At 62.9% G+C, this 56,488-nt stretch carries 52 protein-coding genes, 1 tRNA gene and 1 pseudogene (2 of these 54 cut by a window edge); 17 read left to right on the top strand and 37 right to left on the bottom strand.

Annotated features, from left to right (window positions below):
• The 3 genes from AC6LJ2_RS05225 to AC6LJ2_RS05215 form a co-directional block, all read right to left on the bottom strand.
• Positions 1-103, bottom strand: partial view of a peptidylprolyl isomerase gene (locus AC6LJ2_RS05225; protein ID WP_263909261.1) — the 5' end (the start) only. Its footprint begins 179 nt before the window's first position; the window shows 103 of its 282 coding nt (coding positions 1-103); it begins with the start codon at positions 101-103; its stop codon lies beyond the left edge, outside the window.
• A gap of 111 nt (positions 104-214) precedes the next feature.
• Positions 215-2,356, bottom strand: a complete 2,142-nt coding sequence (locus AC6LJ2_RS05220) for an ATP-dependent helicase (protein WP_498150958.1) — start codon at positions 2,354-2,356, stop codon at positions 215-217.
• 149 nt (positions 2,357-2,505) lie between these two features.
• Positions 2,506-3,522 (bottom strand): amino acid ABC transporter substrate-binding protein, encoded by a 1,017-nt coding sequence (locus tag AC6LJ2_RS05215; RefSeq protein WP_498150957.1) that lies wholly within the window; start codon positions 3,520-3,522, stop codon positions 2,506-2,508.
• A gap of 290 nt (positions 3,523-3,812) precedes the next feature.
• On the opposite strand from AC6LJ2_RS05215, the gene AC6LJ2_RS05210 reads away from it, so the two are divergent.
• The gene (locus tag AC6LJ2_RS05210; protein ID WP_498150956.1) at positions 3,813-4,136 is read left to right on the top strand and encodes a YXWGXW repeat-containing protein; all 324 of its coding nucleotides are present in this window, start codon (positions 3,813-3,815) and stop codon (positions 4,134-4,136) included.
• Positions 4,137-4,183: 47 nt separating this feature from the next.
• Here AC6LJ2_RS05210 and AC6LJ2_RS05205 read toward each other — a convergent pair whose 3' ends face one another.
• Positions 4,184-4,633: a helix-turn-helix domain-containing protein gene (locus AC6LJ2_RS05205; protein WP_175217503.1), complete on the bottom strand. Its 450-nt coding sequence runs from the start codon at positions 4,631-4,633 to the stop codon at positions 4,184-4,186.
• Positions 4,621-4,902, bottom strand: a complete 282-nt coding sequence (locus tag AC6LJ2_RS05200; protein ID WP_175217504.1) for a type II toxin-antitoxin system HigB family toxin — start codon at positions 4,900-4,902, stop codon at positions 4,621-4,623. The genes AC6LJ2_RS05205 and AC6LJ2_RS05200 overlap by 13 nt, the downstream gene beginning before the upstream one ends.
• A 680-nt stretch (positions 4,903-5,582) precedes the next feature.
• On the opposite strand from AC6LJ2_RS05200, the gene AC6LJ2_RS05195 reads away from it, so the two are divergent.
• Entirely contained in the window at positions 5,583-6,695 is a 1,113-nt protein-coding gene (locus AC6LJ2_RS05195; protein WP_498150955.1) for a DNA-methyltransferase, read from the top strand.
• 11 nt (positions 6,696-6,706) lie between these two features.
• On the opposite strand, the gene AC6LJ2_RS05190 is transcribed toward AC6LJ2_RS05195, so the two are convergent.
• The 10 genes from AC6LJ2_RS05190 to AC6LJ2_RS05145 all read right to left on the bottom strand — a co-directional run bounded on the left by AC6LJ2_RS05190 (position 6,707) and on the right by AC6LJ2_RS05145 (position 16,265).
• Positions 6,707-7,336 carry a hypothetical protein gene (locus tag AC6LJ2_RS05190; RefSeq protein WP_125470267.1) on the bottom strand — a complete coding sequence of 210 codons (630 nt, stop codon included), beginning with the start codon at positions 7,334-7,336 and terminating at the stop codon, positions 6,707-6,709.
• A 140-nt stretch (positions 7,337-7,476) separates the two neighbouring features.
• A complete protein-coding gene (locus tag AC6LJ2_RS05185) occupies positions 7,477-9,564 on the bottom strand; it encodes an AAA family ATPase (RefSeq protein ID WP_498150954.1) in 2,088 nt (695 codons plus the stop codon).
• 1,020 nt (positions 9,565-10,584) lie between these two features.
• Positions 10,585-11,637, bottom strand: coding sequence for a TrbL/VirB6 family protein (locus tag AC6LJ2_RS05180; protein WP_498150953.1), 1,053 nt, complete (start codon positions 11,635-11,637; stop codon positions 10,585-10,587).
• 1 nt (position 11,638) lies between these two features.
• Positions 11,639-11,899: an EexN family lipoprotein gene (locus AC6LJ2_RS05175; protein ID WP_183004342.1), complete on the bottom strand. Its 261-nt coding sequence runs from the start codon at positions 11,897-11,899 to the stop codon at positions 11,639-11,641.
• Positions 11,896-12,342, bottom strand: a complete 447-nt coding sequence (locus tag AC6LJ2_RS05170) for a hypothetical protein (RefSeq protein WP_498150952.1) — start codon at positions 12,340-12,342, stop codon at positions 11,896-11,898. The genes AC6LJ2_RS05175 and AC6LJ2_RS05170 overlap by 4 nt, the downstream gene beginning before the upstream one ends.
• 10 nt (positions 12,343-12,352) lie before the next feature.
• A complete protein-coding gene (virB5, locus tag AC6LJ2_RS05165; protein WP_498150951.1) occupies positions 12,353-13,078 on the bottom strand; it encodes a P-type DNA transfer protein VirB5 in 726 nt (241 codons plus the stop codon).
• Positions 13,079-13,441: 363 nt separating this feature from the next.
• Positions 13,442-13,699 carry a hypothetical protein gene (locus AC6LJ2_RS05160; RefSeq protein WP_498150950.1) on the bottom strand — a complete coding sequence of 86 codons (258 nt, stop codon included), beginning with the start codon at positions 13,697-13,699 and terminating at the stop codon, positions 13,442-13,444.
• Positions 13,700-13,726: 27 nt separating this feature from the next.
• Positions 13,727-14,722 carry a relaxase/mobilization nuclease domain-containing protein gene (locus tag AC6LJ2_RS05155; protein WP_498150949.1) on the bottom strand — a complete coding sequence of 332 codons (996 nt, stop codon included), beginning with the start codon at positions 14,720-14,722 and terminating at the stop codon, positions 13,727-13,729.
• Entirely contained in the window at positions 14,719-15,261 is a 543-nt protein-coding gene (locus AC6LJ2_RS05150; RefSeq protein WP_498150948.1) for a hypothetical protein, read from the bottom strand. The genes AC6LJ2_RS05155 and AC6LJ2_RS05150 overlap by 4 nt, the downstream gene beginning before the upstream one ends.
• Complete coding sequence (locus AC6LJ2_RS05145) at positions 15,258-16,265, bottom strand: hypothetical protein (protein ID WP_498150947.1); 1,008 nt, start codon at positions 16,263-16,265, stop codon at positions 15,258-15,260. Before AC6LJ2_RS05145 ends, AC6LJ2_RS05150 begins: the two co-directional genes overlap by 4 nt.
• A gap of 686 nt (positions 16,266-16,951) precedes the next feature.
• On the opposite strand from AC6LJ2_RS05145, the gene AC6LJ2_RS05140 reads away from it, so the two are divergent.
• A complete protein-coding gene (locus tag AC6LJ2_RS05140) occupies positions 16,952-17,653 on the top strand; it encodes a metallophosphoesterase (protein ID WP_498150946.1) in 702 nt (233 codons plus the stop codon).
• A gap of 679 nt (positions 17,654-18,332) precedes the next feature.
• Here AC6LJ2_RS05140 and AC6LJ2_RS05135 read toward each other — a convergent pair.
• The 4 genes from AC6LJ2_RS05135 to AC6LJ2_RS05120 form a co-directional block, all read right to left on the bottom strand.
• A complete protein-coding gene (locus tag AC6LJ2_RS05135) occupies positions 18,333-18,959 on the bottom strand; it encodes an SEN1982 family lipoprotein (RefSeq protein ID WP_498150945.1) in 627 nt (208 codons plus the stop codon).
• Positions 18,960-19,020: 61 nt separating this feature from the next.
• A complete protein-coding gene (locus AC6LJ2_RS05130) occupies positions 19,021-20,151 on the bottom strand; it encodes a site-specific integrase (RefSeq protein ID WP_498150944.1) in 1,131 nt (376 codons plus the stop codon).
• 135 nt (positions 20,152-20,286) lie between these two features.
• Positions 20,287-20,371, bottom strand: a tRNA-Leu gene (locus tag AC6LJ2_RS05125).
• A gap of 194 nt (positions 20,372-20,565) precedes the next feature.
• Positions 20,566-21,957, bottom strand: a complete 1,392-nt coding sequence (locus AC6LJ2_RS05120; RefSeq protein WP_445657632.1) for a nucleobase:cation symporter-2 family protein — start codon at positions 21,955-21,957, stop codon at positions 20,566-20,568.
• 169 nt (positions 21,958-22,126) lie between these two features.
• Between AC6LJ2_RS05120 and AC6LJ2_RS05115 the strand changes: the two genes are divergently transcribed.
• From AC6LJ2_RS05115 to AC6LJ2_RS05095, 5 genes are all read left to right on the top strand, one after another.
• A complete protein-coding gene (locus AC6LJ2_RS05115) occupies positions 22,127-23,527 on the top strand; it encodes a DKNYY domain-containing protein (protein WP_498150943.1) in 1,401 nt (466 codons plus the stop codon).
• Between the two features lie 122 nt (positions 23,528-23,649).
• Positions 23,650-25,548, top strand: a complete 1,899-nt coding sequence (gene htpG, locus AC6LJ2_RS05110) for a molecular chaperone HtpG (RefSeq protein ID WP_445657630.1) — start codon at positions 23,650-23,652, stop codon at positions 25,546-25,548.
• An 18-nt stretch (positions 25,549-25,566) separates the two neighbouring features.
• Positions 25,567-25,836, top strand: coding sequence for a hypothetical protein (locus AC6LJ2_RS05105; RefSeq protein WP_498150942.1), 270 nt, complete (start codon positions 25,567-25,569; stop codon positions 25,834-25,836).
• Positions 25,837-25,954: 118 nt separating this feature from the next.
• Complete coding sequence (locus tag AC6LJ2_RS05100; protein WP_498150941.1) at positions 25,955-26,212, top strand: type II toxin-antitoxin system Y4mF family antitoxin; 258 nt, start codon at positions 25,955-25,957, stop codon at positions 26,210-26,212.
• Positions 26,213-26,405: 193 nt separating this feature from the next.
• Positions 26,406-27,602 (top strand): MFS transporter, encoded by a 1,197-nt coding sequence (locus AC6LJ2_RS05095; protein ID WP_263909311.1) that lies wholly within the window; start codon positions 26,406-26,408, stop codon positions 27,600-27,602.
• Between the two features lie 4 nt (positions 27,603-27,606).
• On the opposite strand, the gene AC6LJ2_RS05090 is transcribed toward AC6LJ2_RS05095, so the two are convergent.
• The 8 genes from AC6LJ2_RS05090 to AC6LJ2_RS05055 all read right to left on the bottom strand — a co-directional run bounded on the left by AC6LJ2_RS05090 (position 27,607) and on the right by AC6LJ2_RS05055 (position 37,830).
• Positions 27,607-29,775, bottom strand: a complete 2,169-nt coding sequence (locus AC6LJ2_RS05090; RefSeq protein ID WP_498150940.1) for a TonB-dependent receptor — start codon at positions 29,773-29,775, stop codon at positions 27,607-27,609.
• 57 nt (positions 29,776-29,832) lie between these two features.
• Positions 29,833-31,293, bottom strand: coding sequence for an ABC transporter permease subunit (locus tag AC6LJ2_RS05085; RefSeq protein ID WP_498150939.1), 1,461 nt, complete (start codon positions 31,291-31,293; stop codon positions 29,833-29,835).
• An 11-nt stretch (positions 31,294-31,304) separates the two neighbouring features.
• Entirely contained in the window at positions 31,305-32,693 is a 1,389-nt protein-coding gene (locus AC6LJ2_RS05080; RefSeq protein ID WP_498150938.1) for an ABC transporter permease subunit, read from the bottom strand.
• Positions 32,690-33,400: an ABC transporter ATP-binding protein gene (locus tag AC6LJ2_RS05075; RefSeq protein ID WP_263909316.1), complete on the bottom strand. Its 711-nt coding sequence runs from the start codon at positions 33,398-33,400 to the stop codon at positions 32,690-32,692. Before AC6LJ2_RS05075 ends, AC6LJ2_RS05080 begins: the two co-directional genes overlap by 4 nt.
• 242 nt (positions 33,401-33,642) lie before the next feature.
• Entirely contained in the window at positions 33,643-34,953 is a 1,311-nt protein-coding gene (locus AC6LJ2_RS05070; protein ID WP_445657624.1) for an MFS transporter, read from the bottom strand.
• Positions 34,954-34,988: 35 nt separating this feature from the next.
• Complete coding sequence (dgoD, locus tag AC6LJ2_RS05065; protein WP_175191762.1) at positions 34,989-36,137, bottom strand: galactonate dehydratase; 1,149 nt, start codon at positions 36,135-36,137, stop codon at positions 34,989-34,991.
• On the bottom strand, positions 36,134-36,787 hold the full coding sequence (locus tag AC6LJ2_RS05060; protein ID WP_498150937.1) for a 2-dehydro-3-deoxy-6-phosphogalactonate aldolase: 654 nt from the start codon (positions 36,785-36,787) through the stop codon (positions 36,134-36,136). The genes dgoD and AC6LJ2_RS05060 overlap by 4 nt, the downstream gene beginning before the upstream one ends.
• The gene (locus AC6LJ2_RS05055) at positions 36,784-37,830 is read right to left on the bottom strand and encodes a 2-dehydro-3-deoxygalactonokinase (RefSeq protein WP_445657622.1); all 1,047 of its coding nucleotides are present in this window, start codon (positions 37,828-37,830) and stop codon (positions 36,784-36,786) included. Before AC6LJ2_RS05055 ends, AC6LJ2_RS05060 begins: the two co-directional genes overlap by 4 nt.
• A gap of 260 nt (positions 37,831-38,090) precedes the next feature.
• Between AC6LJ2_RS05055 and AC6LJ2_RS05050 the strand changes: the two genes are divergently transcribed.
• Positions 38,091-38,909 carry an IclR family transcriptional regulator gene (locus tag AC6LJ2_RS05050; RefSeq protein ID WP_263909324.1) on the top strand — a complete coding sequence of 273 codons (819 nt, stop codon included), beginning with the start codon at positions 38,091-38,093 and terminating at the stop codon, positions 38,907-38,909.
• Between the two features lie 14 nt (positions 38,910-38,923).
• On the opposite strand, the gene AC6LJ2_RS05045 is transcribed toward AC6LJ2_RS05050, so the two are convergent.
• Positions 38,924-39,862 carry a LysR family transcriptional regulator gene (locus AC6LJ2_RS05045; RefSeq protein ID WP_263909326.1) on the bottom strand — a complete coding sequence of 313 codons (939 nt, stop codon included), beginning with the start codon at positions 39,860-39,862 and terminating at the stop codon, positions 38,924-38,926.
• A gap of 98 nt (positions 39,863-39,960) precedes the next feature.
• On the opposite strand from AC6LJ2_RS05045, the gene AC6LJ2_RS05040 reads away from it, so the two are divergent.
• The 7 genes from AC6LJ2_RS05040 (at position 39,961) to AC6LJ2_RS05010 (ending at position 47,652) form a co-directional block, all read left to right on the top strand.
• Complete coding sequence (locus tag AC6LJ2_RS05040) at positions 39,961-41,436, top strand: aldehyde dehydrogenase (RefSeq protein ID WP_498150936.1); 1,476 nt, start codon at positions 39,961-39,963, stop codon at positions 41,434-41,436.
• A gap of 5 nt (positions 41,437-41,441) precedes the next feature.
• Complete coding sequence (locus AC6LJ2_RS05035; protein ID WP_263909330.1) at positions 41,442-42,464, top strand: NAD-dependent epimerase/dehydratase family protein; 1,023 nt, start codon at positions 41,442-41,444, stop codon at positions 42,462-42,464.
• 100 nt (positions 42,465-42,564) lie between these two features.
• On the top strand, positions 42,565-43,539 hold the full coding sequence (locus tag AC6LJ2_RS05030) for a Bug family tripartite tricarboxylate transporter substrate binding protein (RefSeq protein ID WP_263909331.1): 975 nt from the start codon (positions 42,565-42,567) through the stop codon (positions 43,537-43,539).
• A 52-nt stretch (positions 43,540-43,591) separates the two neighbouring features.
• Positions 43,592-44,269, top strand: a complete 678-nt coding sequence (locus tag AC6LJ2_RS05025) for an RraA family protein (RefSeq protein ID WP_498150935.1) — start codon at positions 43,592-43,594, stop codon at positions 44,267-44,269.
• Positions 44,266-45,231: a 2-hydroxyacid dehydrogenase gene (locus AC6LJ2_RS05020; RefSeq protein ID WP_498150934.1), complete on the top strand. Its 966-nt coding sequence runs from the start codon at positions 44,266-44,268 to the stop codon at positions 45,229-45,231. The genes AC6LJ2_RS05025 and AC6LJ2_RS05020 overlap by 4 nt, the downstream gene beginning before the upstream one ends.
• Positions 45,228-46,661, top strand: a complete 1,434-nt coding sequence (locus AC6LJ2_RS05015) for an FAD-binding oxidoreductase (protein WP_498150933.1) — start codon at positions 45,228-45,230, stop codon at positions 46,659-46,661. Before AC6LJ2_RS05020 ends, AC6LJ2_RS05015 begins: the two co-directional genes overlap by 4 nt.
• A gap of 31 nt (positions 46,662-46,692) precedes the next feature.
• On the top strand, positions 46,693-47,652 hold the full coding sequence (locus AC6LJ2_RS05010) for a tripartite tricarboxylate transporter substrate binding protein (protein WP_498150932.1): 960 nt from the start codon (positions 46,693-46,695) through the stop codon (positions 47,650-47,652).
• 6 nt (positions 47,653-47,658) lie between these two features.
• Here the strand turns inward: AC6LJ2_RS05010 and AC6LJ2_RS05005 are convergent, their stop codons facing one another.
• The 6 genes and pseudogenes from AC6LJ2_RS05005 to AC6LJ2_RS04980 all read right to left on the bottom strand — a co-directional run bounded on the left by AC6LJ2_RS05005 (position 47,659) and on the right by AC6LJ2_RS04980 (position 50,680).
• A complete protein-coding gene (locus AC6LJ2_RS05005; RefSeq protein ID WP_263909341.1) occupies positions 47,659-48,279 on the bottom strand; it encodes a glutathione S-transferase family protein in 621 nt (206 codons plus the stop codon).
• 18 nt (positions 48,280-48,297) lie between these two features.
• Entirely contained in the window at positions 48,298-48,876 is a 579-nt protein-coding gene (gene ampD, locus AC6LJ2_RS05000; RefSeq protein WP_498150931.1) for a 1,6-anhydro-N-acetylmuramyl-L-alanine amidase AmpD, read from the bottom strand.
• Positions 48,877-48,959: 83 nt separating this feature from the next.
• Positions 48,960-49,235, bottom strand: coding sequence for a type II toxin-antitoxin system RelE/ParE family toxin (locus AC6LJ2_RS04995; protein ID WP_498150930.1), 276 nt, complete (start codon positions 49,233-49,235; stop codon positions 48,960-48,962).
• A 45-nt stretch (positions 49,236-49,280) separates the two neighbouring features.
• Complete coding sequence (gene relB, locus AC6LJ2_RS04990; RefSeq protein ID WP_498150929.1) at positions 49,281-49,496, bottom strand: type II toxin-antitoxin system RelB family antitoxin; 216 nt, start codon at positions 49,494-49,496, stop codon at positions 49,281-49,283.
• Between the two features lie 148 nt (positions 49,497-49,644).
• Positions 49,645-49,836, bottom strand: a pseudogene (locus AC6LJ2_RS04985) (PP0621 family protein); the annotation flags it as partial.
• A gap of 1 nt (position 49,837) precedes the next feature.
• Positions 49,838-50,680, bottom strand: a complete 843-nt coding sequence (locus AC6LJ2_RS04980) for a cytochrome C assembly family protein (RefSeq protein WP_025138167.1) — start codon at positions 50,678-50,680, stop codon at positions 49,838-49,840.
• A 106-nt stretch (positions 50,681-50,786) separates the two neighbouring features.
• Here AC6LJ2_RS04980 and ffh point away from each other — a divergent pair, with 106 nt between their 5' ends.
• Complete coding sequence (ffh, locus tag AC6LJ2_RS04975; protein WP_025138166.1) at positions 50,787-52,193, top strand: signal recognition particle protein; 1,407 nt, start codon at positions 50,787-50,789, stop codon at positions 52,191-52,193.
• 122 nt (positions 52,194-52,315) lie between these two features.
• On the opposite strand, the gene lysM is transcribed toward ffh, so the two are convergent.
• The 3 genes from lysM to AC6LJ2_RS04960 all read right to left on the bottom strand — a co-directional run.
• Entirely contained in the window at positions 52,316-52,762 is a 447-nt protein-coding gene (lysM, locus tag AC6LJ2_RS04970; RefSeq protein ID WP_199168576.1) for a peptidoglycan-binding protein LysM, read from the bottom strand.
• 46 nt (positions 52,763-52,808) lie between these two features.
• Positions 52,809-53,126, bottom strand: coding sequence for a hypothetical protein (locus AC6LJ2_RS04965; RefSeq protein WP_498150928.1), 318 nt, complete (start codon positions 53,124-53,126; stop codon positions 52,809-52,811).
• 243 nt (positions 53,127-53,369) lie between these two features.
• A protein-coding gene (locus AC6LJ2_RS04960) for an autotransporter domain-containing protein (protein ID WP_498150927.1) crosses the window boundary here: on the bottom strand, positions 53,370-56,488 show its 3' portion. 2,281 nt of this gene lie beyond the right edge of the window; the window shows 3,119 of its 5,400 coding nt (coding positions 2,282-5,400); the start codon falls outside the window, past its right edge — the gene reads right to left on this strand; the stop codon is at positions 53,370-53,372.

Here is a 56,488-nt window from a genome sequence, read left to right as displayed (position 1 = left end):
TGGCGACTTGAGCGAAGTCGGCGCCGTTGGCGATGGCCGTCTTCAGTTCGTTGGCGCGGGCTTCGGTCGAGACGAGGATGTGGCGGGCGGAGGCTTGTGCCATGTTGGGCTCCTTGCGGGGGGAATGATTGGGGAGGGGAGAGTACCGCATTTGCGCGGACTCGCTACCCCGACATCATAAACGGGCCTACGGAAAAGCCATGGCGGGGACGGATCACGGCTCGGCCAGCCAGGTCCTGAACGGCTCCAGGTCCAGGTGGTCGGGGACGTACCAGACCTTCCGGGTGCGATCCCATTGCGCGCCCAGCGACTTCACGGCGTCCTTGTTGGCGTAGGCCACCTTCAGGTCGCGGCGGCCCGCGGTTGCGGTGGGCGCGCCGACATTGCGGCGAACGGCATGGTTGGCGCGGCTGAGCGTGCCCGCCAGTTGCATCCGGGCGATGAACGGGCTGCGCCGTGCGGGGTCTTCGGCCATCACCAGCGTCAGCCGGGATTTTGCCCGCGTGGCGGCGACATAAAAGAGGTTTTCCTCTTCAGCCAGGGCACGCAGCGGATTCGGAAACTCGCCCTGATCCAGAAAGGGCAGGATCACGTGGTCGAATTCCTTGCCCTTGACGTTGGCCACGCAGTCCAGCAACACCGTGGCCTTGCCCGGCCGCGCGCCGGCGACTTTCTCCGCGGTTCCGATCCATGCGGAAAAGTCGGTCAGGTTCTGGTTCAAGTTGCGCGCCGTGCCGATGAAGCCGCTCACGCATTTGGTCACGACAGAGGCCTCGTACGGGTGGACATACAGGCGCTGCGCCAGTTTTTCCATTTCCACGAAGTTGCAGACCGCTTCCAGCGCGGCATGGGCGGGGGCAGCCGGCTCCAGGCTGCGCAGATATTCCACCGCCTGTTCGATGCGTGCCCGGGCGGCCGGGTTGCCGACGCGCTTGATCTGGCCCTCGAAGAAATACTCCAGCGTGGCGGGGTCCCGCGCGATCGTCGCCTTGGCTTCGCTGAGTTCTTGCGGCGTCAGCGGCACCTCGGCAAACGTCGCCAGCGCTTCCACGACGGCGGCCCGGGTTTCGGGCGACGCCACGTTATGAAAATCGCCCAGCGCAATCGCCAGCATGCCGCGCAGGAACAGGATCTCGTCGCGTTGCAGATAGCTGTGCATCGTCAGCGTGCGATATTGCACCTGCGCCTGCATCAGCGCGTTTTCGACGTCGATGGATTGATGCTGGTCGCGAAACAGAATGCAGCAGGCATCCAGCGGCTTGCCGTCCTGCTTCCATTGAAGAACGGCCTGGACGACCTGTTGCCCGCAGGCGCCGGGCAGGTCGGCATAGGCAGTCTCGATAATCTCCGTGCGCAGCGGCAGATTCGACTCCACCGCCTTGTTCTTGAACGCTTCCATGGCGTACGCCAGGTGCGGACCATGGCGGTAGGTCATCGACAGCGGAAACGTCGCGCAGTCCGGAAAGCTGGCCGCAATTCGATACTGCAAAAAGGCATCGTCCGCGCCCAGGTGTGAATAAATCACCTGGTCCTTATCCCCCACGCCTACAAAGTAAGGCTGGTGGACATTCAACAGCGTCTCGATGATGCAGAAAGACGCTTCGTTGATGTCGTGCAACTCGTCGCACACCACCAGTTTGCAGGCGGGCAGGGCCTCGTGCATTTCAGGCGTCGTGCGCAATGTGCAGGCCAGGTCGTAGGTAGCGTCAAAAAAACCGCGCGCCTCGACATACCCGAACAGGTCGATGCGCAGTTTTTCATATTCGATGGCCCACAGATAATCGGTCACCGGAATGGCAAGGCCTTCCGCGGCAAATTCCGCGTCGTTGCCTTCGCCGCCACGCATGAGGGTCATCGTGGCCTTCAGTTTGAGCAGATTCTCCAGAAACTGGCTGACCGCCGTGTTGTGGGTGCGGATATCCAGCACATCGCCCCGGTCCGGATTATTGGGGGCGACGTTCTCCAACGCATCCAGCGCGAACGCTTTCTGTTCCCGCACCGACGCCAACGCGCTCGGCACGGCATCTTCCATCCCGGCCAGCACCTGCCGCGCAAATTCCTCGACCGTCTGCACGCGAACCCGCCGGGCCGTGTTGTACGCGATGCCCACGGCCGTCAGGCGTGCCTGCAGCACCTGCCTGGCTTCATCGGTGAACGTCAGCGCCAGGATCTCTTCCGGCGCGGTTCCCTTGCTGATGGCTTCGCCGATGCGCAGCGCCAGCGTCGTGGTCTTGGCCGCACCCGCATTGGCCAGCACCAGATTGATGCGATGCCGTGACGCCTGGATCTTTCTCTGTTCGTCGGTCGGAACAAAACCTGTGGGGATGAATTGAACGGAGATCGATGAAGAAGACATGTACCTGAGGGAAGCGGAAAGGCCGGGGCCGTCAACGATACTACGTAAGTGACATCCGGGTGCGGCGCCCCGCAATGCCATGCGTCACCGACGCGCCAGGCAAAAAAAAACGAGCGCACACGGCGCTCGTTTTTCCGGGCGGGACGTTCCTAGCGGACCGGCCACCCATACATCAGCCCGCCCTGGCGGTACGACGCATTCAAGCCCCGCGCCAGCTTCAGCGGGCTGGTCTCGCCCAGGTTCTTCTCGAAGCTCTCGCCGTAATTGCCGATCGTCTTGATGACGTTGTAGGCCCACTTGTCATCCACGCCCAGGTTCTTGCCCATGCCCGGCGTCACGCCCAGAAGGCGCTGCACGTTCGGATTGGTGCTTTTGAGCATTTCGTCGACGTTCTTGGACGTCACGCCATACTCTTCCGCTTCCAGCATCGCGAACATCGTCCAGCGAACCACGTTGAACCATTGCTCGTCGCCCTGGCGCACCATCGGGCCCAGCGGTTCCTTCGAGAAGTTCTCGGGCAGGATGTCGTATTGCTCGGAGTTGGCCAGGTTGCTGCGCGCGGCCGCCAACTGGGATTTGTCGCCCGTGAAGGCGTCGCAGCGGCCCACCGCGAAGGCGCGGATGATTTCGTCCAGGCGTTCGACGACGACGGGCTTGAACACGATGTTCTGCGAACGGAACCAGTCGGCCAGGTTCAGTTCGGTGGTGGTGCCCGGCTGCACGCAGACCGTGGCGCCGTCCAGCTCCTTGGCGCTTTTCACGTTCAGCGACTTGTTCACCATGATGCCCTGGCTGTCGTAATAGTTCACGCCCACGCCGATCAGGCCCAGCGTGGTGTCGCGCGTCAGGGACAAGGTGGTGTTGCGCGGCAGGACGTCCACTTCGCCCGATTGCAAGGCGGTAAAGCGCTGCACGGCGCTCACCGCCATGATCTTGGCCTTGGACGCGTCGCCGAACATGGTCACGGCCAGCGCGCGGCACAGGTCCACGTCCAGCCCCATCCAGCCGCCCTTGCTGTCATTGACCGAAAACCCCGCCACGCCCGTGGACACGCCGCATTGGACGAAGCCCTTGTTCTTGACGCTTTCGAACGTCACGCCGGCGCTGGCGCCCCACGACGAAAGAAGCAACGCGGCGCCTGCCGCGACAGTGGTCAAAGTTTTCATGGTGTCTCCGCGCGAGGGGCGCAACGTATGGATTTCATCCCGCCAGCCGGCGGAAGTGCGCCGAATGGTATCGGCCGGGCTGGGGGCGGAGAATCGGGGAATTCCCCTTAAATCCACTGGGCGGAATTTATGGGGGACGGGCGGCAGAACCGCACCGGGCCAGGCCCGCCGCCGAAACCGCCTGAAACCACCCGCCCCCGCCGCGTAACCGTTTCGATAATTCCCGCCGCGCACACTAGCCTCACCGCGCTCGCCTCGTCGAACGCGGCGATTGCAAGGGAGAAACCGTTATGAAAAGCCTCATCAAAGCCGCGATGACCGCGGGTGCCGCGGTGGTGTTGTCCTTGGGGGCGCTGAGCGTGCCGGGTGTGGCGCAGGCCGGCGTGGCCATCAGCATCGACGTGGCGCCGCCGCCACCCCGGGTCGAGGTCGTGCCGCCACCCCGCGTGGGCTACGTCTGGGCGCCCGGCCATTGGGAATGGGTCGGCGCACGCCACGCCTGGATCGAAGGCGTGTGGCTACCGGCGCGGCGCGGGTACGTGTACCACGGGCCGGAATGGCGCCAGCGGCATGGGCACTGGGTGTATTACGAGGGTAGGTGGGGGCGGCATTGAGGAAGGGGAGAAGGTCCTGCCCGTTGCTGTGGGGCGGGACCGCTCTCTCAATGCGTGTCTGCGCGTTCTATGAAGGCATCCGCCCGAACGTGAAAGCGCTCGACCAATGCGGCAATCTGGCGGGTGTTGAGCATCCGGCGGCCCGCCAGTATCTCGGACATGACGCTCTGGCTGCCCACCTCGGGCAGGTCGGATTGGTTCAGCCCGTGCTGATCCATCAAAAAGCGCAGCACCTCACGGGGCGATGACGCCGGGATGGCGTGGTGATCGGCCTCGTACTCATGCACCGCCGCCGTCAGCAGATCGAGCAGATCCGCCAGCGGATGCGAGGGGTCTTCGCGTGCAGGCAGGCCGCGCGTTTTATCCAGGATCGCCTCGATCAACGCAAGCGCGCGGTCGTAGTCTGCTTCATTGCGGATCGCACCCACGCCCGCGATTGCGCGGAATTCGGCATAGCTGCGGGCCACTTCGGTCAGGTCGGGGATTACGGCTTCCATGAGTCGTACTCCTTATGCGTGAAAACGTACTTGATGAAGACGGTCTGCGATCGGAACACCACATCGGCAACGATGCGGTACTTGTTGCCGCCTATGTCGAAAACCACAAGGCCGCCGACCCAGTCCACCGTGTTGAACACCGTCTTCAGCGCCGAGAAATCAGCGGCCTCTGCGTGTTCCAGCGTCGTGTGCCAATGAAGCAGGGAGTTGGTGGACCCGGGATGGATCAGCCAGAACTCACGCAACGATCGCTTGGAGATGATGTGCATGGGAAATTATCGCAAAAGCAAATAAAAATAGCAATTACCGATATGGCAAGGTGCGAGAGCGGCGCCCGGACAGTCGGCAGGAGCGAGTTGATGGGGGAGCTACATGCAGGAAGGCAAAGTCCACCCGTGAGGCGCCAAGTTTGCCGAATTTCCGGCCGCCTGAATTGGGCCGGGTGACAAATAGCGCGCGCTTTTTACAGCGTGCGGTGATACGCACGCACTGGAACTTCGATTGGTGAGGGCGATGGATCGAATCAGGTGAACCGACCGAATGGTCTCGATGAGTTCGTGACGCGAGTGTGCGCGCAACGAGATCGCCGTATCCAGCTGTCGGGATACAGAACGTGGCAATCACGGGGAATATTCTTGATGGTGCCCGGGGCCGGAATCGAACCGGCACGCCTTGCGGCGGGGGATTTTGAGTCGGTGATTTACAGTGTTTCCACAGGGAAATGCGGCGAATCCTAGCGTAGGTTGAAATAGGTAAAACCAGTTTCAAATCAGTAGGTTAGAGTATTTTATCTGAGTTGGTGAAAACTGGTCACTGTACCTGTACTGTACCGTACTGGAGTAGCAGATATGTACCAATTCTGAAAATCGAGCTACGCTGAGCGGATTGACGTCCAGACGTCAAAATGATACAATTTGGGCATCAACCTCGTCCAGATAGAAGTGCCTCTATGTCGTTCGCTCCCGGAGTAATCAGAGATTCAATAGTTCAGTATCTGTCCGTCGCAGGTGGCGATGCATCCACTGACGAAATCACTGATGCTGTCAGGCGAGCTATTGGGGATGTTCCCCCCTCTTCCGTGCGATCCTATCTTAGTATCAACACACCAAATGTATTTGAGCGAACTGGTCGTGGTAGATATCAACTCAAAGATGCAGAAACTGTCTATCAGCGTAAAGTTGATAAGAAATCAATCCGCATCGGACGCGCTAACCTGATTCAAGATGATTGCTTTGAGTGGCTTGCTAACCAAGAGCCAGCCTCAATTCATGCAATCGTTACCGACCCACCATATGGTCTCGTTGAGTATACAAGCAAAGAAACAGCAAAGTTGCGTGCTGGAAAAGGGGGGGTATGGCGAATTCCCCCATCATTTGATGGTCACCAACGGGCTCCGCTTCCGCGTTTTACTACGCTCACCGATGATGATCGCGAATCACTTTTAACGTTTTTCAAGCGCTTTGGCGTTTTGGTTTCACGAGTGGTAGTTCCTGGGGCAAATATCGTAATCGCCTCAAATCCGCTATTAGCTCACATCGTTGCGGAAGGTATGGGGCACGCGGGTTTAGAGTTGCGTGGCTACATAGCCCGCCAAGTTATGACAATGAGGGGAGGGGACCGCCCTAAAAACGCTCATGTCGAATTTGCTGACGTTTCCGTGATGCCGAGATCGCAATGGGAGCCATGGGTGGTTCTCAGAGCGCCGTTAGATGGAAGAGTTCAAGATAATCTGCGTCGCTGGGGAACCGGGGGTTTTAGGCGACCTTCGGAGGAGCGGCCGTTTGGGGATTTGATCCGATCGCACCCCACACCGGCGTCGGAAAAGAAAATCGCCCCACATCCCTCTTTAAAACCTCAAGCGTTTATGAGGCAAATCGTACGTGCTGTATTGCCGTTAGGTAAAGGAACGATACTCGACCCATTCATGGGAGCCGGCTCAACGCTCGCAGCAGCGAATGCTGTTGGTTACGATAGCTGTGGCGTGGAGCTGGATAACGAGTTTTACGAATTGGCCACACGCGCGGTGCCTGCGTTGTCCAGCTTAACAGTCAGAAATGATTAGTGTGCTGAGATCTAATTGGCGGCGTCCCCGGCAGACATGTTTTTATCTCTATATATCCAGCCGGCTCGTAATTTTGCAATTCCATCTTTATGAAGGGTTGCCGTTCGTGTACCCAGCTCTCCTCGGGCATTCTTACGGAAATCGGCTTCGTCAACGTGAGCTAGATATACCTCTGTAAAGCGCATTGGCGCTCGTGCAGAGGCCGGCTCTGTCTCATTATCCACAACATAGACAAAAACGCACATGTATTGAGCACGTGCTCCATGGGTGTCGACTGCGCCTCCCTGTTTCCGTGTTGACTTTATTTCGACGCCATGGCTCCCGGATGCTGTGCTGTCGTTGGCATACATTCCGCGAACAATCAGATCGGGATGTCCGTTAAAGTGTGTATTCTCAACGAGAGAGCGAGAAAACTTTGCCAGCGATGCTGTAACCATGTCTGAAATTAGGCCAGACATCGCAGCAGGTCTCATCATGTCATCGAGACGATGCAGTCCCTTGTTTGACAGCAGAGTATTTACGTCAAAGAAAAAATCGTAGATATCTTGCATTGCATGCGAAAAATCGCTGATACGTAATTCATAGGGAAGAGATGGATCAGGATTAAACGCAGATTGAACAATTTGAGATTTTTTGGTCATGTTCTGATTGGATTGCATAATAGTTGAGCGAAATCTTCGAGGGTCGCGCGCCCGGCAGATTCGCCCTCACAAGCTACCTAATATAATATAAGGCGAGAAATGCAAGGAAAGAGGTTGCCCTCACTACTCCGATAGGTTTTCTACGCAGGCAAAAGCCGTGTGCACTCGTCAATAACATATTCTGGGATGCTCTCGAATTTATGAGGATTTAGCTGCATTACGTATTCATTCTCGATATGATAGGACTCGTTGATGAATTTTCTAATTACGTCGTCATCATGGTCAGGCCGAAATATTCTGAATAGTTGAATTTTTTCATATCCAACATTTGTTGCGTGAAACTTTGCTTTAATCGTTTCTGGGCTGTTGACTTCTTTAACCAGATCATCGTAGTCGAACCCATCAATGTGAGCTTGGATCTTTGCTTCGGCCTCCGCTTTCTCATCAGGAGTCATTTCGCGATTAACAGTCGCCGATTTGATCGTCGGTTTATCCCTGCCTTTAAAGAGACTAGCAAGCAGGTTGTACTCTATATCCATGCTGTCTAGTAGTTCAAAGTGCCGCCTAAGATAAATTGCTTTGACGAGCCTGTCGTTCAATACATTTATATTGTCTCTGCAAATTCTGGCAAATGTTTGAAGATCCTCCTTGAGGATTGGGACCTCTTTTATTTCACCCTGGCGTGAGGATAGAAAGGTCGCCGAGGGCTTCGTTCCCTGGAAAGCGGTGGTACTTTTAATCACGTCGATGGCGGGTTCGATATCGTGAGTCAGCATTAAAGTTGTTGTGCCTTTCAGATTGGCTTTTCCCGTGAAAAGCTGATGTAGGATCGCAAATTTCTTATTTTTATCGAAAGAAGAGATGGGGTCGTCCAGAACTACTAGATCCGGCTTTTCGCTAAGTACGTGGTGCATAAACAGCACCAAAGAAAAAGCGTTCTTCTCGCCGTAACTCAAATGCTGGGATGCTGTTTCGATGTGATTCGGCAGGTCTCGGTGTATTAGTTTCATTTTGTATGAATCTAACTCCGAGACAATCTCTACGGAATATTTGTATCCAGCGGACTTTAGAAATCCATTTATGCTCGCCTGGTTGTCGTTGATGGTTTTCTGAATCTTTGCTTTTTGGCGATTTATTCTTCCCTTTAAATGACCAACTTGCTCGATAAGAGAATCTAGTTGTTCATTTATTGGGTTGACTACCTTTCTCGTTTCTTCTGAGTCAAGCTTCTCTATTAAATTGAAATCAATTTTCAAAGGTGGGAGGCGATCATCTATTTGGTCAACGTCCCTGAGCGAGAAAAAGGAAATAGTATGCAATGCTTCTAGTTGTTCTATCAAAGCATCTAAATTCGACTTCAATCCGGTCAGGAAGCTCAGTTCTAGCGCCGTTAGTTCTATCTTTGATGTGGTAATGCCCTGAAGACTCTCACGGCACTTTTCACTAAAATATTTCCCGAGTCGATTAATGACAGTATTGAGCGCATTCAGATGACCCACTGCGACGGCGTCGTATTCCTTTTCTACAGCCATTGCTGTATCTTTCTTTCCAGCCTCTATTAGAGAGGATGCGCAATAAGGGCAATTGTCTCCAAGCTGCAAAAATTCATTCCCTTTTACCTGCCAGGTAATCCACTTTGCGGGTTCCTGGCTTTTGATATACGACTCAAAAGGTTGAAGGAAATCTGGAATATTCTCAATTTTATTACCAGAGCCAAATGCCTTGTGAATTTTGCTGCTTTTTGGTATCGCTCCGGTGCGCGATATTTTTCCAAAAGCGTCCCTAAGCTCGGTCAGGTCGCTAATTAGCAACTCTATATCTTTGTTGTCAGAAAAAGCCTTTCTAACGCCGGACAAAAGCGCGTCGATTTCTGCGATATCACTTAGATATTCAGGCGTTCTAATGAATATTTCAAAGCTATTTTTTACGACTTCGTCCTTTTGAAATACGAATTGGCGGACGTAATTGTCATCGAATACCAATGCGCTCTTAAAGGCTTCAATACCTTCAACCGATGGTCGTTCGCCGTCTTCCCTGTCTCGACTTTTGAACGGTATGAGGTCGTTTAAAGACCCGTCGCCCCTAATTTGGCTAACAATTGCCTTGGCCATGGTGCTTTTGCCTAACCCATTGGGGCCGTACTTTATGTTTAAGGCGTTGTGGACGAGATTTATAGTAGCAAGGTCAATGCTATTGCAGTGTGCAATTTTTAAAGTAGTCACGGCCATCGTTTCTCCAATAAGTATCAAAGCAGCATTTGTACGCGCAACTAAGGGAATTATTTTTAATCGTCATACGATTTCCGGCGACAGCCTATCCTGCACTAGTCTCAACCACCTCAAGTTTCTTCGTCATGACTAAGCATTTAGGTGCGCTAAGGCATCACACCGCGTCACAAACTCGTTGAGGTCGATTTCTCCATTGATGAAGCGCTGAGCGAGAATCCCTCCAAGCTGACAGATGCGCATGCGTAATCAACGGCCACTTCACGCCGACCACGCTCGACATCGGATAACGTTTTGCTTAGCCCTGTTTCATGCGTACCGTTCTCAGCCATGGTTGCCTCCCGTGCTTTAGGTAACGCTATATTACAAGATGTGGGATCTTTTTGTGGCTTTGAGGCAAGGCCGACAGAAAAGACCTTGCGCAGAAATTGTCTTGTTTTTCTGCCAATCAATAGATTTCCCCGATTGACGGCTATCTCGGGTATTTGCGAACGAGGCCACTTCCCAAAGAGGCTTTGCCTCTCTGGACTCTCCACCCTCGCCGGCGGGAGCCTCGGGGGCAGGGGTTACGGGCCGACGGCCCTGAACACCTCCCCCGGGCGCAGCGTGTTGTCACTCCTGCCGCGTCAAGGGGCCGTATCCTCGCCCATAGGGCTGCGGGCCGCACCAACCCCTTGACCCGTCATCCGTGCTATCAAAAGCCGGTATGAGGTCGAAGCTGGTGATTCTCTGGCTGGAAGAGGTGTCAAGGGCGGGACCGGAGGCCGCAGCCCGAAGCAAGGCGTAGGGAACGGGTGAGGATGCCGGGCGTAGCCTTCACCCTTGACGCGTCTGAGGCCATGCAGCCTGTCGGCAGGGGGTAGGAACAAGGCAAGGCCGCCGGGCCTGCCCCCGCAGCCAGTCCGGCAAGAACGGACGCGGGATGCAACCGAAGGGGTTGCCCAAGCGAAGCGCGGAGTATGCGCGGCGATAAATGAAAAGGCCTTGCTGATGGCAAGGCCTATGCGGATGCCAACACGCACGTCACCTGCCGTTGACTGAACCACCGGTTGCCGGTCCCCAGTGCTTGCCCATGTTCTGCAAGACGTGTTGACGATAGGCCGGGTTCCACATGGTGTTGCCTGCAATCATGTGGTTACTGCGGCCCGCAGTGACCATCATGCCAGACTGCATATCGCGACGCGTTGTCTTGGGATTTACCACATTACCCATGCCCTGTGCCATGCTTCTGAGCGTAACGGCTTCAAAGGCGAGACCCCCCGCTAGTTGAGCACCCAAGCCGCTCGTCTTCCTATGAGCAAAGAAGATTAGAGCTGCCAGCATGATGATATAGAAGAAAGAATTTATAGGAATATCTGTATTTGTCCCAATCAACTTGTCGTAGAGTGTTTTGAATAGACCCATTCCTACTGACACGACAACCATGGAAATGGCAATCTCCAATATGTATGTCATTACCTGTTGAAACCACTTGTCGAACCATTTTGCGGTGATCGGGAACATCAATGCAGCAATAAAAACTGGGCCAATTCCGAGCATCACACCTAAAAACATTTTCGCCAAAATAATCGTACCTGCGGCCGGCAGGTGAACTAAAAATACTGCGACGGACATTAATAGCGCGTTCACGGTATCCCAGGCCATATGGCCAATTTCGTAAAACTCCCGTTTCGCAACCTTGCCGAGCATGTCATAGGCGACATTTAGCCCTTTGTCGGCTGAGTTGTCGAGCACTTGATAGATATTCATAGCCTGAGCGTTGGACGTAGACATGATGTCGGCCAGACCCGTTTCCAGTCCCTGAATGGCAGACACAATGGTCGCCGTATAGGAGTCTGCCGTCATACAAAATGTCGCGATGATGATGATCTTCACGCATTGCTTGAGGAACGTCCGGAACGGAGCCTCCACTGCCCCCATGCTGATCGCGTAACCGGTCATGGTGATATACAGGGTGACTCCCGTTAGCATCAACATCTGAAATCCGAAAATCACATTAGATGCTGTTCCCGAAATAAAGGAGTTCAGCATGGAATCCAGACTGTCACCTACCCATTGAAAAAGCGCAAATTTCATACTATTGGCCTCCCTTCAATGGATTAATAGGCGAAAGGTCGAAATAGCCACGCTTATCGACGGCTAGGTGGTTCTCTGCTGTCTTGGCATTGATGCAATTGGCGGAGGCGGCGAGCTCGCCTGGATTAGCTTCGCATTTCGCGATCATTGCCTTGCGTTCGGGGTCATGCGCCTTGTACCAATCGACAGTTTGAACCGGGGTGTTATCACTGCAAGCTGCGAGTGTGAGAACGACAAGGAAAGGGAAGATGGTGTTTTTCATTTGTGCGCCTCACGTGTGTTGATGATGTTGAGTGCGTGGGCCACCTCGGCGGCCTCAATAATGCGTAGCGCTGCAAGGGTTCGCACGACGCTTTCGCGCATGCCACCCCATGTTGGGTCCGTGAAGCGATTTGGCGCGTTTGTCCAAATGACGCCGAAGCAGCCAACGCTCGTAACCGCCGATAGCAGGATATTCATCCATGCCGGCAAGGGTTCGTCGTCAAGGGGTGGGAGCGTGAATCCCCACAATCCCATAGCTGCGTAGTAGGCCGTGAACGCAGCCATGAGGAATGCAATGGCATCTAGGGTTCTCATCAGCGGAGCACGCCGTATAAGCTCTCGGTAATACTCGGGACTTAAGCGGCGAGCACAAGCCCAAAAACGATAGATGGGAAAGCAAAGTAATACGACCACGACCAGTGTTATTGCGTAGAACGGTGCCATGATTTCCTCCTTAGCGAGCAAGCGGGTTGAAGACTTGAAGGGTGGGGTAGTCCCGTTGATCAACAATCTTTGCGTTGATCTCCTTCTGCCGTTGTTGCTGTAGGCGGTCTTCGGCTGCCGCGACCATTTGGTACATCTGTAGCTTGGTCTGCTCGTTCTGAATCATGGCTTGCTCGGCGGCGATGCGGCCTTGCAGTTCAGCGATAGCCTTCGGGTCCTGGGTCTGGTTGATTTGCCGCATCAACTGGTCGATTTGGCTGAGGCGGTTCTTCGCCGCGTCGTAGGCGTCTAGCGCGAAGGCTTTGTCTTGCGCACCTTTGACGGCTTGGGCTTCGCAGTTCGTGCGCTGCTCTGTCAGGGCAAAGCCGGTGCATGCGTCATACACCTGGTTGTCGTTGTAGATGGACTCAGCGCGCCCGCTCAGGCCGGCATAGCCACTTGATTTGACGGAATCGTAGACGCCTTGCCAGTCTTGCGGCAGGTAGTCCCGCAGTTGCGGGTTGTTGAACAGTTCGCCCATACCGCGTGCGCCGGTGACCGCAGCGTATTGTTTTTTCATCTGGTCGATCTGGCTGACCATCTGGTCGTACTGCATCTTCCACTTCGCCATCGTTTCGATCTGGTTTTCCACGCTCTTGGCGATGGAAGCGCCATCCGTCACGGGGATTTGCGCGAAGGCAGCCGATGACGCGGCAATGCCGACGGCCAGAATGCAAGATGCTAATAATTTCTTCATGTTCGCCACTCCATTTAGTAGGGTTGATGGCGAACGCTGGGCCGTCTTTCCAGCCGGTCATTGGGAGCTTATTTAAGGCTCTTGCCCGGCACACATGTTCAGTGTTCTTGGGGCTTTCAAAGACACGTCTCTACCGTGTTGTCATCCCCTGCTTTTCCGGGGAAGTCATCCTCAACTTTTCCGAGGCAGTCAGCACACTACTCTTCGGTGCGGTCACGCGGCCTATCTCCCCGCGTCAGGCCCTTCTTTTCGGGCCGGCACCCGGTACGCCGAAGCGTTCTTGGGGCGGTTGCAGCGTTCGTATTAGTTAAAAGTACAACCGAAGTTGATTGTACTTACGGTTAATGCAAAGTAGCTTCCCGACTACGGCCACCACATCCTGCGGTCAATGATGATGCGGTCTGACAGGTACGAGATATTCGCCAATTCCGCCAGTGCCATTTCTACTGTTCGGAATCGGAACGGCCGGCCTTTGTCATCCATGACGGGATACTCTGTAGTGCCGTTCTGTACGGCCAAGGCAAAGCCCTTCCAGTAGTGCGCATACAGGATGACCTGCACGTCACCAGTGCGCGCTGGATCATCGCAGTAGTCTTGCAGGGCGTCGTAGCGTAAAGCCATCTTTATGGTCCTTCTTGCGCAATCAAGTTAACGGCTCAGGTCGTCTTTGCCTGAACGGTGGGTCTTATCCAGTCGTTGGGCGTCCTTGGTCGCTTCGGTGTTGCTCTGGCTATGCTGTGGAGCCTGTAGCTTCCTGTCCTGCGTGGGATCAAGGAACCGGACAATTTTCAGGGCAAGCGATTTGTCCTTGTCGTCACCAGCGGCCAAGGCTTTTGCTATGTGCCCGTAGCCATTCCTGATGGCGCGTGAAACGCCGGAACACCTGCGCTGTTCCCGCTCGGTCGCTTTGGTGCTCTTGCCACGCTTGGCGGCATGTCGCGTCGCCTGCTTGACGGTAACGCGCGTGTGTGACCGTGCCCTGCGCGGTGTGGCGTTGGCCTCGATGCCTTGTTCACGCAGCGCTTCGGCGAAGCGTTCTCTCCATCGTTGCAGGTCGGCTTTTCTCGGATTGAGCCGGCTGCCGTCGAGGCCCAGCGCCTTGACGCAAAGGTGGCCGTGGGGATGCGCTTCATCGTCATGAATGGCGAAGACATACGCATGGTTGTCGCCGAACTCTGCTTTCGCGAATGCACGGATGGCATCATTGACTGCGCGCCGGTGGGTGCCAGGGGGCATAGACAGCACGATATTGAACGTTTCGCGGCGCGAGCCGTTGTCAGGCAAGCCATACTGACCGCTTTTCCATTCGTCGCGCACGTCCTGCACCGCCTCACGGCCAAGGATGATTTCGCCGTCTTCGTTCTCCAGTTCTACCAGGCCGTTGCGCGATATGTAGTCGAGGTGCGCTTTGACCTGCGCGATGCATTTGCCGCCGCCGGAGATCTTCACCATGACTTCGGGCGCTTTGCGGGTGGTCAGCATCAACTTGTCCCGAACGCGAGCGCTACCGGTCAACAGTAGCGGCTTGGACGGCGGCGACGTGCGTGACCGCGTCACTGTGCGCTTTGTCCCTTGGCTGGTGACGGGCTTGGTATAGATGCGTTCGCCCCAGTCTTTCAGAATCCCATCAATGACTCGACTCATTCCAACCTCCAGCGGTCAATGTTGGCGCGCATGATGTCTGCCACCCGCGCGGTATGGGCTTTGATGTGACGGGTCAGTGTGTCGATACGCTTGGCAGTGACTACCGTCTCCAGCGTACGTCCTGCGTTCATGTGCCGGGCGATCTGGTTGAGGTTGCGGCCGATGGCAAGCAGCCTCGAATTCGATTCGCCCAGCGTCCGCAGCTCTGACATGCCGAACTGCGGTTCGCCGCTGAGATTGGCGCGTATCAGGTGAATGACCCAGCGATTGGCTGACATGCCCTGCTGGAAGGCCAATGTCTCGATGCGTGCATATTCCGTTTCGGTCAGGCGGACTTCCATGCGGCGGCGTGAGGTGTCCGGTTGCTCATACGCTGACGGCTTGGCCGAATCGTGAGCGGATATGCCGTTGAGCAGCCGCACGATGACCTGTCGCAGTGCATCGCTGGGGTTAGTGTCTTGGCCGGCGCAGAACGCCTGCCAACGCTGCTTTAGATCGCCATTTAGTCGAACACTGAGGGTGGCCTTGTCGTTTTTCATTTCGGCATCCTCGTGTGCATGCCCAACTGGGCCTTGAGGTTTTGAATCTGGGCTTGAGTTTCAGCCTTACTGAGCTGCACCGAATCTGATGCGCGCGACGCATCATGGGTCGCTGTCAGATGTTCCCTTCTTGTTGCGACCAGGATGCCTGCGGCCGGCACGAAGCCACCCTTGCGGTGATTGTTAAGGAGTCCTTTGAAATACGCGACCTTTGATTTTTGGATGGTCCCGGGTTTCTTGATCGCCCCTTCCAGTTCGTCAAGTAACGCCTGCGCATCCGCTAATGGGACGTCGGTCAGCAGGTTTTGGATCGACATCTTTTCAGCGGTAACGAGCGCTCTAGGGTAATGCAGGCCGTCGTCGCCTCTCGTAGTAGTAGGGTTATAGATAAGGTTAGTGTTAGTAGTAGTGTTACCCGGGCCTCTGTCCATAGCCTCGGGATAGCCTATCCCTAGCGTATGCCCTTCATTAAGTGATTGATTTCTATGGAGGTCCTTTGCACATGCCGAAATGGGCATCCGACCGTCGTCGGGTTCTGCATAGGGTGTCGATAGCCTATATGGACCGTATGCGAGGGCTTTCGCTACCGTTTTGCGCAGGGGATCACCGACAGGCAGGCGATTGATAAAGTCACTCACGTATGCGTCACGCCAGCCATGAGGTAGTGCCTCAATCTGTTCGAGTGTTTTTGTCCTAAGTGTCGTTGCCACTGCCATCTTGGCTGAGTGATGATCCCACCAATCTTTGACCCAGATGTAATTCGCCTGAGGATCAAAATCCAAGATGCCGGCATCGATGAGACGACGCATCACTGGCATCAGTTGTGATTCGGGGTCCCAACCCATTTCCGAAGCTGCAATCCGAATGACGACTTCATACGCGCCGATGACATTGCTGAATGGCGAAGTCAGAAAGTAGAGCAGCGCATATCTGTCTTCTTCTGTAAAGCCTGACATGCGAGTGGAGCGCCATATCTGGTCGCTGACGGTTCTTTGTCGACTCATGCTCGTGGCCCTTTCGTCGATGTCGCTGCAGGCATAGTTTCGTCGTCTGTAGGTTGCTCCAGGCTCAGTGCTTCCGTGACCTGCAAGGTCCGGAAATAGAGGCGGCGGCCGACCCTCAGCATCGCGGGTTTCATCCTGCGCGAAAATTCAGTGTCTGCATAAAGCGCCACGCGGACGCCATCGGGAGATCGGCCTAGCAATGTGGCAACATCAACGATGCTCATTAACGGCCCAAACCGTCCCAACAAGTATTCTCCAGTAGTCATTCATATGCCTCACAAGTTCACAGTAGGTAATACGAGTCTTTACTTTGGGAGCATAAATGTCAACCTAAAAACGTACTTAAGTGTTTGATTCTAAAGGCCAAAATTGGGTATCTGCGAAAGCCAAAATTGGGCATCGTCAAATGCCAAGATAGGCCATATTGGATTTTCAAGAATGCTCGACTCGCATCAAATAAATTTGGAAATCAACGACTTAGAAACAGGCCTCGGAATGGCTACTTTTCAGCGCCGGAATCGTGTTTGCGTGTGAAAAATTTTGTGGAAAATTTCCAACGGCGAAAAATCCGTCGCACGTTGAACAGGACCTTTGGTTGATTGTGGCTAGATCATCGTTTTGGCTTCATGCAGCCCTAAAGTCCAAGTATCATGAGAGATATGCAGGACGAGTCGCTATGGAGTTGCATGGAAATTAGGAATGACGTCGGTAATGTCCGAGTCCAGCGCTTTCGCTTGAATACTGATGGTCGTGATTTCGCCGTGGGTGACATTCACGGTCATTTTGGCCGGCTCGATACCGCGCTCGCCGCCGTCAAGTTCGCACCCGAAAAGGACAGATTGTTTTCCGTGGGTGATTTGGTGGACAGGGGGCCTGAATCCCCAGACGTACTGAAATGGTTGGAACGCCCATGGTTTCATGCGATCTGTGGGAATCATGACCTGATGACGTTGCGACGGGCAATGGGCAATCCGATTCCGGACTTCGATCACCGTGCCCACGGCGGCGAATGGTTAGATGCGTGTGTGAGCGATATTCGCGGGCGCATTGCGGCTCGTTTGAGTGCGTTGCCGCTGGCTATCGAGGTGGAAACGCCGCTTGGCTTGATTGGAATGGTTCACGCCGACTTCCCCTATGACGATTGGAACGCCATTCATGGCGCTGGTTTCAGCCAAGAAGATGAAAATGCCTGCCTGTGGTCAATAGACCGTTATCGAGCGCAGTACGCCCAACCAGTTCGCAACGTACGCGCGGTGGTTCATGGGCATATGACCCTGCGCAAGCCCATGAAACTCGGCAATGTCTATTACATTGATACCGGGGGATGGCAGGATGCTGGTCGCTTTACGTTGCTGGATCTGCATACGTTGAAACTGCCATCACGGTAATTAGATTTTTTCCATTGCCGACGTTTCGTACGTCTAAAAATGACTAGTCCGGTGATAAATGTACAAAAGCCCCGTGACAGAATCACAGGGCTTCGGTACTCTAATTCTTGCAGATACCTGCTAGGAACCAGACGTAGCAATCTCATCCTAGCAAGGCTGGCTAGCATTGTCACTACCAGCTTAAAACCATTCAACGACATTAAACCCATATCTGCACCCTTGATGCTCAGGTCTCGCCCCGGACTCCGGCAGGATAAACAGGCGAATGGTGGAAACCTAACCAGTTCGGGAAAGAAACTGGCTCTACCCCGTCTCGCTGTACGATAACAAGCACCTGATAAAGTGAGTATCAAGGCGGCATTTGCGATGTAGTCGATTGCGCTGTCTGGCGCTACATCCACAAAATATGAATGTTCCGAATGGCCTGATGCGGGTCACTCCGTTCCTCGTTTCTTGGTGTACCCACCACGGGGGCATTAGGTTGGCTATGCCATTATTTTGAGATTTGGGTAGGCCCGGCCCAATGAAAAATCCATGTATCGAGTAGCCGCGTCGCAGGATGCGAGAGTATGACAGGCACCATCCGGGCATGTCGGGCCACTGATGCAATATTCCATAAGCAAAAAGCCCTTCACGCATTAGTGAAAGGCCTTTCGTTTTGGCGCTGATTCAGCGCTGTTTATCCGCGCTTGAACAGGCGTTCGTGCATCCACCCATCGTTGGTCAGGATGACAGCCGCTTTGCCCTGTATATCTCCCTGAGTCTGTTCCGCAAAATTCTTGTAATTGGCACGCATGCCTTCCGATTTAGCCCAGTCATCTGCACCCTCTACCTTGTAGCGGTAGTTCACCCGCGAGAGCTTTACGCCCATCGTGTCGCTGGGCTCAGTGAAGTTGTCCACTTCCACGATGGTGTACTTACCGGTGCAGAAGGCATCTTGTCCAGCCAGCGTGTTGGCACCATTGGCGACGAGGAATTTCTTGCCGGTGTCAGTGACTTGGTATTCGGTGGCCGGCTCCATCTTGTTGCCGAACATGGCCTTGACTTCGGTGTCTCGCTTCGTCAGCAGCCCGGCATCGACCAGCGCATCGGCGCGCTTCTTGTTCTGACCACCCAGCATGTCTTGATTCGCCAGGGTGAACGGCAAGCCCTTTGCAGGTATCGCAGCGCATAGGCCCTTCTGAGTGTCTAGGTACGCCTGTACGGCCTTGCTGAAGTTGCTCTTGTTGGCGTCCTTGGCGCTGCCGCATGCTGCAAGGGTAAGCGCAAGGCTGCTGATGGCGACGATCTTGATAGCGGTATGCAAAACGAGTTTCCTCCGTAGGTTAAGACAATAAGTTATTCATTATGGCAACGCGGTGGAGCGATTATGCGTTGTTCTCTGCATGGCGGTCGGCTTCAGTTCGGATTTTAGAAGCGGACGGCGCGCTTCGCGCAATGCGGTCCAGCTTCTGCACCAGGTCTTCCGCCCGAAGATGCGTATAGCGTTTGAGCATCTGCATCGACTTGTGGCCGCTGATGGCCGACACCTCCTGATCACTCAAGCCGGCTTCCACGAACCGGCTGACAGCCTCGTGCCGCAGGTCATGAAAGCGGAAGTCTTCAAGGCCCGCTGCTCGCTTGGCATCGGTCCACGCTTTGTCGAACAGGTAGGGGCGTCGTATGCCATCCCGGCCGGGTTCGCCGAAGAACACCAGTTCGGTTTCGGCTGGGCGCACGGGGTTGGCAAGTGCCTCAGTGAACACGCGCGTTGCCTCGGCAGTCAGAGGAACGGTGCGGGGCGAAGAGTTCTTGGTGTGCTCCAGCCGCACGACGCGCCGCTCGATGTCCACTTGCCGAATACGCAGCGTCGCAATCTCGGACAGCCGCATACCGGTCTGGACGGCAATGCGCACGATCCAGCCGAACATCGGGTTCGAGTGCTTATCAACGGCTTGCAGCAGGCGGCTCTGTTCTTCTTGGGTCAACCGTCGGTTGCGGCCCGAGCCGGGAGCCGGGCGGCGAATGTTGGACACCGGATTGAAGGGTAGCCCAATGCCCCATTCCTTGATGGCGACAGTGAACAGGTGGCCCAGCAGCGCTAGTTCCAAGCGTACCGTGTTGTTACTGCGCGGGCGTAGCTTCTTGCCATTCTTGTCCGGGTCGCCAGCCAGGCGAGTGTCACGGAACTGCGCCACGATCTCGGCGTTCAGGGCGGCTAGCGAATACTTGCCAAGATGCCGGATGATGACCTGTGCTTTCTTGTGTTCGCCGATTTGGGTCGAGGCGCGCTTGGTGGGCGTGACTTCCTTGAGGTAGCGGGTCAGCGCTGCTTCGACCGTCATGCGCTCGGCAGGAGCCCGCTGGATGTATACGCCGCGTACCATTTCATCTTCGGTACGGCGCGCCCAGTCTTCGGCGTCCCGCTTGGTGCGGAATGTCTTGGCCGTGGCAGGCCAGCCGGTCTTGCGAATGAGGGCTTTCCAAGTGCCCGAGGAAGTCTTAACAATCGTAGCCATGTGTACTCCGGTATGAGGCTAGCGCCGCATTACTGTACCGAAACTGTACCTGACCAAAATTTTGGGGAAATCCCCCGGTGCGGGGCTTGTACTGCAAAACCTTCTAATCTATTGAAATTTCAGAAGATTTTTAGATGGTGCCCGGGGCCGGAATCGAACCGGCACGCCTTGCGGCGGGGGATTTTGAGTCCCCTGCGTCTACCAATTTCACCACCCGGGCAAGGGGGTCGCGAACGCGTCCGGTGCTACTTGAGGACGGCTGCGGGAGAAGCGAAGACCGCGATTATATGCGGTCTGGAAAAAATTGTCAGGCGATGGGCCGGCGCCTGGCAAGGCATGCAGGCGGGCGGGCCGGCGCGCGGCCCGCAGGACCCTGCGCGACGTCGCGCCGCGCAAGGTCCGGCCTGCTACCGCTCACTTCTTCTCAGGCAGGAACCAGTTCATCACCAGCGCGCAGATGCCGCCCGTGGCCACGCCCGATTCCAGCACGCTTTTGACGGCATGCGGCAGGTGCGACAGGATTTCCGGCACTTGCGACACGCCCAGGCCCAGGGCCAGGGACACGGCGATGATCAGCAGGGCGCGGCGGTCCAGGTGGATGCCGGCCAGGATGTTGATGCCCGATGCGGCCACCGCGCCGAACATGACCATGGCGGCGCCGCCCAGGACGGGTTCGGGCACGGCTTGCAGCACGCCAGCCACCGACGGGAACAGGCCCAGCAGGATCAGCATGCCGGCGATCCACACGCCGACGTGGCGGCTGGCGATGCCGGTCAGCTGGATGACGCCGTTGTTCTGCGCGAAGACCGAGCTGGGGAAGGTGTTGAACACCCCGGCCAGCAGCGAGTTGGCGCCGTTGACCAGCACGCCGCCCTTGATGCGCTGCATCCACAGCGGGCCTTCGACCGGCTGCTTGGACACCTTGCTGGTGGCGGTGACGTCGCCGATGGCTTCCAGGGACGTGACCAGGTAGATGATCAGCATGGGCACGAACAGCGCCCACGAGAAGCCCAGGCCGAAGTGCAGCGGCACGGGAATCTGGAATAGCGCGGCTTCGCGGGCGCCGGTGAAGTCCAGGCGGCCCATGTAGGCCGCGGCGATGTAGCCCACGGCCAGGGCCAGGACCAGGGCGGTGCTGCGGATCCAGACGACCGGCACGCGGTTGAGCAGGATGATGGTGCCCAGCACCAGGCCGGACAGCGTCAGGTTCTCGGCGCTGGCGAAGGTGCCGCTGGCCATGGCGCCGAAGCCGCCGCCCATGCTGATGAGGCCGACCTTGATGAGGGTCAGGCCGATCAGCAGCACGACGATGCCGGTGACCAGCGGGGTGATCAGGCGTTTGACGAAGGGCAGGATGCGGCTGATGCCCATTTCCACGAAGGACCCGGCGATGACGACGCCGAAGATCGCGGCCATGACGGCTTCGACCGGGGTGCCTTGCTTGACCATGACCGAGCCGCCGGCGATCAGCGGGCCGACGAAGTTGAAGCTGGTGCCCTGCACGATGAGCAGGCCGGCGCCCAGGGGGCCGAAGCGCTTGCACTGGACGAACGTGGCGATGCCGGAGATGACCAGCGACATGGACACGATCAGGGTGGTGTCGCGGCTGCTGACGCCCAGGGCCTGGCAGATGAGCAGGCCGGGGGTGACGATGGGCACCAGGATGGCCAGAAGGTGCTGCAAGGCGGCGACGAAAGCGACAGGGGCGGCGGGACGGTCGTCGGGGCCGTAGACCAGGTCGTGGCTGGGCTCGGCGTCGTCGGCGGCGCCGTGGGAGGCAGGTTGGGTCAGGGAGGCGGGTTGCATGGCGGAGGGGCCGGCAAGGTGGGGGGAGGGAAGAAAGTGCGGGATTTTAGCGGGGAAGGCGGCCAGGCGCCCTGGGCGATCGACGACCGGATAATCCGGGGCGGATCGGCTTGATAGAATTTGCGGCCACCCACCCGACCTTCGCACCGGGCCTTTCTGGCCGAAAACCATGCAGAAACGCACGAGATGGATCGCCATCGTTTGCGCCTTGCTGATTGCCGGTTTGCCGATGACCCTGCTGTTTCTGGTGATTGACGGCAATGATGACTTTGCGGCTGTCGACCAGGGCGAGTCCTACCGCAGCAGTATCTATAAGCGGTATCAGGGCGCCATCTATGCGGCCGTGCCCAGCAATGGCTATTACCGGATGGATGCGGCGGACCCGGCGAGTTTCGATGCCTTTGAAACCCGCACGTACGATGGCCGACAGGCGGGGCGCGACAGCCGCCACGTGTATTGCGGCAACCAGATCCTGCCGGAGATGCAACCTGCGTCGGCCAGGTTCCTGGGCAACGGCTATTTCACTGACGGTACGGTCACTTATTTCTGCGCTTTCCATTCCGAGTCGAACGCGGCATTGGGCGGCCTGCGGCAAGTGTGGCAGCAGATATTGTTCAGGGCGGGCCGGGGCGAGAAACCCCAGACCTATCTCTATCCGTTCAAGGCGTTGCCGGCCAGTGCGCAGCCCTACCGGCCGCTGCTCGAGCGCGAGCTGGCGACCGACGGCGCGCGGGTGTTCTACAAAGGCACGGAAATGCCGCAGGCCAACCCGGCGACGTTGCGGCGCATCGCGGCGCGGCAAGAGGGCGAGATGCGGCCCGGCGATCAATTCTTCGCCGACGGCCGTCACGTGTATTTTCGCGAGACGCTGCTGCCGCTGTCGGATGATCCGGGCTTGTATTCGTTCGAGGTGGGTGGCCTGGACCGCCAGCGTTATCTGCACGACCCGCGCGACGGCATGGTGTACGTCGGTGCGCAGGCCTTCGATGCGGCGCGTGCGCCGTACCGGCTGATCAGCGAGAAAGGCGGCCACGTCAATCAGGCCTTGTTTGCCGGCCAGGACGGCATTTACTTCTATAACAGCCAGACCCGGCAGGTCGAGCGTGCCGGCGATGATCCGTTTGCGTCGGGGGCGTTTACCGCGCTGTCGCCGTTTGTATTTTCCGATGGCCGGCAGGTGCTGTTTCTGCGGGGCAAGGAATCCTGGAATCGGTCTCGTAGCGGTGGCGGGCTGATATCGCGGTCGACGCTGATCTACCGGCTGCCGGACACGGCGGGGGGGGCCTGGCAGAAACTCGGCGATGTGTATCACCGCTTCGGCTCGGTCTGGCGCCATGGCGACGCGCTCTATTATTTTGACGAGATGGGTGCGACCCAACTGGTCTTCAGCCCCATTTACCGCATCCTGGACCCTGCCGCCGCCGATTTTCTGCTGCGCTCGCAGCAGACCCTGCAGATCCGGGCGGACGATATTCGCAAGCTGATCCGCGACGGCAAAATGGCCGCGATCGAGGGCGAAGCCATACTGGAAGCCAAGACCCGCTACCGGAAGTCATGGGGCCTGTTCTGATCGGTCTTGAAAAGCTGCCGATGGCCCCCATCACAGTAGGGTTTCCCGGAAACCGCGCGGGCGCTTCGTCCCGGTAACCGGTTTCTTTTGTCCCTAATTTTTTTAGACCTTCACGTAGAACTATGAGCCAAAACGCCGCGTCGTCCCCGTCCGAAACCCTGGGATTCCAGGCCGAGGTGAAGCAACTGCTGCACCTGATGATCCATTCGCTGTACAGCAACAAGGAAATCTTCCTGCGCGAGCTGGTGTCGAACGCATCGGACGCCTGCGACAAGCTGCGCTTCGAAGCCATCGACCAGCCGGCGCTGCTCGAAGGCGACGGTGAGCTGGCCATCACGGTCAGCTACGACAAGGACGCGCGCACGGTCACGATTTCCGACAACGGTATCGGCCTGTCGCGCGAAGAAGCCGTGGCCAACCTGGGCACCATCGCGCGTTCCGGCACGCGTGAATTCTTCTCGCAACTGACCGGCGACAAGCAGAAAGACGCGCAACTGATCGGCCAGTTCGGCGTGGGTTTCTATTCGTCGTTCATCGTGGCGGACAAGGTCACGGTGGTCAGCCGCCGCGCGGGCGCGTCGGACGCCATCCGCTGGGAATCCGACGGCCAGGGCGAATTCACCATCGCCGCCGCCGAAAAGGCCACGCGTGGCACCGACGTGACGCTGCACCTGCGCGCCGACGAAGACGAACTGCTCAACGGCTGGAAGCTGCGCGAGATCCTGCGCCGCTATTCCGACCACATCTCGCTGCCGATCCGCATGGCCAAGGAAGAATGGGACGCGGAAAAGGGCGAGCAGGTCAAGAAAGACGAACTGGAAACGGTGAACCAGGCCAACGCGCTGTGGGCCCGCAGCAAGTCGGACGTTTCGGATGAGCAATACCGCGAGTTCTACAAGACCGTCTCGCACGACTACGACGATCCCCTGGCCTGGACGCACAACCGCGTCGAAGGCCGCAGCGAATACACCCAGCTGCTGTACGTGCCCAGGCACGCGCCGATGGACCTGTGGGACCGCGACGGCCGCCGCGGCGTGAAGCTGTACGTCAAGCGCGTGTTCATCATGGACGACGCCGACCAGCTGCTGCCGTCGTACCTGCGCTTTGTGCGCGGCGTGATCGATTCGGCGGACCTGCCGCTGAACGTGTCGCGCGAAATCCTGCAGGAAAGCCGCGACGTGCGCGCCATTCGCGAAGGGTCGGCCAAGCGCATCCTGTCGCTGCTGGAAGACCTGGCCGAGAACAAGCCGGAAGACTACGCCACGTTCTGGTCGGAATTCGGCCAGGTGCTGAAAGAAGGCGCAGGCGAAGACCACGCCAACCTGGAACGCATCGCCAAGCTGATGCGCTTCGCGTCGACCCACAGCGGCGACCAGGCGCAGACCGTGTCGTTCGCCGACTACGTGGCGCGCATGAAGGAAGGTCAGGACAAGATCTACTACGTCACGGCCGACACCTTCGCCGCAGCCAGCAACAGCCCGCACCTGGAAATCTTCCGCAAGAAGGGCATTGAAGTGCTGCTGCTGTCCGACCGCGTGGACGAGTGGATGCTGTCGTACCTGCGCGAATTCGACGGCAAGTCGCTGGTGTCGGTGGCCAAGGGCGGCCTGGACCTGGCCGAGCTGGCCGACGAGGAAGAAAAGAAGCACCAGGCCGAAGTGGCCGAAGACTTCAAGCCGCTGGTCGAGCGCCTGCAAAAGACGCTGGAAGACCAGGTCAAGGAAGTGCGCGTGACGCTGCGCCTGGTGGATTCGCCGGCGTGCGTGGTGGTGGGCCAGAACGAACTCAGCCCGCACCTGCTGCGCATGCTGAAGGCGGCTGGCCAGGAAGCGCCCAACGTCAAGCCGGTGCTGGAAATCAACCCCGAACACCCGCTGCTGGCGCGCATTCGCGCGGCTGACGACGGCGAGTTCGACCAGTGGGCCCGCCTGCTGCTCGACCAGGCGCTCTTGGCCGAAGGCGCCCAGATCGCCGACCCGGCGGCGTTCGTGAAGCGGTTGAATGCGTTGCTGCTGAAGTAAGCGGCAGTCTCCCCGGAAATGGCGCCCGAGTCCGGGCGCCATTTTTTATTGCTGTGGACGGCATGCGCTTGTTCGGCGCAGATGCGCGGCGAGCAGCTTGAGGTCACGATCACGGGCGAAACCAATTCCCGCGGTGAAAAGGCGGACTATCACAAGGCGGCCTATGAACTGCTGGCTGGCTTGTCGGGCAACGTGCACCCGCATTCGAGCATCCACGTCGCGAACTGCCGGCCCACGGCCTACGGGTATGGGGGCGTGACGCAGGAGTGGCGGTATCAGCACGGGTGAATCGTGGTTCGCGCCTTCGGAGGAGGGTCTGTCGAGAATATTCCCGATCGGGAATTTTTCATGGGTTTCTGCCCCCAAATGGCAATAAAATTACCGAACGGTAATTTTGGAGCAGCCCATGTCGACGCAGTCCCCATCCAGCGATGTTCTTGCCACTATCCGGACTGCTGCCGATTTGGGCGAGCTGGTGAGAAGCATGCGGCGCGAGCAGGGCTTGCTGCAGACGGACCTGGCGGGCTTGGCGGGTACCGGCAATCGCTTCGTCGTGGATCTGGAGCGGGGCAAGCCCACCTTGCAATTGCAGAAGGTGCTGCACGTGCTGGATCTGATGGCCCTGGAGGTGGTGATTCGGCCCAAGCGCGCCGGGCGGCGATAAGCGGGCGGCGCGCGCGACCCCGTCATTCATGACTCCAGGTCAAAAGTGTTTCCCCGTTTAGTCGCTTTTTCCGCAAGGGTATCCCCGGCATACTGGGCGCCTGTCTTCCGATCGGGTTTTCCCTAGGTGCCGGCTGGTGTAGCTGGATCGCCCCTGAACCGTCCGGTCGGCGCAATCCCTCCAAGGAACCCGCATGTCTACCCATGAATCCCCGCCGGTGAAAGCCGGCTTGCCGTTGCTGGCGCTGGCCGTTGGCGCCTTCGGCATCGGCGTGACCGAATTTTCCCCCATGGGCCTGCTGCCCGTGATTGCCGACGGCGTAGGGGTGTCGATTCCCAGCGCCGGCATGCTGATCAGCGCCTACGCCATCGGTGTGATGGTGGGCGCGCCGCTGATGACGCTGGCGTTTTCGCGCTGGTCGCGGCGCAAGGCGCTGATCCTGCTGATGGCGATCTTCACCATTGGCAATATCCTGTCCGCCCTGTCTCCCAATTACACGACGCTGCTGCTCGCGCGTCTGGTCACCAGCCTGAACCACGGCGCGTTCTTCGGCCTGGGGTCGCTGGTGGCGGCCAGCGTGGTGCCGCGGCACAAGCAGGCCAGCGCGGTGGCGACCATGTTCATGGGGCTGACCATCGCCAACGTGGGCGGCGTGCCCGCCGCGACGTGGCTGGGCCAGGTGATTGGTTGGCGCATGTCGTTTGCGGCCACGGCCGGACTGGGCCTGGTCGCGATGTTGTCGCTGTGGTTCGCGCTGCCTTCGGGTGAAGCCGGCCGCCGTCCCAACGTGCGCCACGAACTGGCCGTACTGAAGAGCCCCGTCGTGCTGCTGGCGTTGCTGACCACGGTGCTGGGCGCGGGCGCCATGTTCACGCTGTACACCTACATCGCGCCGACGCTGGCGGACATCACCGGCGCATCGCCCGCTTTCATTACCGGGATGCTGGTGCTGATCGGCCTGGGCTTTACGCTGGGCAACGGCGTGGGCGGCCGCATGGCCGACCGTTCGCTGGACGGCACGCTGATCACGTTCCTGGTGATCGTCATCATCGACCTGCTGGCGTTTCCGTGGATCGGCCAGACGTCGGTCGGCGCGGCGATTTCGCTGCTGATCTTCGGCGTGGCGACGTTTGCGGTGGTGCCGCCGTTGCAGATGGGCGTGATGCGCGCCGCGACCGATGCGCCGGGCCTGGCGTCGTCGGTGAACGTGGGCGCCTTCAACCTGGGTAATGCGGTGGGGGCGGCCGCGGGCGGCGCGGTGATTTCGGCGGGCCTGGGCTATGCCGCCGTGCCGATCGCCGGGGCGGTCATCGCCACGGCCGGCCTGGCCCTGGTGCTGGTGCAGCGCGCCGCCAACCAGCGCCGCAGGCTGGCGGTGCAAGGCTGCTGATCGGTCAGAACTCGAACGTAGCCCCCAGCTCATACGTGCGGCCGGGCGCCAGCAACACCTGGCTGGTCGCACGCCCGCCATAGTAGGCATACAGCCGGTCCGTCAGGTTGCGCACGCGGAAGGTCAAGAGAGCGGGCCGGATGCGGTAGCTGATCGCCGCATCGACCGTGGTGTGGCTGTTGATGCGGATCTGGTTGGCATTGTCGGTGTAGATCTTGCCGGTGTGGTTCAGGCCCACGAAGAGGTTCATCGGCAGGTCGGCCAACCGATAGTTGGCGTACAGGTTGGCGACCCGCTCGGGCACGTTGGGCGGGGTGTTGCCCACGCGTGATGCGCCATCGGCCTCGGTCAGGGAATCGAAGCGCGCGTTCAGCACCGCGACGTTGCCCGACAGCGTGAACTGGGGCGTAACGCGCCAGTCGGCCGACAGTTCCACGCCCCGCGACGATTGGCGGCCGTTGTTGACCGTCAGGCGCGCGTCGTTCTGGTCGCGCGACAGCACGTTTTCCAGCTTGATGTGATAGACCGCCGCGGTCCACTCGACGTTGTCCAGCGTCTGTTTGAAGCCGGCTTCCCATTGTTCGCCCTTGGCCAGCGGATACGAGGCGTTGGCTTGCGACAGCAGGAACAGCGAACCCACCGGAATGGTGGCGTTGGTGTATTGGGCATAGACCGACGACGACGGGGTCAGGTCAAAGACCGTGCCCAGGCGCGCCGAGTTGGCGGAATAGCGGGTGCCGAATTCGCTGCGGCTGCCGACGTTCAGGTCCGTCACGCTGCGATCGACGCGGATGCGGTCGTAGCGGTAGCCGGCCACGACCGTCCAGGGCTCGGCAAGCTTGAGCGAGTCTTCCAGGAAGAACGCCGCGCCGCGTACGTCGGTGGTGAAATCGGTGCGATTGCCGGGGCCGCTCATCAGCGCCGGGTCATCATTGAAGTAGCCGACCGCGGGATTGCGCAGCGACACGCGCAGTGCGTCGGCCGTCGACGCGCTGCGGTTGGAGAAACGCCGTTCGCTGTCCAGGCTGGTCTTGCTGAGCTCGCCGCCCACCACGAATTTATTCGACAGCCCCGCAATCGTGCCGCTGTGGGTGGCGTCGAAGCGGTCGATCAGGTAGCGCTGGTGGTGCGTGATGATGGTCTGGTCGCGGTTGATGAAGCCGGGGGCGCTGTAGGTGGCGGATTCCGAGTTCTTCCACAGGCGGTCGACCTTGTTCATCGCGAATTCGTTGCGCAAGGTCCAGGCGGGCGTGAGCTTATGCGTGACGCGGGCCCGCAGCCAGTAGGCTTCGGCTTCGTTGCGGTCGTTCAGCACGTTGTAGTTGTTGCCGGCCAGGCTGCGGTCCAGCACGCGGCCGTCGGGCGTGCTGACCACGCCGGTCGGGTCGCGGGCAACGCTGCGCGGCACCAGCGGCGTGCCCCAGTAGGCGTGGCCGGTGTCGCGCGAGTAGTCGAACGACAGGTCCAGGCGGGTGGCGGGCGCCACGTCGAAGGCGATGCCCGTGGTCAGGTGGTCCAGCTTGTTGCTGTTGCGGGCTATGGTGCCGACGCGGCTGTCGTTGTGGCTGTAGTCGATGCGGTAGGCGCCGGTCTCGCCGACGTTGTCGCCCAGGCCGATGCCGGTGCGCGTGCTGCCGTAGCTGCCATACGAGAACATGGCTTCGCGGCCGGGGTTGTCGCGGTCGGGGCGCTTGGTCTGGAAGTTGACGATGCCGCCGATGGCGCTGTCGCCCTGCAACACCGACGCGGGGCCTTTCAGGACTTCGATGCGTTCGTAGTTCCAGGTGTCTTCGACCCGGTTGGTCGAACCGGCGCCGGACATGCGCAGGCCATCGTACAGGTACAGGATGTCGGTGAAGCCGCGCGACGAGAGCGTGGTGGGCGAGGACGGCGGGCCGCCGCCGGCCAGGCCGGTGGCGCCGCGCAGCGCATCGCTGAGGGTGCTGGCGCCGCGTTCGCGCAGGGTCTGCTGCGACAGGATTTCGACGGACGCCGGCGTTTCGCGCAGGGTCAGGCCCAGGCGCGACGCGGTGCTGCTGCGCGAATCCAGCCGCAGGCCGTCGGCCTCGCTGGCGGCTTCCACGCGGATGGCGGGCAGCTCGGGTTCCTGTGCCTGGACGCCGGGCACGGCGGCGCACGCCGCGAAGGCGGCGGTGGATACGACTTTCCTCATGACTCTTTCCCGTTGGGCTTGAAGGGGGGTACAGCGTGTCTTGGGCGGTGGCCGGTGCTAGACGACCCGGTAGCGGCGCAGGCGCCAGCCGGCCAGGGCGAGCAGCAGCAGCGTGGGCGCCAGCAGCTGCAGCAACGCCCGCAGGGCCTGCGCGCGCACGACGCCGGGGTCTTCTTCCTGCCAGCGAAACACCGGCATGGCCGCGAAGTCTGCGGGCGCGATGGCGCGGCCGGCTTCAATGCGGGGCAGGAAAAAGTCCTTCCAGGCCTGGTGGTAGGCGTCGATCTGTTTCATGAAATGGGCATGGCGGCGCTGGCCGGTGCCGGCCAGGGCGGTGATGCCCTCGTACGCCACGGCCGCGGGCGACAGCACGCTGTAGCGCGCCACCAGCGCCTGCTGGCGGGCCAGCTGGGCGTCGAAGCGGTCCAGCTCGGGCTGCATGGCTTCGTCCACCTGGCGCTCGACACGGGCCTGGCCCATGGGCCGGCCGGTGATCTCCAGGCGGCCGTAGCGGGGGACCAGCACGTCGGGCTTGTCCATGTGCTGGTAATCGGTAGACAGCAGCGCGGCGTTGTCGCGCATGGCCAGCGCCGTGGCGACGCGGGTGCGGGTGGCCAGCTCGGCGCGCGACGGCGCGGGGCTGGCGAAGGCGGCGGCCAGGTTCAGCAGCACCGGCGCCACCAGCACCAGCAGCACCCAGCCCACCATCAGGATCATGGCATTGGCCGCCGACGATTTGCCGAAGGCATTGACGGCCACCACCGCCGAGAACCAGAACAGCGCATAGGCGCCGACCAGTAGCGCCCACCATAGCGTGGTGCCGGCCGCGTGCAGGGCCTGGGGGCGCACCAGCAGCAGAGCCGCCATCGGCAACAGCACCGCGGCCCCCAGCAGCACGGCGGCGCGCAGCGAGATCTTGCCGGCGATCAGCGTCAGCAGCGCCAGGGGTTGGGACAACAGCAGCCGCAAAGTGCCGTCTTCTTTCTCGCCCGACAGCAGGTTGTAGCTCAGCGCAAAGATCAGCAGCGGCAGCAGGTAGACCACCACGAACGCCAGGTCGAAATGCCCGCTGAGCAGGTGCCAGGGGTTCTCGATGTCGTTGTTGTGGATGAAGTTGACCTTGCTTTGGTAGGTCACCTTGAATTGCGAAGGGAACAGGTCGGTCTGGCCCCGCGCCACGGGCGCCAGGGCCACGCTGGGCATGATGGCGTAGTGCGCGCCCAGGCCGCCGCCCATGTTGGCCGGGCTGGCGGGGTTGCCGAATGGCGTGGGGGTTTCGCGGCCATCCATGATGCGGTGCAATTGCGCCAGCTGGCCGGCGCGGGCCTGCGCATCGGCGCGCACCAGCGCGGCCTGGGCCTCGTCGCGCAGCGCCGTCTGCCACAGGCCATTGAAGACGGCATAGGCCACCAGCAGCAGGAACAGCAGGCCGCACAGCCACAGGGCGCGCTCGCGGGTCAACAGGCGCAGTTCGTGCCGCAGCACCAGGGTGTAGCGGCGGGATTGTCGGGCGTGCACCAGGGGGTCTCCTACAGGGCGGTCTGGCGGGCCACGGCGCACCAGGCAAAGGCCAGGCTCAGCAGCAGCGCCGCGGCCAGCATCAAGAGGCTCAGGCGGGCTTCGTACAGCGCCCAGCCGGCCGCGGGCGGCTGGTACTGGAAGGGCGGCACGCGGGCCCACAGCGACGGGCTGGCCTGATATGAAAAGTGCTGGTGGTCCAGCGTGTCGGCGTGCGCGACGAGGTCGGCGCTGACGATGTCCTGGATCACGCGGCGCTGGCGTTCGGCGGCCACGGTGAAGTCGCGATGGTGCGCGAAGTCGGTGCCCGCCATCGCGGCCGAGAACGCGCGGATGGCCAACAGCGGCATCAGCCAGCCGGCGGATTCCTGCACGGCCTGCTGCCTTTCCCAGGTGTCCCACAGGCCGCCGAAATGGCGGTCGTAGACGGCGTAGCTGGACTGGTCGTCCAGCTTGAGTGCCAGGCCCCATTGGTTCAGCGGCACGTCGCGGCTCCAGCGTTCGGTGGTGCCGAAGGCCTGCATCCAGACGCGGTCGGACGTGGCTTTCAGGTCGTCCTGCAAGGCCTGGTTGAATTCCAGCCGGGTGGGGCTGGGGTGCACGCCGCGCGACAGCTCGGCCATGACGCGCGGCGCGACCACGGTGTTGGCGATCCACAGCGCCAGTAGCACCGTGATAGCCACGCGCGATGACCGTGCGGCCGCCGACACGCCCAGCGTGATGAAGACGAAGGTGGCCAGGTACAGCGCATAGCCGGCCCCTAGCGCAACAAGGCGCCACAGCGCGTCGGCGCGTCCGCCCGCCCACCACACCGCCACGCCGGCAGCGATGGCCGCGGGCGCCAGCAGCAGCGCCAGGCTCAGGCCCAGCGCGCAGGCCTTGCCCCACAGCAGGCGCCACGGCGCCACGCCCAGGCTCAGCGTCTGGCGCAGGATGCCCTGCTCGCGTTCGCCCGAAAACGCGTTGAAGCCCAGCACGATCACCAGCAAGGGCCCCAGCGCTTGCAGGATCCACGCGGCCGACAGGTCGCCGAAGCGTTGCAGGCCGGTGGCGTCCTGCGCCGGCCGGAACTTCACTTCGCTCTGGCGGTGCGCCTGCAACCACACGGTGCTGCCGATATACGGATTGATGCCGGCATCCAGCAGCGCCAGGGCCGTGTCGGGCTTGAAGACGTGCATGCCCTGGTGGGCGGCGTCGTGCGGATGGCGCGCGCCCTGCTTGAGCCAGTCGCCGTAGTCGGCGTTCTGGGCGGCGGCCTGCTCGGCGCGTGCTTCCTGCTGGTGCAGGTAGCCGACCGCCAGCGCGGTCAGGAGCAGCACGGCGACGATGCCGCCGGCCCAGTAAAGGCGGCCGTCGCGCAGCCGTTCGCGCAGGTCCTTGAAGGCGATGAGCAGGATCATGCGTCGGCCTTCATGTGCGCCAGGTACAGGGCTTGCAGGTCGGTGTCGCTGATCTGGCGGCTGTCCAGGCTGTCGACCAACCGGCCGCGTTTCATGATGCCGACGCGGGTGGCGGTCTGGCGGGCGTGGAACAGGTCGTGCGTGGTGTTCAGGATGGCGACGCCGCGTTCGCTGGCGCGTTGCAGCAGGCGCGTGAATTCGGCCGCGGCCGACGGGTCCAGGCCGGAGGTCGGCTCGTCCAGCAGCAGGGCGCGCGCGTTCTTGGCCATGGCCACCGCGATCCAGACCTTTTGCCGCATGCCCTTGGAATACGCGGCCACGCGCTTGTCCGCCGCGGCGGGTTCCAGCCCCACGTCGGCCATCAGTTCCAGCAAGCGGGCGCGCGGCGGCGCTTCGCCCAGCGCCAGCGCGGCGAAGTAGCGCAGGTTTTCCAGGCCCGTCAGCGTGCCGTACAGGTTCACCTGCTCGGGGATGTAGGCCACGTGCTGCTTGGTGGCCAGCGGCTCGCGCGCCGCATCCAGGCCATTGATCAGGGCCTGGCCGCCGTCGGGCGCGATGAAGTTCAGGAACAGATTGATGGTGGTGGTCTTGCCAGCGCCGTTGGCGCCCAGCAGGCAATAGATTTCGCCCGGCTCGATGCGCAGGTCCAGCGGATGCAACGCGATCTGGTCGCCGTAGCGTTTGGTCAGGCCGATGGCTTCAAGCACGGGGTGTCCTTCTTCGGTTGAAGATGTCGGAAAGGGGAAGGGCGCGAGGCGGCGCGGAACGGGGGCCAGCGGGTCCGCGTGGTTCAGGTTCTTAAATAGATATGTTATATCATAACAATAATGAGCCGCAGCGCGCCAGCGGATGCGTCAACGGGCCTGCCGTGGCGCGGTGGCGGGCGCAGGCGCCGCGCATGAAAAAGGGCGCCTGTGCAGGCGCCCTCGGTTGCGGCAATGCGCGGGAATCAGGCGTCGATCCGCTCGACCTTACCCACCAGCAGGATGTACGACAGCGCGCCCAGCAAGGCCAGCGACGACACGTACACGATGGCCGGCGCGAAGCTGTCTTTGGACACCAGGAAGCCGATCACGATCGGGGTGCAGATCGACGACAGGTTGCCCACGAAGTTGAACACCCCGCCGGTCAGGCCCAGCAGCCGCACCGGTGCCAGCGTCGATACCAGCGACCACGTGATCGACGCCAGACCGTTGCCGAAGAACGCGACGGCCAGGAAGAAGATGACCCAGGGCGTGGAATCGGTGAAGTTGGCGCCGATCATCGACGTCGAAATCAACAGGCCCAGAATGATGGGCAGCTTGCGTGCCAGGCCCACAGTGGCGCCGCGTCGGATCAGGAAGTCGGACAGCACACCTGAGCACAGCACGCCCACGAAGGCCGCCAGGAACGGCACCGACGCCAGGAAGCCAGACTTGATGAAGTCCATGCCGCGGTACTTCACCAGGTAGGTGGGGAACCAGGTCAGGAAGAACCACAGGGTCGACGTCAGGCAGAACTGGCCCAGGTACACGCCCCACAGCTTGCGCTTGGTCATCACCAGGCCCAGGTCGTTCCAGTTGAACGGGGCCCTTTTCTCCCGCGCGCGCTTGTCCAGGTCGACCACGCCGCCGCCTTGTTGGATCAGGTCGATCTCAGCCGCATTGGCGCCCTTGAACTGGCGCGGTTCGCGATAGATCAGGTACCACAGCACGCCCCAGATGATGCCCAGGAGACCGGTGCTGACAAACACCATGTGCCAGCCGTAGTGGTGCTGCAGCCAGGCCAGCACCGGCGTCAGGAACGCCAGGCCGACGAACTGGCCGGACGTGTAGAAGCCGATGGCGGTGGCGCGTTCCTTTTCCGGGAACCAGGTCGTGACGACGCGGTTGTTGATCGGATAGGCCGGCGCTTCCAGCGCGCCCACGGCCAGGCGCAGCACGAACAGGATCACGAAGCTGCCCGCGAACCCCATGAAGAACGTGGCCGCGGACCACAGGATCAGCGCGGCCGCGTACAGCACGCGCGGCGACACGCGGTCCACCAGCCAGCCGCCGGGAATCTGCATGGCGGCGTAGGTCCAGCCGAAGGCCGACAGGATCAGGCCTTCATGCACCGTGTCCAGGCCGAACTCGTCCTTCAGGGCGGGGGCGGCGATGGACAGGTTGCTGCGGTCCAGGTAGTTGATGACGACGGTGATGAACAGCATCACCATGATGAGATAGCGGCTGCGCGTGGGCCGCTGGGCGCTTTGCAGGCCCGGGTGGGTGGCGGTGGTCAAGGGGGTCTCCTCTCTCTTTTATCGGCGTGCGGGCCTTACCATTCGGCGAAGCTGCCGTCGGCATGGCGCCAGACGGGGTTGCGCCAGCGGTGGCCGACGGCGGCGCGTTCCTTGACGTATTCCTCGTTGACCTCGATGCCCAGGCCCGGGCCTTGCGGAATCGCGACCATGCCGTCTTCATAGGCGAAGACTTCGCGGTTGCTGACGTAGTCCAGCAGGTCGTTGGCGGCGTTGTAGTGGATGCCCAGGCTCTGTTCCTGGATGAACGCGTTGTAGCAGCCGGCGTCGATCTGCAGGCAGGTGGCCAGCGCGATCGGGCCCAGCGGGCAGTGCAGCGCCAGCGCCACGTCATAGGCCTCGGCCATCGCCGCGATCTTGCGGGTTTCGGTGATGCCACCGGCATGCGACGGATCGGGCTGGATGATGTCGACGTAGCCTTCGGACAGCACGCGCTTGAAGTCCCAGCGCGAGAACAGCCGTTCGCCCAGCGCAATGGGGGTGGACGTCAGCGGCGCCAGTTCCTTCAGGGCTTCGTAGTGCTCGCTCAGCACCGGCTCTTCGATGAACATCAGCTTGAACGGGTCCAGCTCTTTCATCAGCACCTTGGCCATGGGCTTGTGCACGCGGCCGTGGAAGTCCACGCCGATGCCCACGTTGGGGCCTACCGCGTCGCGCACGGCGGCCACGTTTTCCAGGCACTTCTCGACCTTGTCGAACGAATCGATGTACTGCAGTTCTTCGGTGCCGTTCATCTTCACGGCGGTGAAGCCGCGTTCGACGGCGCTCTTGGCGGCCGCGGCGGTATCGGCCGGCCGGTCGCCGCCGATCCACGAATACACGCGGATGCGGTCGCGCACGTTGCCGCCCAACAGTTGCGACACCGGCACGCCCAGGTGCTTGCCCTTGATGTCCCACAGCGCCTGGTCGATGCCGGCCAGCGCGCTCATGTGGATGGCGCCGCCGCGGTAGAAGCCGCCGCGGTACAGCACCGTCCAGTGGTCTTCGATGTTGCGCGGGTCCTTGCCGATCAGGTAGTCGGATAGTTCTTCGACGGCGGCGGCCACGGAATGCGCGCGGCCTTCGACGACGGGTTCTCCCCAGCCGACGATGCCGGCGTCCGTTTCAATCTTCAGGAAGCACCACCGCGGCGGCACGATGTAGGTGGTGAGCTTGGTGATCTTCATGCTTGGGTCTCCTGGGCGGGATAGGCGCGTTGCCAGGCCGCGATGAATGCGCGCGCGTTCTGGCCGACTTCGGTGGCCGACAGGCCGGGTTTGTACAAGGCGGAGCCCAGGCCGAAGCCGCTGGCGCCCGCCTGGGCGTAAGTGGAAAGGTTGTCGGGGGTGATGCCGCCGACCGGCACCAGCGCGATCGGCGGGCGCATCACGGCGCGCCAGGCCTTGAGCACGACGGGTCCGAGCTGTTCGGCGGGGAACATCTTCAACACGTCGGCGCCGGCGGCCAGCGCGGCAAAGGCTTCGGTGGGCGTGGCCACGCCGGGGCAGGACGCGAGGCCAGCGGCCTTGGCCGCGCGGATCACGGCCGGGTCGCTGTGCGGCATCACGATAATCTCGCCGCCGGCATCCTTGATGCGGGCGACGTCGTCGGGGTTCAGCACGGTACCGGCGCCGACCAGGCAATCGGCCGGCAGCGCGTCGCGCATGGCGCGGATGCTGGCCAGCGGCTCAGGCGAATTCAGCGGCACTTCGATCAGGCGAAAGCCCGCGGCATAGAGTTCGCGGGCGACGGGCTCCGCCTCGGCCGGCGTGATGCCGCGCAGGATGGCGATCAGGCCGCAGTGGGCCATGGCGGTTTGCAGTCCGGGATGGGTCATGGGGTTTCCTTGGTCGATGCGGGCGATGTCGAATGGGCTGCCTGGGCGGTCGGCGCAGGCACCAGCCCGGCGCACACCGCCAGGTGCCACAGGCCGCGCTCGGTGGCGTTGCGGGCCTGTTCGGGCGTGCCCAGGCCGTAGTGATGCAGCGCCAGCAGGTAGCGCTGGCACAGCGCGTCGTCGCCGCACAGCACGATGCGCGGCAGTTCGCCCTGCTGGCGCAGCATGTCGGCCAGGGCCGCGACCTCGTGGCCGATCAACAGGCCCGACAGGTAGTCGGCCTGCGAGGCGCCGGCCAGTTCGCCGGTCAGCCCGAGCGCACGCGTGCTGAAAATCGTCGACAGCACGCCGGCGCGGCCGGCGGGGGCGCCGGCCACTTTCACGCCGCGCTCGAACGCGGCCATGTCGGGCGCGGGCGCCTCGGTCATCGTGCGGCCCAGGATGGTGTGGCCGCGCAGCGCGGCGTAGACCTCGCCGGTCATGAAGGTATCGAAGTGGGTGACGCGGCCGCGGCGCGCGTTGACCCATTTCGAGTGCGTGCCGGGCAGGCCGATCAGCACGTCGTCCGCGCCGCCGCCGGCCTGGTCGAACAGCACGCCGAACACCTGGGTCTCTTCGCCGCGCATCACATTGGGCAGCCCGTGGCGCTGGATCAGGCCCGGCACGATATGCACCGGCGTCGCGCCCGCGCGGTCGATGCGGGTCAGCAAGGTGCCGATGCGCGGCAGGTCGACCGGTACGTCCAGGTAGGCGGCTTCCTGCCAGCCTTGCGCGCTGCCGACCATGCCGCAGGCAATGACGGGCAGCGTCGGCTCGGCGCGCAGCCAGTCGCCGCAGGCCTGCTCGAATGCCAGTTCGAATCCCGATTGGGTGCTGGCGGTGGCGGCGCCGTCCTGCAGCGGCTGGGGCAGCCGCATGATGCCCCAGGGCAGGTGACGGGTATCCAGCGTGCGGCCGGCGCCGTCCAGGCGATAGGCGCGCAGCGAAGAGGTGCCCCAGTCCAGCGCTATGAGAGCCGCGCGGGCAGGCAATCCGGTTGTCATCAGAGTCTGTCTCGTCTCGGGCCGCCGGCCCGCCTGCCGGGCGCCGCGAGCGGGCGTGATGAGGCAGGGGATCGCCGACCTTGTTTGTCGTCAAGCGCGTCGCGAAGCCGGAGAGGTCCCGCGCGGGCATTGCGAAAAATTCTAGATCAGCGCTTGAAAAATCTCAAAATATAGAATTTAATCCCACATATAGGGAAACTGGCTGTGGCAAGATACCAGGCAGCCCTCCCGCCCGCCCGCCCTGCGAATCTGCCGTCTCCATGAACGCCACGCCGTCCCCTGCCTCGTCTTCCCCCATCGATCCCGATGCCGCGGCCCCCGCCGGCACGCAGACGCTCATGCGCGGCCTGGCCGTGATCCAGGCCGTGGCGGGCGGCGCGCGCGACCTGAAGGAAATCTGCGCCCGCATCGGCGTGGCGCGCAGCACCACGCACCGGCTGGCCAGTTGCCTGGTGCAGGAACGCTATCTGCGGTCGTTGGCGGGCGTGGGCTACGTGCTGGGCCCCAAGCTGATCGAATTGGGCTTCCAGGCGCGTGAAGCCTTTCCCATGGCGACGCTGGCGCGCCCGTACCTGGACAGCCTGGCCGAGCAGACGGGCGACACCATCCACCTGGCGGTGCGCGACAACGACGAAGTGCTGTACCTGGAAAAGATTCCCGGCAAGAAAGGGCTGGAGATGCGTTCGCGCGTGGGGCATCGCATGCCGCTGGCCGCCACCGGCGTGGGCAAGGCGCTGCTGCTGGACGCCGACGAACCGCAATGGAAGGCGCTGCACCGCGTGGGCGCGCCGGTGTCGTCGCGCGCGCCCGGCGGCCGCCAGACGTGGGAAGCGTTTCGCGACCGCATGCGCGATTACGCTGCCAAGGGCTACGCGTTTGACCTGGAAGACAACGAGCCGTCGATCCGCTGCGTGGCCGCGCCCGTGCGCGATGCCTCAAGCGGCATCGTCGCCGCGATCAGCGTGTCCAGCACGGTGCCGTACATGTCGCTGGAACGCATGCAGGAAATGGTCGCCGTCGTGCAGGGCGCGGCGGCGGATATCTCGGCGGAACTGGGCTGGAAGGTGGCGCGCGGCTGATCGCCGCGACGCGATCAGGCAGCCACCGGCGGCAACGGCAATAGCTGCCGCGCAATGTTCTCCATGGCGATTTCCAGTTCCGCGACCAGCGCCTGCGCCGCGGGCGACAGCGATCGATCGCGCCGGTGCAGCAGCCCGATATAGCGGCGCGCCGACGCATCGCAGAGCGGGGCGGCGCGCAGCCCCGCCAGATTCAGTTCCGGCAGGGCCAGGCGCGGCAGCACGCTGACGCCCAGGCCCTGGCGCACCATGCTGGCCGCGGTGCCCATGTTGGTCACGTCGTAACGCAACGCAGTGACCGGCGCGCCGACTTCGTCGCGCACCGCGCGGTCGAATTGCTGCCGCGCATTCGAGCCCTGCGACAGCAGCACCAGGTCGTAGCGCAGCACGTCGCGCCAATGCAGCCGCCCCGGCGCGTCGCCCAGCGGATGGCCGGCGGGAAAGATGGCGCAGAAGCAGTCTTCGGCCATCGGCGTGAAAGACAGGTCGGACACCGGCTCGGGCAAGGCGCCCACCGCGAACTCGATCTGGTTGGTGCGCAGCATGGCCATCAACTCATCGTTGTGCGCTTCCACGACCCGCACTTTCAAGGCCGGATGCGCCCGGCTAAGCATGCCCACGGCCGCAGGCAGCAAGGCCAGGGCCGTTGACGGCAGGGCGCCCAGCGCGACGCTGCCGCGCCGTACGGCCGCCAGGTCCGCCAGGCTGCGGTAGGCCTCTTCCAGGTCGGCGATGGGCCGTTGCACCCGCGCATAGAAGTCCTGGCCCGCCGAGGTCAGGCTGATGCTGCGCGTGGTGCGCTCGAACAGGCGCAGGCCCAGCACTTCTTCCAGGTCCTGGATCAGGGCGGTGAATGACGGCTGCGTGACGCCCAGCTGATTGGCCGCGTGGGTGAACGACCCGGTGTCCACCGCCAGCAGAAAGGCCTTGAGCGGCCGGTATTTGATATTCATAGCCATGGGCTAAGAATAGTAGAAAAATATCTATTTGTGTCTAATAATCGACCGGCCGATGATGACGCCTACCGAAGAACTCCCGGACCCAAGACGTTATGGACGCATCGAGCCACAAGCCCTTCCGCCTGGGCGCCAACTGGCGCCACAGCCAAGACGGCGACGCCGTCATCACCTCCATCAATCCGGCTGACGGCAGCATTGCCGGCATCGTCACGCGTGCCACGGCGCAGGACGTGGACACGGCCGTCGCCATTGCCTGGGACGCGTTCCAGAACAAGCCCTGGCGCAAGCTGCGCCCCGACCAGCGCGCCGCCACCCTGTACGAGATCGGACGGCGCCTGTCGGCCGAGCGCGAGCCGCTGGCGCGCCTGCAGATGCAGGACAGCGGCAAGCCCTGGAAGGAATGCCTGCACATGGTCGACAGCGCGGCCGGACATTTCCGCTATTACGCCGCGGTGTGCGAGACCTGGCAGAACGAGATGACCTCGCCGCGCGGCGAGTATTTCTCGATGGCCCTGGCCGAACCGTTCGGCGTCATCGCGGCGATCACGCCGTGGAACTCGCCCATCATGAACGAGGCCCAGAAGGCCGCCCCGGCGCTGGCCGCCGGCAACGCCGTGCTGCTCAAGCCGTCCGAAGAAACCCCGCAGCTGGCGCTGGAACTGGCGCGGCTGTGCAGTGAAGCCGGCTTGCCCGAAGGCCTGCTGACGGTGCTGCCGGGCCACGGCGAAGACGTGGGCGCGGCGCTGGTGAAGCATCCGGGCGTGCGCATGGTGTCGTTCACCGGCGGCACCGAGACCGGCCGCATCATCGGCGGCATCGCGGGCCAGCGCCTGATTCCGGTGGGGTTGGAACTGGGCGGCAAGTCGCCGCACATCGTGTTCGACGACGCCGACCTGGATCGCGCCGTGGCGGGCGTGATCTCGGGCATCTTCGGCTCGGCCGGCCAGAGCTGCGTGGCCGGCTCGCGCCTGTTCGTGCAGAAGTCCATCTACAAGCGCTTCATGGACGAACTCGTGACCCGCGCGCAGCAGGTGCGCGTCGGGTTGCCGGACGACCCGGCCACGCAGATGGGCCCGCTGGTGTCGCGCGCCCATCGCGACAAGGTCGCGGGCTACGTGGACATCGGTCGCGGGGAAGGCGGCCGCGTGCTGGTGGGCGGCGCCGCGCCGTCGCAGGCCGCGCTGGCCAACGGCTGGTTCTACCTGCCCACGATCATCGACGGCCTGGGCAACCAGGCGCGCGTGTGCCAGGAAGAGATCTTCGGCCCGGTGCTGGTCGCCCTGCCGTTCGACGACGAAGACGACGTGATCCGCCAGGCCAACGACACCCCCTTCGGCCTGGGCGCCGGCATGTGGACGGGCGACTACGCCCGCGCCTGGCGCGTGGCCCGCGACATCGAAGCGGGCTCGGTCTGGATCAATACCTACAAGCAATCGCACATTGCCACGCCGTTCGGCGGCTTCAAGGCCAGCGGCATCGGCCGCGAGAAAGGCCTGCATGGCCTGCGCCTGTACAGCCAGGTCAAGAGCCTGTACTGGGGCATGCACGACAAACCGATGGGACTCTGAACACCATGACGACTGACAAGAAAAGCGCGGCCCTCACGCTGGCCGACTCCCGCATCCTGATCGCCGGCGCCGCCAGCCTGGTGGGCTCGCACACCGCCGACGCGCTGCTGGCCGCCGGCGTGCGCGAGGTGATCCTGCTGGACAATTTCGCCTTCGGCACGCCCGAAGCCATCGCCCACCTGCAGGACAACCCGCGCGTGAAAGTGGTGCGCGGCGACCTGATGCGCCTGCCCGACCTGCTGGCCGCCACCGAAGGCGTGGACGGCGTGCTGCACCTGGCCGCCTACATGACGCTGGGCTTTGCGCAGACGCCGTGGCAGGCGGTCGACGTGAACGTGCGCGGCGCGCAGAACATGCTGGAAGCCTGCCGCGTCAACAAGGTCAGGAAGATCGTCTTCGCCTCGTCCAACGCGGTGTACGGCTATGGCACGGGCATCGCGGGCGCGCTGGTGGAAAACGGCCCCTTCCATTCCGTGGGCGCGCCACCCGCCGCCATCCTGTACGGCGCGTCCAAGATCATGGGCGAACAGCTGTGCCGCCAGTACTACCAGAAAGCGGGACTGGACTACGTGGTGCTGCGCTATTCCACCGTGTACGGCGAACGGCAGCACTACCGCGCCGCCAATTCGCTGTACATCATGGAAACCTACGACCGCGTGCGCAAGGGCGAACGTCCCGTGCTGCCGGGCGATGGCACCGACACCAAGCACTTCGTGCACGTCTCGGATGTGGCGCGCGCCAACGTCGCGGCCTTCCAGAGCGCGGCCACCGACGTGGCCGTGAACGTGTCCGGCCCCGCGCCCATCACCACGGGTGAACTGGTGCGCTTGGTGCTCGACTACTGCAAGAGCGACCTGCAGCCCGAGATCAAGCCCGACCCCCCGGGCACCGTGCGCCTGACCTCGGGCGGCGCGTTCCATATTCCGCACGACCTGGCGGGCCAGCACATCGGCTGGCAGCCCAAGGTCGGCATGGCCGAGGGCGTGGCGCGCCTTCTGGCCTGGCGCGAGCAACAAGGCGATGGCTGACGTGTCGCCCACGCAGCACCCGTGAAGTTCCGTGCACCGCGCCATAGAGCGCGGGCACCTGCAAAAGTGCCGATTCGGCACACCACGAGGAGACAAGGCAATGAGGAAGCTGAAAAGCATGGGCAGGGCGCTGCTGGCCCTGGGATTCGCGTTGGGCAGCGCCGTGGCATCGGCCGCGGCCTTTCCCGACAAGCCGGTGACACTGGTGGTGCCGTACCCGCCGGGTGGCGCCACCGATGTGATCGCGCGGCTGATCGCCGAGAAACTGCCTGCCGTCTGGGGGCAGCAGGTCATCGTCAACAACCGTCCCGGCGCAGGCACCACCGTGGCGGCCGAAGCCGTGGCGCGCGCACCGGGCGATGGCTACACCCTGTTCATGACGACGGCGGCGCACACCATCAGCGCCAGCCTGTACAAGAAGCTGAACTACGACCCGCTCAAGGACTTCGCGCCGCTGACGCTGACCTCGACGATTCCGCTGGTGCTGGTGACCGCGCCGTCGCTGCCGGTGAAGAACCTGGCCGAACTCATCGCCTACGGCAAGGCCGCGCCGCAGGGCCTGAGCATGGCCTCCACCGGCAACGGTACGCCCCAGCACCTGACGGGCGAACTCTTCAAGGCCAAGACGGGCATGAAGCTGGTGCACGTGCCGTACCGCGGCGACGCGCCGATGCTGACCGACCTGATCGGCGGCCAGGTGCAGATGGCGTTCGTGACCCTGTCGGCCGCGCTGCCGTACATCCAGTCGGGCAAGTTGCGCGCGATTGCGCTGGCGCATCCCCGGCGGGTCGAGGCCGTCGGCCAGGTGCCCACGCTGGACGAAGCCGGCATGAAAGGCTTCGAGGCGGCGACCTGGTTCGGGCTGTTCGCGCCCGCCAGCATGCCGGCGGACCTGCGCGAGAAGATCTACCGCGATGTCGCCAAGATCGTCGCCACGCCCGAGATGACCAAGAAACTGCAGGACATGGGTGGCGAGGTGAACAACAGCTCGCCGCAGCAGTTCCAGTCATTCATCAATGCCGAAGCGCAGCGCTGGGCCGAGGGCGTCAAGCTCTCCGGCGCGCAGATCGATTGAGCCCGTACCCCCGAGATGGCCGCCGCGCCGTCCCGACAGGAGACCCCGCAAGATGAGCAATACCGAACACGCTTTGCTGGCGCGATGCGCCGCCTATGGCACCAGCACCTGGGCCGATGCCCTGGATACCCTGGGCATCGCCGGGGTGGTGCAGGGCATCCCGCGACGCGGCGGGCAAGGCCGCATCGCCGGCTTCGCCGTCACGGCCCGCCACGTCAGCGGCGCACTGGGCGACTTCGATCGCGCCGATTTCGCGGTGGGACGCCTGGTGGCCGTCACCGGCCCCGGCCGCGTGCTGATGGTGGACGCGGGCGGCGCCTGCATATCCACCTTTGGCGGCATTGCCTCGCTGGCCGCATCCAGGCGCGAGGCCACCGGCGTGGTGATCGACGGCGCCTGCCGCGACGTCGACGAGATCGAAGCCACCGGCCTGTGGCTGGCGGCCCGCCATGTCACGCCCTTGACGGGCAAGACGCGCCTGCGCCTGCAAGCCATGGGAGAGCCCGTCACCATCGGCGGCGTGACGGTGGCCGAGGGCGACCTGGTGGTGGGCGACGACACCGGCCTGGTGGTCGTGCCGCGGGCGCAGCTGGAAGCGGTGCTGGCCGCGGCGCAGCAGGCACAGGACACCGACGCGCGGGTGGAACAAGGCATTCGCGACGGCCTGTCGTTCGCCGAAGCCGCCGCTGCCGCGAACTACATCCCCGCCCGTGCTGGAGCGCCTGCGTGACTGCCGCCTACGACATCGTCCAGGTGGCATCGCTGGGCCCGGCATTCGACCAGCAACTGGCGTCGCGCTACCAGGTCCTGCCCGCCTGGCGCGAACCCCAGGGGCTGGCTGCCTTCGGCGACGAACTGCGCGGCTTGCGCCTGGCCGTCACCTCGGTGCGCCATGGCTTCACGCAGGCCATGTTCGACGCGCTGCCGGCCTTGCAGGCCGTGTGCAGCTGGGGCGTCGGCCACGACACGCTGGATTTGCAGGCAGCCGCGCGGCGCGGCATCGGCGTCAGCGTCACCCCTGATGTCCTGGACGACTGCGTGGCAGACCTGGCCTGGGCGCTGCTCTTGTCCGCCGCGCGCCGCACGGCGGTGGGCGACCGCTACGTGAAGGGGGGGCACTGGCGCGCCCTGGGGCAGTTTCCGGTGACCACGCGGGTATCCGGCAAGCGGCTTGGCATTCTGGGGCTGGGCCGCATTGGCGACGCCATCGCGCGGCGGGGGGCGGGGTTCGACATGGACGTGCGCTATCACAACCGCACGCCGCGGCCCCAGGCGCCCTACCGCTACGAGGCCCGTCTGGTGGACCTGGCCGCGTGGGCGGATTTCCTGGTGGTGGCCTGCGTGGGCGGCCCCGCCACGCGCCATCTGGTCGACGCCGCCGTCATCCGCGCGCTCGGCCCGCAGGGCATCCTGGTCAACATCGCGCGCGGCAGCGTGGTGGACCAGGCCGCCGCGCTGGCGGCATTGCGCGCGGGCGAACTGGGCGGCGCCGGCCTGGACGTGCTGGAACGCGAACCCACGCCCGCCACGGAATTCGCCGATCTGGATCAGGTCTCCCTGATGCCCCACGTGGGCAGTGCCACGCTCGAAACACGCGCCGCCATGGCGCAACTGGTGCTGGATAACGTGGCGGCCTTCATGGAAAGCGGCAAGCTGCTGACGCCGGTGGCCGCGCGGGACGGGCAGTCATGACCGCGCCCGGCGTGCAGGCGCGTGCGACGCTGCTGGCCGATCTGGTCGCCTGCCTGGGCGCGGCCCAGGTATTGACCGGCGCGGATGCCGAGCCCCACCTGACCGACTGGCGCCGGGCCGTCACCGGCCGCGCCCTGGCCGTGCTGCGGCCAGGCTCGTGCGACGAGGTGGCGCAAGTGATGCGCCTGTGCGCCGCCGCGGGCGTGCCCGTGGTGCCGCAGGGCGGCAATACCGGCCAGGTGGCCGCCGCCACGCCGAGCGCGGACGGCACCGCCGTGGTGCTGTCGCTCGTGCGCATGAATCGCATCCGCGCGGTGGACGTGGATGGCGACACCCTCACGGTCGAAGCCGGCTGCGTCTTGCAGGCGGTGCAGGACGCCGCCCGGCAGGCGGGCCGCCTGTTCCCGCTGTCGCTGGGGGCGGAAGGCAGCTGCACCATCGGCGGCAACCTGGCCACCAACGCCGGCGGCACGCAGGTGCTGCGCTACGGCAATGCGCGCGACCTGGCGCTGGGCCTGGAAGTCGTCACGCCGCAAGGCGAGATCTGGCACGGGCTGCGCGGCCTGCGCAAGGACAACACCGGCTACGACCTGCGCGACCTGTACATCGGCAGCGAGGGCACGCTGGGCATCATCACCGCCGCGGTGCTCAAGCTGTTTCCGTTGCCGCGGGCACAGCGCACCGCCTTGATGATCGTGCCGGACCTGCACGCGGCGCTGCGCCTGCTGCAACGTGCCCGCGCGGGCTTTGGCGCCGCGCTGACCGCGTTCGAAGTCATGGCGGCACCCTGCCTGCACGATGTGGTGCGGGCGTTTCCCTCGCAGCGCCTGCCTTTTCCGGCGCTGCCAGATACGGCCTGGTGCGCGCTGCTGGAAATCTCCGACAGCCAAGACGAACAGCATGCGCAAGCGCAGCTGGAATCGGTGCTGACAGCAGCGTGGGATGCGGGTGAGGCGCTCGATGCCGCCGTGGCGGTATCCCAGGCGCAGAGCGACGCCTTCTGGCATCTGCGCGAAAGCATCACGCTGGCGTTGGCGCAGGCCGACGCATGCGTCAAACACGATATCTCGCTGCCCGTCTCGCGCATTCCCGATTTCGTGAGGGCCACCGACCAGGCATTGGCCGAAGCGTTTCCCGGCGTTGCGATGCGCGTGTTCGGCCATCTGGGCGACGGCAACCTGCACTACAACCTGTTGCCCCCGCCGGGCGGGCGGGAAGCGGACATCCAGCGCCTGGTGCACGACCGCGTGCACCAGGCGGGCGGCTCGATCAGCGCCGAACAGGGCATCGGCCAGCGCCGCGTGGACGACCTGCAACGCTACAAGGGCGCAGTGGAACTGGCGCTGATGCAACGCATCAAGCAGGCGCTGGATCCGCAGGGCCTGATGAATCCGGGCAAGGTCCTGGCGGCCGATCCCCCCACAAAATAGACACAAGCAAAAAAACCCACAGGAGACAAGCATGTTTTTTTCGAACAAGACCGTTGCGCGCGCCGCGCTTGCCGTCGCGGGGCTGTGCGCCGCGTTGCCCGCGTGGGCCTGGCCGGATCATCCGATCGAACTGATCGTAGGCTTTGCGCCCGGTGGCGGCACCGACCTCACCGCCCGCTCGCTGGCGGTGTTCCTGGAAAAGGAGCTGGGCGCCACGGTGGTGGTGCAGAGCAAGCCGGGCGCCTCCAGCGCCATCGCGCTGTCGTACGTGGCCCGCGCCAAGCCCGACGGCTATACGCTGGCGATGACCAACATGCCCGGGCTGGTGTCCCTGCCCATCGAGCGCAAGGCGGGCTTTGCCACGGGCGATTTCACCTACCTGGCGAACCTGGTGCGCGACCCCAGCGCCTTCAGCGTGGCGGCCGACAGCCCCTACCAGACGCTGGACGCGCTCATCGCCGCGGCAAAAGCCAAGCCCGGCGCCATCAGCTACGGCTCTACCGGCGTGGGCACCGACGATCACCTGGCCCTGGTGCTGTTCCAGAACCTCACGGGTACCCAGCTGAACCACGTGCCCTACAACGGCGCGGGGCCGCTGCGCAGCTCGGTGCTGGGCGGGCATACGGTGATCGGCGGGTTGAACCTGGGCGAAGTCATGCCGTATCACGGCAAGAACATGCGCGTGCTGGCGCAGGCCAGCGCCGAACGATCGCCGTTGGGGCCGGACGTGCCGACCTTCAAGGAATTGGGGGTGAACCTGGTGTTTGCGTCCGAACGCGGCATCGTGGCGCCCAAGGGCCTGCCGGCGGACGTGGCCGACAAGCTGCGCAAGGCCTTGGGCAACGTCGCCGCCAACCCGGAATTCCAGGCCCAGATGAAGCAGCAGTTCACCGAGATGGACTACCTGGACGGCCCGCAATGGCAAGAGCGCCTGAAAGGCGACGACACCCGCCTGCGGGCCATCTGGGCCAAGACGCCCTGGGTGGAATAAGCGGGCTTATTCCAGCGGCAGCGTCAGCACGCCCTGCGGCGCGGGGCGCATCATCACGCGGCGGTACCAGGCCGACAGGGCGGGCGTGTCCGGGCGTTCGATGGGCAGGGCCAGCCAGCGATGCGCCGAACAGACCAGGGCGATGTCGCCGATGGTCAGCTGGCGGCCGGCGATGAATTCGCGGCCTTGCAGCGCCTGGTCCAGGATCTGGGCGCGGGCGTTGCTGCGCGTGACCGACAGGTCGATGGCGGCGCGGTCGCGCTTGTCTTCGGGCGTGCGGATCAGGCCCAGGAAGGCCGGGCCCATGGCGCCTTGCCATTCGGTCGTCTGCCAATCCATCCAGCGGTCGGAATCGGCCCGCATGCAGGCGTCTTCAGGCCACAGCGTGCCGGCGCCGTAACGCGAGGCCAGGTAGCGCACGATGGCATTCGATTCCCACAGCACGAAGCCGCCGTCGTCGATGGCGGGCACGGTGCGGTTGGGATTGATCTTGGCGTAGTCCGGCGTGTCGACCACGCCGAACGGGCCGCCCGCCTGGATGAATGTGTGCGGCAGCGCCAGTTCGCGCACCGCCAGCATGACTTTCTGCACGTTGACGGAAGTCAGGCGTCCCCAGATCTTCAACATAACGAATCCTTGTAAGGGTCAGGCGGGCGGCAATTGCCGCCGCGCAAAGCCGCTGTCGCGCGAAAAGCGCGTCCAGTTGAATGCGGGCCCCGGGTCGGTCTTGCGGCCCGGGGCGATGTGCTCGTGGCCCCAGGCGGCCGCCAGGGGATAGCGCGTGCGCAGCACCGGTGTCAGCTTGCGCAGCGCCACGTATTGCTCGTCAGTGTAGGGCAGGGTGTCCGTGCCCTCCAGCTCGATGCCGATCGAAAAATCGTTGCAACGCTCGCGCCCTGCGAACGTGGACACGCCGGCATGCCAGGCGCGTGCGTCGGTGGACACGAACTGCACGATGCGGCCGTCCCGCCGGATGAAAAAGTGCGCCGACACCCGCAGGCCGCGCAACCGTTCCAGCCAGGGGTGCGAGGCGTAGTCCAGCGTATTCAGGAACAGCCCGGCAACCTCGGGGCCGCCGAACTGCCCCGGGGGCAGGCTGATGTTGTGCAGCACCAGCAGCGACACCTGCGCGCCCGGCGGGCGCGCATCGCGGTTGGGAGAGGGCAGGCGGGAAACACCAGGGGCCGGCGCCAGCCAGCCATGTCGATCCAGAAGCAGGGCCATGGGAAGGAAGCATGCATGTTGTATCCAACATGCATTATGCCTGCGCGGCGCGAACGGCAGAATCGATGGATGTTTGTGCTGAATTATCGATATTTCTGACGTGCATGTAGGACGTTGAGGACTTCTACCGCAGACGCAGTTACACGGTAGACCACGACGTAATTCGGGCGCACCACGATCTCACGAGTGTTCGTCACGCGTCCGCCCTTGAAAACATAGGGATGTCTGGCGACAGGCTGCACAGAAGCCTGGATGGTTGCATGCAGCCGGCGAGCGGCTGGAGGATTCTTTTCGGCGATATACATGATGATCTTGGCAAGATCATCGCGCGCGCGAGCGCGCCACACGATCGGCAGCATGAATCAGGGGGAGAGGCAAGCAGAGTGCGGCGGCGCGATTGCCCGCTACACCTTGGACGCTGGAGCGGTGGAAATGCTGGCGCGGCGTTCGGCCCGGGCGATGATGTCGTCCATTTCGGCCATGACTTGATCGTGAGGGATGCTGGGCCGTGTATCAGCCAAGCTAGCTTCTACCTGCGCGCGAAACCATCGGTCGTAGTCGACCGCACTTTCCTCGGTGCTGCAAGTCGAGGGTGTGGGGATTAGCACGCTTGTGCCCATGTATTGCTCCGCGTAGATGACCAGTTTAAGCCATTTAAACCGGACACACAGACCCCAACCAGCCCCTTCCGTCCTATTTCGCTGCCGGCCCCAACCGGGCGTGTTCCTGGCTGCACCAGGTCTGCCCACCCTGCAACAGCGCTTCCTAGCGCGGCAGGTGGATGCCGCAGTGGGCGCAGCGGACCATGGCTTCGGGGGCGCTGGGGGCGGGTTGGCCGGCCGTGGGGCGGGGTTTGGCGCCTGGGGGTGGGGTCTGGCGGGCGGCGGCCATGCGGCCGGCGATGCGGGCCACGAACAGCACCAGGATGATGATGACGATCCAGAACAGCAACTTGCCCACGTCAGCCTCGATGCAGAATGACTTCCAGCACAAACCGGCTGCCGGTATAGGCCAGGATAAGGAACCCGAAACCCGTCAGGGTCCAGCGCAGGGCCACGCGGCCGCGCCAGCCCCAGATGTGGCGTCCGGCCAGCAGCACCCCGAAGGTCAGCCAGGACAGCAGGGTGAACACCGTTTTATGGTCGAACGGCAGGATCATGCCGGTCAGCTTCATGGACGCCACCGACCCCGACCCCACGGCCAGCGTCAGCACCACGAAACCGATCCAGATGATGCGGAACAGCAGTTGTTCCTGCACCAGCAGCGGCGGCTGGGAATCGAGCACCCGGCCGATGATGCTGCGTTCGGCGGGGGCGTCCAGGGGGCGGTGCAGATGGCGGTCGAGCAGCGCCATCATCATGGCGTGCAGGGCGGCGATGGTGATCAGGCCGTAGGCCGCCAGGGCGATCAGCAGGTGGACGCGCAGCCAGGGGTTGTCGGCATGGGGCACGAACTGCCCCTGGGGAAACAGGGCCGCCAGGCCGCTGGCCAGGGTGGCTGCGGGCAACAGCAGCAATTGCAGGCCGTCGATGCGCACCAGCAGGCTTTCCAGCCAGAACACCACCAGGCCCAGCCATACGGCGGCGGACAGCGCCAGTGCCCACCCTATGAACAGGTGGGGGGCCCCCAGCATGGATTGTTGCAGCCCGATTCCATGCAAAACCAGGGCCCCCAGCAGGCACGCCCGGGCGATTTTGCCCGTGTGCTCGACTTCCCCGGCGCCGGCCAGGCGGACCCAAAGAGAGCCTCCCAGCACTGCGTACGCCAAGGCAGCCGCTGTGTGAAATACAATGCCTAGTGACATAGAAACCGTTGTCTGGATGGGGCCTTGGGGTGCATACCACCGGAAAGCGCAGAATCCGCGCCTGCGGCCACCGTTCAATCAGCTAGTTTAAGCGGAAACGCCTCTCATGCTCGATAACCTAACTCAACGCCTTTCGCGCGTCGTCAAGACGCTGCGCGGCGAAGCCCGCCTGACCGAGGCCAACACGCAAGAGATGCTGCGCGAAGTGCGCATGGCATTGCTTGAGGCCGACGTGGCGCTGCCCGTGGTGCGCGAATTCGTCGCCCGGGTCAAGGAAAAGGCGCTGGGCGAAGAAGTCGCCGGCAGCCTCAGCCCCGGCCAGGCCCTGGTGGGCGTGGTCCACAAGGAACTGACCGCCCTCATGGGGGGCGACCTGGGCGCCGATTCCGGCGAGCTGTCGCTGGCCGTGCAGCCGCCCGCCGTCATCCTGATGGCCGGCCTGCAGGGCGCCGGTAAAACCACCACCACCGGCAAGCTGGCCCGCTGGCTGTCCGAAGGCCAGCACACCCAGCATGGCCGCAAGACCGGCAAGAAAAAGGTCCTGGTGGTGTCCGCCGACGTCTATCGTCCGGCCGCTATCGACCAGTTGAAAAGCGTCGCGGCCCAGGTCGGCGTCGATTTCCTGCCGTCCGACCCCAGCCAGAAGCCCGAAGACATCGCCCGCAACGCGGTCGACCATGCCCGCCGCCACCACTACGACGTCCTGATCCTGGACACGGCCGGCCGCCTGGGCATCGACGAAGCCATGATGCGCGAAATCCGCGCCCTGCATGACCTGGTCAAGCCGATCGAAACGCTGTTCGTGGTCGACGCCATGCAAGGCCAGGACGCGGTCAACACCGCCCGCGCCTTTGCCGAGGCCCTGCCGCTGACCGGCGTGGTGCTCACCAAGCTGGACGGCGACGCCCGCGGCGGCGCGGCCCTGTCGGTGCGCCACGTCACCGGCAAGCCGCTCAAGTTCGTCGGCGTCTCGGAAAAGCTGGACGGGCTTGAACCCTTCTACCCCGAGCGCATGGCACAGCGCGTGCTGGGCATGGGCGACATCGTCTCCCTGGTCGAGCAGGCGCAGAAGAACATCGACATCGCCGAAGCCCAGAAGCTCGCGGCCAAGATCAAGTCGGGCAACAAGTTCGACCTGAACGACTTCCGCGACCAGCTCGGCCAGGTGAAAAAGCTGGGCGACATGGGCTCGCTGCTGGAAAAGCTGCCGGCCCAGTTCCAGCAGGCCGCCGGTCAGTTGCAGGGCGGCCAGGCCGAAAAGCAGTTGCGCCGCACCGAAGGCATCCTCAATTCCATGACCGCCGCCGAACGGGCCAAGCCCGAACTCATCAAGGCTTCGCGCAAGCGCCGCATCGCCGCGGGGTCGGGCGTGCCCGTGCAAGAGGTCAACCGGCTTCTGGCTCAGTTCGAGCAGATGCAGGGCATGATGAAGCAGATGAAAAAGGGCGGCATGGCCAAGATGATGCGCGCCATGGGCGGCATGAAGGGCATGGGCCGCTTCATGAAGGGCTGATGGCTCAAAAAAATGGCCAGACGTTGCGTCTGGCCAAATGATCGCGGCAGTCAGGGGGTTCTGCGCCGCGATGTACAAGCCGACCACTGCAAAGGCGCAGCCGGCTTGTTCGCTGTTCTGATTTACGACAGGGGCGGAATGCGCAGCACCTGGCCCGGGTAGATCTTGTCGGGGCTGGTCAGCATCGGCTTGTTGGCCTCGAAGATCAGGGTGTTCTTTGCGCCCTGGCCCTTGCCGTACTGCGCTTCGGCGATCTTCCACAGGTTGTCGCCCTTTTGCACCGTGTACATCTTGGCTTCGGGGGTGGCTTGCTTCACCTTCAGCTGGTTGTCCACCGCGGCCACGCCGACGGTATTGCCCAGCGCCAGCGAGATCTTCTCGGCGGCTTCGGTGCTGGCGGCTTCGCCCGCCACCGTGACCTTGTCGCCGTCCACGGTGATCTGCAGGCCGTCGGCGTTCAGGCCGTGCTTATCCAGTTCTTTCTTCAGTTCGTCCGCCGTTGCCGCCTTGGCTTCGCTGGCGCCGAAGAGCTTTTCCCCAACATCCTTGATGAAATTGAGCAGACCCATAGTGTTTCCTTTATCTATGTTGCGGTGAGAAAGAGAGAACGTGCTGTCAGGACGCGCGGCCGGCAAGCATCTTGCGCACGGCGCCGGCAATAAGCGTCAGGACCGCCCCGCCCACGCCGCCGCCGAACACGCTGCTGGCAATGGCGGAAAGATCCATGCCGCTGTTGCCCGCCGCCATGGCGCCGGCGCCGGCGGTGATCATCGGGGCCAGCCAGGACCCGCCTGCCAGGCCGCCGATCGCGCCTGCGATCGTGTTGCCCAGGGGCCCCAGCGTGAATTGCTGGAGCATCTTGCCCAGGCCATTGCCCCCGGCTGCGCCGGCGACAAGCTGGATGATGAGGTTAATGATGACCGCGGTGTTCATGATGCCTCCTGTGCCCATGGGGCAATGTGCAACGCTAGAACAACAACACGACAACCGTACGACGACAACGCCAGCAACGACGATTATGACCCCCTCTGTCGGCCCGAGACGAGGGGTTAACGTGTAACAGGTTGCTAGCCCCGCGTCAGGTTACGCAAGAATGCGTGCCAGTTGGCCGCAACCGTGCAAAGGGACGATCCGGGCCCTGACAAGGGGCATGGGGGCCGGAGAGAAGGGGGCCGGCTAGAACTTCAGGTTGAACGTCGCCCTGACGCCATGGTCGCTCAGGCCGGATCCTGCCTGACCGTTGTAGGCCAGGCCCACAACCGTGTTCGAGGTCGCCGCATAGTCGAGTCCGGCTTCGAGCACCGCGGTATTTCGAGCCAGGGGAAGGCCGCTGACGGAGTAGGCGTCGCCGCCATCGGCAAAGCGCATCGTCGCCGCCGGCGCCCCGGGTCCGAAGGCATGGCGCCATCCGGCCATGCCTCGGATCGTCAGGGGCGCGCCCCGGGTATCGAACGTGGATGCCGCCCGCAGCCCGAGCGTGGTGAACGCGGCGTGGGTGTCGGCACGCCGGCCGGTGAGGGCGGCCGCGCCCCCCTGTTCGGTGAAGCCCCGGGTGTGCAGCTTCACCCAGGCCATATTGACGAAGGGCTCGATGGTGGCGGGGCCGACGCGGGACCGGTAGCCCAGTTCCCCGTATAGCTGCGAGGTGCCGGCACGGTAGTCGTTCGTGAGCCGGTCGGCGAAGCTCGGGCTATTGATATCGCGACGGGCCGACAGGTCATGCCAGGTGTGGCTGGCGCCGCTACGCAGGACGACGTGGTCCCAATTTGCGCCGGCATACACGCCAAGGTGGTAGTTGTCGCTGGACCCCGATGTGCTGCGGTCTTTCACATTGAAGCGGGTGCGGCTGTAGCCCGCCAATACGCCCAGCCGCCAGTGCCGCGATACCGGTGCATCGGCGCCGGCCAGAAAACCGCCATTGGAACGGGACAGCCGCGCGGCATTGTCGTTGCCTTGCGTTTGCGCCCAGGCGCCGAAAGCCTGTCCCCACAGCGCCGCGCGCTCGGCATTGGCCTTCGCCGGTCGCGGCTGGCCTTCGGTCGCCCCGATACTGGCGGCACCCGCCTGCCCTGCATCATCGAAGGCACTGCGAAGCCGGTCATTGATCGCCTCGCGCAGATAGCGGCTGTCCTCGATCAAGGCCGTCCTGATCGAGGCGTAGGCCTCGCCCGAGAATTGGTCGAATGCCGCTTGCGCCTGGGGAGCGGACAGGCTGAGCACCGCTCCATAGAGCGGGTTGCCTTGCCCGAGGCTGTCGACGGCTGCGCCGGCCGCCCTCTGATTGCGCGTGACGCCAATGCTCTGGAAGCCGACCTGGTTGCGGGTCATGGTCAGATAGACGTGGCTGGCGTCATAGCCCAGGGTGGGCGACAGGAAGGCCAGGTTCGAGGTGACACCGCTGAAAGCGCCGGTGAGGCCACCGTCGGCCGTCAGGATCGTGTAGCGCCGGGACGGCAGATAAGTGCCCTGCCCGCCCAGGACCTGGACGGCGCTGCCCTCCAGGATGGCGCTGCCGGATGTGACGATCCTGTCTGATGCGCCCGATGGATCCACCTCGACCTCGTAGAGAGCGCCGGGACCTAAGACCAGGTTGCCCGAGACATTCAGCACGCCGATCGAGTTGCCCGGTGCCACCGTGCCGTTGATCCGCGTGTTGCCCACCGTACCCGTGCCCTGAAGGCGGGCCGCGGCATCAACGGTCAGGGCGCCGCCGAGCTTGCCGTTCACCGCCAGCGTGCCCGCCGTGACGTCGGTGACGCCGGCGAACCCCGAGGAATCGCCGGTCAGTTCCAGCTTGCCGAATCCGCTTTTCTGCATACGACCTGCACCGGCCAGCAAGCCGTCATAGGAGGCGTTGCCGGTTTGCTCCAAGGCCAGGGTTGCGCCGGCATCGATCGTGGCATTGCCGCCCAGGCGCTCGGCTGTCGTCACCATTTTCCCATCGGCAATCCTCAGGTTCGGTGCCCGCGCGCCGGTCAGCGTCAGGGTGCCGCTGCCGCGTTTGATGAGGGTGCCCGAGCCCAGGAAAGCACCGGCATAGGCCGTGTCGGCCACTTGGTCGACCGTCAGCGCCGCGCGGCCCAGCGCCACCTGCCCGCCGTTGCCCGCCAACGACGAGACGGTCAGGTCGTAATCGTTGAGATCCAGCATGCCTCCATTGATGGTGTAGGCGGTCCCGGCGGCGAACGCGCCGACGTTGCCGGCGCGCAGGATGCCGCTGTCGATGGTTGTGCCGCCGGTGTAGCGGTTGGTGCCGGCCAGGATGGTGGTGCCAGCCCCCATCTGGCGCACGGCGCCATTGCCGGAAATGTTGCCGCTGAATGTGAACGTATCGCCGCGATTGAAGGCCAGCGTGCCTTGCGTGACGACGTCTCCCGCGATGGCGCCGCTGCTGCCGCCGTCACCCACCTGCAACGTGCCGCTGGCGATGTGGGTGCCACCGGAATAGGTGTTGTTGCCCGTCAGGACCAGCGTGCCTGCGCCCGCCTTGGTCAGGGACCGCCCGTTCCAGCCGGTGGCGGCATTGGCGGACTGGTCGGTCAGCGCCGTGCCGATGGTGAAATGGTTGCCGGCGTCGGCCAGGGTGAAGGTGCCGTGCGCAAGATTGCTGCGGGCGACCCAATTCAGTCCGTAGGTGGCCAGATATTGCATGTCATTGGCCGATTTGCGGGCCGAAAGCGACAGGTAGTCCACCGCGCCCGTGTAGCCGCCGATGTTCACCGTGGTGAAATTGCCCTGGATCTCGATCCGTGTGTCGATCAGTACTTTGTCGTGCTCCAGGGGGCCGCTGATGCTGCTGAGGTTCAGTGTGGCGCCGTTGTCGATGATCAGGCGGTCCGCCGTGAGGGACGGGCCGTTTGCATTCGCGCCAATCGACAGCCCGGCACCGACGCCGGAATTGGCAATCAGATTGACGTTGTTGGCGACGTTGACGGTCGTGGGGCCTTGGATCGACAACACCCCGTTTTCGCGCACGAAGACATCGCCACCCAGGTTATTGACGCCGGTCGACACGCCATCGCCAAATTGCAGCGTGCCGCCGTAGATGGAGGTATGACCGCGCTCGCCCCGCAGGCTGCCGGCATAGTTGTTGGACCCCGTCAGTATCAGCGTGCCGTTGCCGCGTTTGGTCAACGACAGCGTCGCCGAGGAAGAGTCCGACAGGACGCCGCCGAAGGTCGAGTCCTGGCCGCTGTCCACCGTCAACGTACGGGTGCCATTTCCCAGGTTGGTGACTCTTCCATTGCCGGAAAGCGCCCCGACGCTCACGTTGTAGCCGCCGATATCGAATACGC

The sequence above is a fragment of the Achromobacter sp. 1014246743 genome (assembly GCF_059760725.1).
The sequence above is the reverse complement of the archived record's forward strand: the minus strand, read 5'-3'. Positions and strand labels throughout refer to the sequence as shown.

Bases quoted from the DNA above. Each gene is read 5' to 3' on its own strand.
- AC6LJ2_RS05220 (WP_498150958.1), bottom strand. From the start codon at position 2,356: ATGTCTTCTTCATCGATCTCCGTTCAATTCATCCCCACAGGTTTTGTT.
- AC6LJ2_RS05215 (WP_498150957.1), bottom strand. From the start codon at position 3,522: ATGAAAACTTTGACCACTGTCGCGGCAGGCGCCGCGTTGCTTCTTTCG.
- AC6LJ2_RS05210 (WP_498150956.1), top strand. From the start codon at position 3,813: ATGAAAAGCCTCATCAAAGCCGCGATGACCGCGGGTGCCGCGGTGGTG.
- AC6LJ2_RS05205 (WP_175217503.1), bottom strand. From the start codon at position 4,633: ATGGAAGCCGTAATCCCCGACCTGACCGAAGTGGCCCGCAGCTATGCC.
- AC6LJ2_RS05200 (WP_175217504.1), bottom strand. From the start codon at position 4,902: ATGCACATCATCTCCAAGCGATCGTTGCGTGAGTTCTGGCTGATCCAT.
- AC6LJ2_RS05195 (WP_498150955.1), top strand. From the start codon at position 5,583: ATGTCGTTCGCTCCCGGAGTAATCAGAGATTCAATAGTTCAGTATCTG.
- AC6LJ2_RS05190 (WP_125470267.1), bottom strand. From the start codon at position 7,336: ATGACCAAAAAATCTCAAATTGTTCAATCTGCGTTTAATCCTGATCCA.
- AC6LJ2_RS05185 (WP_498150954.1), bottom strand. From the start codon at position 9,564: ATGGCCGTGACTACTTTAAAAATTGCACACTGCAATAGCATTGACCTT.
- AC6LJ2_RS05180 (WP_498150953.1), bottom strand. From the start codon at position 11,637: ATGAAATTTGCGCTTTTTCAATGGGTAGGTGACAGTCTGGATTCCATG.
- AC6LJ2_RS05175 (WP_183004342.1), bottom strand. From the start codon at position 11,899: ATGAAAAACACCATCTTCCCTTTCCTTGTCGTTCTCACACTCGCAGCT.
- AC6LJ2_RS05170 (WP_498150952.1), bottom strand. From the start codon at position 12,342: ATGGCACCGTTCTACGCAATAACACTGGTCGTGGTCGTATTACTTTGC.
- virB5 (WP_498150951.1), bottom strand. From the start codon at position 13,078: ATGAAGAAATTATTAGCATCTTGCATTCTGGCCGTCGGCATTGCCGCG.
- AC6LJ2_RS05160 (WP_498150950.1), bottom strand. From the start codon at position 13,699: ATGGCTTTACGCTACGACGCCCTGCAAGACTACTGCGATGATCCAGCG.
- AC6LJ2_RS05155 (WP_498150949.1), bottom strand. From the start codon at position 14,722: ATGAGTCGAGTCATTGATGGGATTCTGAAAGACTGGGGCGAACGCATC.
- AC6LJ2_RS05150 (WP_498150948.1), bottom strand. From the start codon at position 15,261: ATGAAAAACGACAAGGCCACCCTCAGTGTTCGACTAAATGGCGATCTA.
- AC6LJ2_RS05145 (WP_498150947.1), bottom strand. From the start codon at position 16,265: ATGAGTCGACAAAGAACCGTCAGCGACCAGATATGGCGCTCCACTCGC.
- AC6LJ2_RS05140 (WP_498150946.1), top strand. From the start codon at position 16,952: ATGGAAATTAGGAATGACGTCGGTAATGTCCGAGTCCAGCGCTTTCGC.
- AC6LJ2_RS05130 (WP_498150944.1), bottom strand. From the start codon at position 20,151: ATGGCTACGATTGTTAAGACTTCCTCGGGCACTTGGAAAGCCCTCATT.
- AC6LJ2_RS05120 (WP_445657632.1), bottom strand. From the start codon at position 21,957: ATGCAACCCGCCTCCCTGACCCAACCTGCCTCCCACGGCGCCGCCGAC.
- AC6LJ2_RS05115 (WP_498150943.1), top strand. From the start codon at position 22,127: ATGCAGAAACGCACGAGATGGATCGCCATCGTTTGCGCCTTGCTGATT.
- htpG (WP_445657630.1), top strand. From the start codon at position 23,650: ATGAGCCAAAACGCCGCGTCGTCCCCGTCCGAAACCCTGGGATTCCAG.
- AC6LJ2_RS05105 (WP_498150942.1), top strand. From the start codon at position 25,567: ATGGCGCCCGAGTCCGGGCGCCATTTTTTATTGCTGTGGACGGCATGC.
- AC6LJ2_RS05100 (WP_498150941.1), top strand. From the start codon at position 25,955: ATGTCGACGCAGTCCCCATCCAGCGATGTTCTTGCCACTATCCGGACT.
- AC6LJ2_RS05095 (WP_263909311.1), top strand. From the start codon at position 26,406: ATGTCTACCCATGAATCCCCGCCGGTGAAAGCCGGCTTGCCGTTGCTG.
- AC6LJ2_RS05090 (WP_498150940.1), bottom strand. From the start codon at position 29,775: ATGAGGAAAGTCGTATCCACCGCCGCCTTCGCGGCGTGCGCCGCCGTG.
- AC6LJ2_RS05080 (WP_498150938.1), bottom strand. From the start codon at position 32,693: ATGATCCTGCTCATCGCCTTCAAGGACCTGCGCGAACGGCTGCGCGAC.
- dgoD (WP_175191762.1), bottom strand. From the start codon at position 36,137: ATGAAGATCACCAAGCTCACCACCTACATCGTGCCGCCGCGGTGGTGC.
- AC6LJ2_RS05060 (WP_498150937.1), bottom strand. From the start codon at position 36,787: ATGACCCATCCCGGACTGCAAACCGCCATGGCCCACTGCGGCCTGATC.
- AC6LJ2_RS05055 (WP_445657622.1), bottom strand. From the start codon at position 37,830: ATGACAACCGGATTGCCTGCCCGCGCGGCTCTCATAGCGCTGGACTGG.
- AC6LJ2_RS05050 (WP_263909324.1), top strand. From the start codon at position 38,091: ATGAACGCCACGCCGTCCCCTGCCTCGTCTTCCCCCATCGATCCCGAT.
- AC6LJ2_RS05045 (WP_263909326.1), bottom strand. From the start codon at position 39,862: ATGAATATCAAATACCGGCCGCTCAAGGCCTTTCTGCTGGCGGTGGAC.
- AC6LJ2_RS05040 (WP_498150936.1), top strand. From the start codon at position 39,961: ATGGACGCATCGAGCCACAAGCCCTTCCGCCTGGGCGCCAACTGGCGC.
- AC6LJ2_RS05035 (WP_263909330.1), top strand. From the start codon at position 41,442: ATGACGACTGACAAGAAAAGCGCGGCCCTCACGCTGGCCGACTCCCGC.
- AC6LJ2_RS05030 (WP_263909331.1), top strand. From the start codon at position 42,565: ATGAGGAAGCTGAAAAGCATGGGCAGGGCGCTGCTGGCCCTGGGATTC.
- AC6LJ2_RS05025 (WP_498150935.1), top strand. From the start codon at position 43,592: ATGAGCAATACCGAACACGCTTTGCTGGCGCGATGCGCCGCCTATGGC.
- AC6LJ2_RS05015 (WP_498150933.1), top strand. From the start codon at position 45,228: ATGACCGCGCCCGGCGTGCAGGCGCGTGCGACGCTGCTGGCCGATCTG.
- AC6LJ2_RS05010 (WP_498150932.1), top strand. From the start codon at position 46,693: ATGTTTTTTTCGAACAAGACCGTTGCGCGCGCCGCGCTTGCCGTCGCG.
- AC6LJ2_RS05005 (WP_263909341.1), bottom strand. From the start codon at position 48,279: ATGTTGAAGATCTGGGGACGCCTGACTTCCGTCAACGTGCAGAAAGTC.
- ampD (WP_498150931.1), bottom strand. From the start codon at position 48,876: ATGGCCCTGCTTCTGGATCGACATGGCTGGCTGGCGCCGGCCCCTGGT.
- AC6LJ2_RS04995 (WP_498150930.1), bottom strand. From the start codon at position 49,235: ATGCTGCCGATCGTGTGGCGCGCTCGCGCGCGCGATGATCTTGCCAAG.
- relB (WP_498150929.1), bottom strand. From the start codon at position 49,496: ATGGGCACAAGCGTGCTAATCCCCACACCCTCGACTTGCAGCACCGAG.
- AC6LJ2_RS04980 (WP_025138167.1), bottom strand. From the start codon at position 50,680: ATGTCACTAGGCATTGTATTTCACACAGCGGCTGCCTTGGCGTACGCA.
- ffh (WP_025138166.1), top strand. From the start codon at position 50,787: ATGCTCGATAACCTAACTCAACGCCTTTCGCGCGTCGTCAAGACGCTG.
- lysM (WP_199168576.1), bottom strand. From the start codon at position 52,762: ATGGGTCTGCTCAATTTCATCAAGGATGTTGGGGAAAAGCTCTTCGGC.
- AC6LJ2_RS04965 (WP_498150928.1), bottom strand. From the start codon at position 53,126: ATGAACACCGCGGTCATCATTAACCTCATCATCCAGCTTGTCGCCGGC.